Origin of the sequence: Sporosarcina sp. ACRSM (genome assembly GCF_022346545.1) — a bacterium.
In the GTDB taxonomy this organism is placed as follows: Bacteria; Bacillota; Bacilli; order Bacillales_A; family Planococcaceae; genus Sporosarcina.
The window spans coordinates 230,687-288,357 of the sequence record NZ_JAKRNU010000004.1 but is presented as its reverse complement, the minus strand read 5'-3'; the positions used below and the strand labels follow the sequence as shown (position 1 = coordinate 288,357).

Here is a 57,671-nt window from a genome sequence, read left to right as displayed (position 1 = left end):
GAACAACGTTTGGAGCAGCTTCAATCACAGTTACCGGGATGAGATCGCCGTTTTCAGCAAAGATTTGCGTCATGCCGACTTTTCTCCCTAAGATTCCTTTGGTCATTTGTCACACCTCCTGAATTGGTTTGTTTTTTTATTTTTGTATCGATTAGAGTTTGATTTCGATGTCTACGCCAGATGGTAGATCGAGTTTCATCAACGCATCGACAGTTTGTGGTGTCGGGTTAACGATGTCGATCAGACGTTTGTGCGTACGCATTTCGAACTGCTCGCGCGAATCTTTGTACTTATGTACCGCACGAAGAATCGTGTATACAGATCTTTCAGTTGGAAGAGGTATCGGACCCGATACACTTGCACCCGAACGTTTTGCTGTTTCTACGATTTTTTCAGCCGACTGATCCAAAATTCTGTGATCATATGCTTTCAAACGAATACGAATCTTTTGTTTTGCCATTATTTTCCCTCCTTTTCGCCTATTTTGTGATAGACATTCTCCACGAAAATTTCCCACACACATGCCATGGCAAAGCGGCCGGGTGTGTCGGCAACCTCTCGCTTCATCGCAGTCAAAAAACCAACATTCCATATTATACACAAAGAAAAAGAATCCCGCAAGTGTTATGGCGAAATTCTTTTCTCGGTTTTTTTATTATAGATTGATTTGACTCGTAATGCAACACCTAGGCTAATAGTCCGAACTCTTTTTTAATTAAAGAACATGACAGCCAGCCAGCCGAAAACAAGTAGCGGAATGTTAAAGTGAAGAAATGTCGGAACGCAACTATCCCATATATGATTATGCTGTCCATCCGCATTCAGCCCAGCTGTTGGGCCGAGTGTCGAATCCGACGCCGGAGATCCCGCATCGCCTAATGCAGCGGCTGTTCCCATAAGCGCGATGGTCGCCATTGCGCTAAATCCAAAAGCCATGCTAAGCGGCACGAAGATGGACGCGATGATTGGTATCGTTGCAAATGATGATCCGATGCCCATGGTGACGATCAGCCCTATAAATAACATTGCAAAGGCCGCCATCCCTTTGTGGTCGCCTAACGCGGTGCTTGCAGCCTCTACAAGCGATAGGATGTGTCCTGTATCCTGCAGTACCGCTGCGAAGCCGTTCGCTGCGATCATGACGAAGCCGACAAAGGCCATCATGCGCATACCTTCGTTAATAAGGCCATCCGCTTCTTTCCACTTTAAGGCACCCGTAATATAGAGGATGAAAATGCCCGTTACAGCTCCCGCAATCATTGATTGGGTCGGAATTTGCACTGCGAGCGTCCCGATGAGCGCGGCAACGGTAAAGAAAATCGTCCGTTTGTGGACCACGATCACTTCCTCTGTGACACCGATCGACTTATCTGCATACTCTCGCGGCTTACGATAGCTGAAGAAAATGGCAACCAAAAGACCAACCAGCATGCCAAAGACAGGGAAGGCCATCGCTTTTGGAATGTCTGCCATATCGATCGCTAGACCCGCTAACTTCATTTGCTTCGCCAATATTTCATGAAAGATGAATCCATAACCGAAAGGGAGCAAAATATAGGGTGCTGTCAAGCCGAATGTCAATACCGATGCGATTAAGCGCCGATCTACTTTCAATAAGTTTAAAATATGTAAAATAGGCGGGACAAGCAACGGGATGAATGCAATATGGATCGGAATGAGGTTTTGGGAAAAGACGGCCATCAATAACAGGATGAAAACGAGCAATACTTTCCCAAGTGCAGCGCGGTCACTGCCTCCCTCTTTCTGTACAAATCGCAACATGGCCGAAACAAGCAACTGCGGGATACCTGTTTTGGAGATCGCCACAGCAAAGCCAGCTAGCAGCGCATAACTGATCGCAATCGTAGCACCCTCCCCGAGCCCTCCCGTGAACGACACAATGGTCTCGTTCAACGACAAGCCTCCTGTCAGCCCCCCTACAATTGCTCCTGCTACAAGCGCTAGGACAACATTGACGCGCATTAAACTTAAAATCAACATTACTACTACCGCAATTACAACTGCATTCAATTCGTAGTCCTCCTAAAAACATTCACTTCAATACACTAAACAAAGAAAGTGCAATTGCTAACTTAACAGAGGCAGTTTTTCCTGTCAACTATAGATTACCCTTTTCCTGAAAGACTACACACTCGATCCAGTGTTTATACCCTTCTATCTAAAGCAAGAGGATGTCTGTTGATGCTTTGTTCAATACGATGGAGCCGCTCAGCGAACTTCAATATTTTCCTTTGAACGCAAAAAATCCCGTCGCTAAGGACGGGATTTTAAAAGTTAAAATTAAGCTTGGATTGTAGCTACAACGCCAGCGCCTACAGTACGTCCACCCTCACGGATAGAGAATTTCGTACCTTCTTCAAGAGCGATTGGAGCGATCAATTCTACTGTCATTTCGATGTTATCTCCAGGCATAACCATTTCTACGCCTTCTGGAAGTTCGATAACGCCAGTTACGTCCGTTGTACGGAAGTAGAACTGTGGACGGTAGTTAGAGAAGAATGGAGTGTGACGTCCACCCTCTTCTTTTGAAAGAACATAAACTTCAGATGTAAATTTAGTGTGTGGAACGATTGTACCTGGTTTAGCAAGAACTTGTCCACGTTGGATGTCTTCACGAGCTACACCACGAAGAAGTGCACCGATGTTGTCACCAGCTTCTGCATAGTCAAGAAGTTTACGGAACATTTCTACACCTGTAACAGTTGTAGATTTCGCTTCTTCAACGATACCAACGATGTCAACAACGTCGCCGACTTTAACTTGTCCACGCTCAACACGGCCTGTTGCAACTGTACCACGACCAGTGATTGAGAATACGTCCTCAACTGGCATCATGAATGGTTTTTCAGTGTCACGTGGTGGTGTTGGGATGTACTCGTCAACTGCAGCCATAAGCTCAACGACTTTCTCTTCCCACTCTGGCTCACCTTCAAGTGCTTTAAGAGCAGAACCTTTGATAACAGGAATGTCATCGCCAGGGAAATCGTACTCAGAAAGAAGGTCACGGATTTCCATTTCTACTAGTTCAAGAAGTTCTTCGTCGTCAACCATGTCACATTTGTTCATGAAGACTACTAGGTAAGGAACACCAACTTGACGTGAAAGAAGGATGTGCTCACGAGTTTGTGGCATTGGGCCGTCAGCAGCAGATACAACTAGGATACCGCCGTCCATTTGAGCAGCACCAGTGATCATGTTTTTAACGTAGTCAGCGTGACCTGGGCAGTCAACGTGTGCATAGTGACGAGTTTCAGTTTCGTACTCGATGTGAGACGTGTTGATTGTGATTCCACGCTCTTTTTCTTCAGGTGCGTTATCAACGTCAGCGTAAGAACGTGCTTCTCCGCCTAGTTTTTTCGCTAGAACTGTTGCGATTGCAGCAGTAAGTGTTGTTTTACCATGGTCAACGTGACCGATTGTCCCGATATTAGCATGCGTTTTGGAGCGGTCGAATTTTTCTTTTGCCATTTTTGAGATCCTCCTCGGAATATGAAAGTTTTTTAGTTTTTATAGCTACAGGTGTTGGGAGTGTGCCCCCCAACTACCCATATCTTACAAGTAATTTAAACTGGAAACAAGGTCGAAGTCAATTATTCGCCTTTATTTTTCTTGATGATGTCTTCAGAGATTGACTTCGGCACTTCTTCATAGTGATCGAACACCATTGAGAAGACACCGCGTCCTTGTGTACTTGAACGTAGGGACGTTGCATAACCGAACATCTCTGCTAAAGGAACCATTGCACGAACAACTTGTGCGTTACCACGAGCATCCATTCCCTCCACGCGTCCGCGGCGAGAAGTGACGTCACCCATAACATCACCTAAGTATTCTTCTGGAATGATAACTTCGACTTTCATTATTGGTTCAAGAATAACTGGGTTAACTTTTGATACTGCGTTTTTCAGCGCCATAGAAGCAGCGATTTTGAACGCCATCTCATTGGAGTCAACATCGTGATATGAACCATCGAATAGACGGGCCTTGATGTCGATCAATGGATAGCCGGCAAGTACCCCGTTGTCAAGTGAATCACGGATACCCGCTTCAACAGCTGGTACGTATTCACGTGGAACAACACCACCGACGATCGCGTTTTCAAATTCGAATCCTTTTCCTTCTTCGTTCGGAGAGAATTCGATCCAAACGTGACCAAACTGACCGCGACCACCGGATTGACGGACAAATTTCCCTTCAACTTCGGCAGCTTGACGGAATGTTTCACGGTAAGATACTTGTGGAGCACCAACGTTTGCTTCAACTTTGAATTCACGTCTCATACGGTCTACAAGGACATCAAGGTGAAGCTCACCCATACCAGCGATGATAACTTCGCCTGTCTCTTGGTCCGTATGTGCACGGAATGTCGGATCCTCTTCTTGGAGCTTCGCAAGAGCCATACCCATTTTATCTTGGTCGGCTTTTGTTTTCGGCTCAACAGATAGAGAAATAACCGGCTCAGGGAATTCCATGGACTCTAGGATAACAAGTGCTTTATCGTCACAAAGTGTGTCGCCCGTACCTGTATCTTTAAGACCTACTGCCGCAGCAATGTCTCCTGAGTGTACTTCACTGATCTCTTCACGGGAATCCGCGTGCATTTGTAGAATACGTCCTACACGCTCACGCTTACCTTTCGAAGAGTTTTGAACGTATGATCCGGATTGAAGTGTACCAGAGTACACACGGAAGAACGTCAATTTACCTACATAAGGGTCTGTCATGACTTTGAACGCAAGTGCCGAGAATGGCGCGTTGTCGTCTGCGTGACGTTCAACTTCTTCGTCCGTATCAGGATTCGTCCCTTTCATAGGAGGAATGTCGATTGGTGATGGAAGATAGTCAACAACTGCATCTAGTACAAGTTGGACACCTTTGTTCTTGAACGCCGTACCACAAACGACCGGGTAGAATTCAACAGCAAGCGTAGCTTTACGGATTGCCGTTTTGATTTCTTGGATCGTTAGTTCTTCGCCGCCAAGATATTTTTCCATAAGATCTTCGTCAAAGTCAACAATCGCTTCGATCAATTTCTCACGGTATTCTTCAGCTCTCGCAACGTGCTCTTCAGGGATATCACGTACTTCTACGTTCATACCTGTGTCGTCACCGTAGAATGTCGCTTTCATCTCAACTAAGTCGATGATTGCTTCAAACTCATCCTCGGCACCAATTGGTAATTGGATCGGGTGTGCGTTCGCTTGTAGACGGTCATGAAGTGTTCCTACTGAATAGAGGAAGTCCGCTCCTGTTTTGTCCATTTTATTAATGAATACAAGACGTGGAACGCCATATGTTGTTGCTTGACGCCAAACTGTTTCTGTTTGCGGCTCAACGCCCGATTGAGCGTCAAGTACCGTTACAGCACCATCAAGTACACGCAGGGAACGTTCAACTTCAACAGTGAAGTCTACGTGTCCCGGAGTATCGATGATGTTAACACGGTGGCCTTTCCATTGAGCTGTTGTTGCAGCAGATGTGATTGTGATTCCACGTTCTTGCTCCTGCTCCATCCAGTCCATTTGCGATGCACCTTCGTGCGTTTCACCAAGTTTGTGAATTTTACCTGTGTAATAAAGGATCCGCTCGGTCGTCGTTGTCTTACCAGCGTCGATGTGAGCCATGATACCGATATTACGAGTATTCTCTAAGGAGAACTCTCTAGCCATTTTGTATATCTCCTTCCGATTCGGATTAGAGTTGTAACGAGCTGTCCAATCTTACCAACGATAGTGAGCGAATGCTTTGTTCGCTTCTGCCATCTTGTGCATTTCTTCGCGTTTCTTAACAGAAGCACCTGTGTTGTTGGAAGCGTCTAGGATTTCATTCGCAAGACGTTCTTCCATTGTTTTCTCACCGCGTGAGCGAGAGTAGTTCACAAGGTAACGAAGACCGAGCGTCGTACGACGTTCAGGGCGGACTTCAACCGGTACTTGGTAGTTCGCTCCACCAACACGGCGAGCACGTACTTCAAGTACAGGCATTACATTGTTAAGTGCAGCTTCGAATACTTCAATTGGATCCTTTCCAGAACGTTCTTTAACAAGTTCGAACGCACCATAGAGGATTTTTTGGGATGTACCTTTTTTGCCATCAACCATCATTTTGTTGATGAGACGTGAAACGAGCTTCGAATTGTAAATCGGATCCGGAAGTACGTCACGTTTTGCAACAGGACCTTTACGAGGCATGTTGTTTTCCTCCTTTCAAGGTTATCAAGCGGTATACACTTGCATAACCTTTATCATAATCTCTTTGATTTTTAAAACGTTGAGCACTCAGATGAGTGTCCTTCTTATTTCTTTTCTTTCGGTCTTTTTGCACCGTATTGTGAACGGCTTTGCATACGACCTTGAACGCCAGCTGTGTCAAGCGCTCCACGTACGATATGGTAACGAACACCCGGTAAGTCTTTTACACGGCCGCCGCGGATTAGAACAACGCTGTGCTCTTGAAGGTTGTGGCCTTCACCAGGGATATACGCGTTTACTTCCATAGAGTTCGTCAAACGAACACGTGCATATTTACGAAGTGCCGAGTTCGGCTTCTTCGGTGTCATTGTACCAACACGTGTACAAACACCCCGTTTTTGTGGTGAATTCACGTTTGTCATTGACTTTTTGAAGCTGTTATAGCTTTTCCCGAGCGCTGGAGATTTTGATCCTGTCACGTTTGGTTTACGTGGTTTACGGACCAATTGGTTAATTGTAGGCATCGGTTTTCCTCCTCTCACATATCTTTTTTGTAAGACCACACATCCAGGTGGTTCATTTTTGGGTAAAAACAAAGTCTTTGTGCTTTCTACACAAAAACTGTTATCCAGTAATCGCAACCACAGCTGCACCGACTTGAATGCCGCATGCATGCCCAAGCTTTTCTCTTGAATCGACATGCGTCACTTGGATGCCATGAAGTGCGGCTTCCTCCAAAGCTGGAGCGACAACCCTTTCTTCAGCATCCTGTGCGATGATGACTTCCGTCACTATCCCTGCACGGATCGCTTTCACTGTCTGCTTTGTACCGATGATTGTCTTTTTTGCCTGCTCGACTTTATCATAAGACATATGGGCATATCCTCCAAAGTACAGACATTCAACTATCAACCTTTTGTATATTATCACTTATTAAAAAAGCTGTCAACAGATATTAGATAGACAGGGGAACTTTTTTGTTCCCCTGAATTGAAATTTACTCTGCTGCTACTTTTTTCAATGCCTCTTCTTCGTCGATTTGATCCATCTGGATATGACGGTATCGTTGCATACCTGTTCCAGCTGGTACAAGTTTTCCGATGATGACATTTTCTTTCAAGCCGAGAAGCTCGTCGGTTTTCCCTTTGATAGCTGCATCCGTCAAGACGCGAGTCGTCTCTTGGAATGACGCTGCCGATAGGAAGGATTCCGTTTCGAGTGATGCTTTTGTAATACCGAGAATGACAGGGCGGCAAGTTGCCGGAAGTTTTCCGACTTTCAACACTTCTGCGTTAGCATCCGCGAATTGGTGGATGTCAAGCAGTGAGCCCGGTAAGAGATCCGTGTCTCCTGCCTCGATGATACGCACTTTGCGAAGCATTTGGCGAACCATTACTTCAACGTGCTTATCGCCGATTTCAACCCCTTGCATACGATATACTTTTTGAACTTCTTTCAAGAGATACTCTTGAACCGTCGCCACGTCTTTGACGATGATCAATTCTTTCGGGTCGATGGAACCTTCTGTAATGACATCGCCTCGGTCGATTTCGTCTCCAACTCCGACTTTCAAACGGGCATTGTATGGCGCCAAGTATTTGCGTGTTTCCACTTTACCTTGGATTGTGATTTCTTTCTGACCTTCACGGATTTCATCGATTTCAATGATTTCACCTTTGATTTCCGAAATGACGGCTTGCCCTTTCGGATTCCGCGCCTCGAAAATCTCCTGGATACGTGGAAGACCTTGTGTAATATCGTCTCCGGCAACTCCACCTGTATGGAATGTACGCATCGTAAGCTGTGTTCCAGGCTCACCGATCGACTGTGCAGCGATAATACCGACCGCTTCGCCGACTTCGACTTTTTCACCTGTCGCCAAGTTAATGCCGTAACATTTTTTACATACACCGTGTTTAGTGTTACATGTGAACGCTGAACGGATAGTGACTTTTTCGATGCCTGCGTCTAGGATCGTACGAGCGACGTCCGCAGTAATGAGCGCATCTTTTTCAAGGATTTTCTCACCTGTTTCAGGGTGGTAGATCGTTTTCTTCGTGTGGCGTCCTTCGATACGCTCATCCAAGCCTTCGATGATTTCCGTACCTTCTGTCAATGCGCCCACTTCCAAGCCACGATCAGTTCCACAATCATCTTCACGGACGATGACATCTTGCGCCACATCGACAAGTCGACGTGTCAAGTAACCGGAGTCAGCTGTTTTCAGAGCCGTATCCGCAAGTCCTTTACGCGCACCGTGTGTCGAGATGAAGTACTCGAGAACAGTCAGCCCTTCACGGAATGATGATTTGATCGGAAGTTCGATGATTCGACCAGCCGGGTTGGCCATCAGACCACGCATACCCGCAAGCTGCGTGAAGTTCGAGGCGTTACCCCGGGCACCGGAGTCACTCATCATGTAGATCGGGTTCGAGTTATCGAGGGAGTCCATCAGTTTATCCTGAATGACATCCTTCGCATGGCTCCAATAAGAGATGACGCGGTCGTAGCGCTCTTCCTCCGTAATAAGACCACGGCGGAATTGCTGCATAACTTTATCCACTTTACCTTGCGCTTCTTGCAAGATTTCATCTTTGTTCGGAAGGACGACGATATCGGAAATACCGATCGTAATCCCTGCACGTGTAGAGTATTTGAATCCAAGGTCTTTCATGCGGTCAAGCATTTTGGACGTTTCGGTAATGTGGAAACGTTTAAAGATTTCCGCGATGATGTTCCCAAGGATTTTCTTTTTGAACGGTTGAACAAGTTCCATACTCTCCAAATGCTCTTTCACATTTGCAGTCCCTGGAACGAAATACTTATCAGGCGTTTCAATTTCCAAGTTGGAATTGGTCGGTTCGTTAATGTACGGGAACGACTCAGGCAGAATTTCGTTGAAGATGATTTTCCCGACGGTCGTTAATAGCAATTGGCTATTTTGTTCTTCCGTGAATGTCGGATTGTTTAAAGATGATGCCCGGATAGCAATCCGTGAATGAAGATGGACATGTCCGTTTTGGTAAGCGATGATCGCCTCATTCGCATTACTGAAAACAGCCCCTTCTCCAGTCGCCCCTTTCCGTTCCAATGTCAGGTAATAGTTTCCTAATACCATGTCTTGAGACGGTGTAACAACAGGTTTTCCATCTTTCGGGTTCAAGATGTTTTGTGCTGCCAACATGAGTAGTCGTGCTTCCGCTTGCGCTTCCGCCGACAATGGAACGTGAACAGCCATTTGGTCACCGTCAAAGTCGGCGTTATATGCTGTACACACAAGTGGGTGAAGCGTGATCGCGCGACCTTCTACCAGAATCGGTTCGAACGCTTGGATACCAAGACGGTGAAGCGTTGGTGCCCGGTTCAATAAGACCGGATGCTCCTTGATCACTTCTTCGAGCACATCCCACACTTCTGAATGGAGACGCTCGATCTTACGCTTCGCACTCTTAATATTGTGAGCGAGTCCACGTTCAACCAGTTCCTTCATAACAAAAGGTTTAAATAGCTCGATCGCCATCTCTTTCGGCAATCCGCATTGGTACATTTTCAAGTTCGGACCAACGACGATAACAGAACGACCTGAATAGTCAACCCGTTTCCCGAGTAAGTTCTGACGGAAACGCCCTTGCTTTCCTTTCAGCATGTGGGAAAGTGATTTCAATGGACGGTTACCTGGTCCTGTTACCGGACGACCGCGACGGCCGTTATCGACAAGCGCGTCAACCGCTTCTTGCAACATCCGCTTCTCGTTCTGAACGATGATCCCAGGTGCTCCAAGATCAAGTAAGCGTTTCAGCCTGTTGTTCCGGTTGATGACACGACGATATAAGTCATTCAAGTCGGAAGTGGCGAAGCGTCCACCGTCAAGCTGGACCATCGGACGGAGTTCTGGTGGGATGACCGGTAATACTTCCAATACCATCCATTCCGGTTTGTTACCGGAGTTACGGAATGACTCAACAACTTCCAGACGTCTGATCGCACGTGTACGGCGTTGTCCTTGGACAGTCTTCAATTCTTCTTTCAAAAATTCCATTTCCTTGTCGAGATCGATTCCCATGAGCAGGCGTTCGATTGCCTCGGCACCCATCAACGCTTGGAACTTATTGCCGTATTTCTCTCGGTAAATGCGGTACTCCCTTTCAGAAAGCAATTGTTTTCTTTCAAGTGGTGTATCCGCCGGATCAACGACAACATAGGATGCGAAATAGATGATTTCTTCCAAAGCACGTGGCGTCATATCCAAGATAAGACCCATCCGGCTCGGGATTCCTTTAAAATACCAAATATGTGTAACCGGAGCCGCAAGTTCAATATGCCCCATGCGTTCGCGGCGTACTTTTTGACGCGTCACTTCTACGCCACAGCGGTCACAGACGACACCTTTGTAACGTACGCGTTTATATTTTCCACAATGACATTCCCAATCTTTCGTAGGCCCGAAAATACGTTCACAGAACAGGCCATCTTTCTCAGGCTTCAATGTACGATAGTTGATCGTTTCAGGCTTTTTCACTTCACCATAGGACCAAGAACGGATCTTATCCGGTGAAGCAAGGCCGATTTTCATATACTCAAAGTTGTTTACATCTATCAAGGAGCCTACCTCCCTTTAGTCTTATCGCTGCAGTTGGCTTTTCCGAGCAAACGCACATTAAGGGCATAAAGAGGGGGAACGTGCGACTTCCCCCTCACCCGATGATTACTTTATCAATATCAAACAGGTTGATCTTCTTTAATCAAGTTCAACGCATCCGTTGGTTGCATATCTTCATCTTCATCAAGATCGCGAAGTTCGATTTCTTCTAGATCTTGCGATAGCATCTTCACATCCAGACCCAGACTCTGAAGCTCTTTAATCAGAACTTTGAACGATTCTGGTACACCTGGTTGTGGTACGCTATCTCCTTTGACGATCGCTTCATAAGTCTTCACGCGTCCGACAACGTCATCCGACTTCACAGTCAAGATTTCCTGTAGTGTATAAGCGGCACCATATGCCTCGAGCGCCCACACTTCCATCTCCCCGAAACGCTGTCCACCGAACTGGGCTTTACCGCCGAGTGGCTGTTGCGTGACGAGTGAGTATGGTCCTGTCGAACGTGCATGGAGTTTGTCATCGACCATATGCGCGAGCTTGATCAAATACATGACACCGACAGATACCCGGTTGTCAAATGCTTCACCGGAACGGCCATCGTATAGGACTGTTTTCCCGTCCCGATCCATGCCGGCTTCTTCCATCGTCTCCCAGACATCCTCTTCGTTCGCTCCGTCAAATACAGGAGACGCCATATGGACGCCAAGGCTGCGCGCTGCCATACCGAGGTGCATTTCAAGAACCTGTCCGATGTTCATACGAGATGGTACACCGAGCGGGTTAAGCATCAAGTCAATTGGTGTGCCGTCCGGAAGATATGGCATATCCGCCTCAGGTAAGATACGGGAGATAACCCCTTTGTTACCGTGACGTCCGGCCATTTTATCCCCGACGGAGATTTTACGTTTTTGAACGATATAAGCACGCACCAATTGGTTTACGCCTGGTGGCAATTCATCGCCGTCTTCACGATTGAATACTTTCACATCCAGAACGATACCGCCTGCGCCATGTGGCACACGAAGTGATGTATCGCGGACTTCCCGTGCTTTTTCACCGAAGATTGCGTGTAGTAATCTTTCTTCGGCCGTCAGTTCCGTTACACCTTTTGGCGTTACTTTCCCGACAAGGATATCGCCATCGCGCACCTCTGCCCCGACCCGGATGATTCCTCGGTCATCAAGGTTACGAAGCGCATCCTCACCAACGTTTGGAATATCACGTGTAATCTCTTCAGGCCCAAGTTTCGTATCCCGCGCTTCAGACTCGTATTCCTCGATATGAACCGAAGTGAATACATCATCTTTCACGAGACGTTCACTCATGATGATGGCATCTTCATAGTTGTAACCATCCCATGTCATGAATGCCATCAAGACGTTACGGCCAAGTGCAAGTTCTCCCTGCTCCATGGAAGGACCATCCGCCAGGATATCAAGCGGCTTCACACGATCTCCAACACGGACGATCGGACGCTGGTTATAACATGTCCCTTGGTTCGAACGGATGAAGTTTTCAAGGCGGTAAATCGTAAGATCGCCTTTCACTTCTTTACCGTCAATCGTTTCAATACGGCGAACGCGGATCTCTTTCGCTTCGACGTGTTCGACGATTCCGTCAAACTTCGCAAGCACAGCAGCTCCCGAGTCACGAGCAGAGACGTGTTCCATTCCTGTTCCGACAAACGGCGCCTCCGGATTAAGAAGAGGTACAGCTTGCCGTTGCATGTTCGCCCCCATGAGCGCACGGTTCGAGTCATCGTTCTCAAGGAACGGGATACAAGCCGTCGCGGCAGAAACAACTTGCTTAGGTGAAACGTCCATATAGTCAATCTGTTCACGTTTAAATACTGTGTTATCCCCTTGGAAACGACCGACAACTTCTTCGTTGACGAAAGAACCGTCTTCCGCAAGGATTGCATTTGCTTGTGCAACGACATAGTTATCTTCAATATCTGCAGTCAAGTAATCGATTTGAGCAGTAACCCGTCCTGTTTCAGGATCCACTTTCCGATACGGCGTTTCAATGAACCCGAACTTGTTCACTTTCGCAAATGTAGATAATGAGTTAATCAACCCGATATTCGGTCCCTCAGGCGTTTCAATCGGACACATACGACCATAGTGAGAGTAGTGAACGTCACGTACTTCCATCCCTGCACGCTCACGCGTCAAACCACCAGGCCCGAGGGCAGATAGTCGGCGCTTATGCGTCAATTCAGCCAACGGGTTCGTCTGATCCATGAACTGGGAAAGCTGAGAACTTCCGAAGAACTCTTTAATCGATGCAATGACCGGGCGAATGTTGATGAGCTGTTGCGGCACGATCGATTGCGTATCATTGATAGACATACGCTCTTTGACAACACGTTCCATACGGGAAAGCCCGATGCGGAACTGATTTTGAAGAAGCTCGCCTACAGAGCGGAGACGACGATTCCCGAGATGGTCGATATCATCTGTATTCCCTACTCCGTGAAGGAGGTTGAAGAAATAGCTGATGGATGCAACGATATCTGCAGGCGTGACGTGTTTGATCGACTCGTCTACATATGCATTTGAAATGACGTTGATCACTTGTTTGTCTTCACTTTTCGGAGAGTAGATTTTAATTGTTTGAATCTTAATGTCCTCGTCTAGAACGCCGCTCGCATGGGAAATCTCCTCGAAGCCGATTCCATTTTCCAAATGCGGAAGCAAGCGATCCAATGTCCGACGATCAATGAGCTGTTCCTTCTCCAGTAGAATTTCACCTGTTTCAGGATCCACTAACGTTTCGGCAGCAATTTGGTTGAACAATCTGTTTTGCACATGAAGCTTCTTGTTCATCTTGTAGCGTCCAACATTCGCTAAATCATATCTTTTCGCGTCAAAGAATCGAGAGAACAAAAGGTTCTTCGCGCTATCCAACGTCGGTGGCTCACCCGGACGTAAACGTTCGTAAATTTCAAGCAGGGCTTTTTCAGAGCTTTCCGTATTATCCTTTTCAAGCGTATTGCGTAAATACTCATTATCACCGATTAAATCGATGATTTCCTGATCGGATGAAAAGCCGAGTGCACGAAGAAGTACTGTAACCGGCAACTTCCGCGTCCGGTCGATTCGAACGTGGACAACGTCTTTCGCGTCTGTTTCATACTCCAACCAAGCTCCGCGGTTCGGAATAACAGTTGCAGCAAAGCCGCGTTTCCCGTTTTTGTCCACCTTATCATTGAAGTAGACGCTCGGGGAACGCACAAGTTGGGAAACGATTACCCGCTCCGCGCCATTTATGACAAACGTACCGTTTTCAGTCATAAGTGGGAAATCTCCCATAAAGACATCTTGTTCTTTCACTTCTTCAGTTTCTTTGTTGTGCAAGCGTACCTTAACACGTAACGGTGCTGCATACGTGACGTCACGCTCTTTCGATTCATCAACAGGATACTTAGGTTCTGCTAACTGATAATCGACGAAATCCAACGAAAGATTTCCCGTGAAGTCCTGAATCGGAGAAATATCACGGAACATTTCACGCAATCCTTCTTCCAAGAACCATTCATAAGATGCCGTCTGGATTTCAATCAGATTCGGCAAATCGAGCACTTCGCTGATCCGTGCGAAACTTCTACGCTGACGGTGTTGACCATACTGAACTAAATGACCTGTCAACTCTTTCACCCCTCAAAAACAATATTAGTCCTTTGCGAAATCATAAAAATGGTGTATGATATCGAAAAAACAAAAAGAAAACGAGTTCCGGCAAGAGCTCATTTTCGGTTTAACAATCCTTTATACATCGCCAGTATACCTAACATTTCCAATTCTTATGCAAAAGGGCATACGACCGCATTATAATAATTTATGCATTTTCTAACATTACCATAGTTGCATTTCTAAGTCAATACTTTTCTGCCTTTATAATATAATACCCTTTCTTCTTCACAACCGCCTCCACCCGGCCAAACAGCTCTTGTAAATGGTTGATCGTCGAAGGTGCCCCTTGCTTCTTCTGAATGACAACCCATAACTCGCCACCCGCCGCAAGCTTCGTATGAGCTTCTTCATAAATTTTGAATACCGTCTCTTTTCCTGCACGGATCGGCGGATTCGTCAAGATCGCAGCAAACGCTGTTTCTTTAACAGCTGATAATGCATCACTCGGATAAATTTCCACATTCTCAATGCCATTTTGCCCTGCGTTATGTGCAGCTAAAGCTAACGCCCGTTCGTTCACATCGACCATGTGAATATTCCGTTCCGGAAAAGATCCGGCAATCGACAAACCGATCGGACCGTAGCCGCAACCGACATCTAAAATCGCACCCGCCAACTCTGGTAAAACGAATGCTTCTGCAAGGAGTCTTGAACCAAAATCCACTTCCCCTTTGCTAAATACTCCTGCATCCGTCTTGAATCGCAGTTTCACTCCGCGCAATTCGTCATTCCATTCTTTCGGATCACTTTTCACTTTCGGATCCTTAGCGTAATAATGTTCGGACACACGAAGTCCTCCCCTCGGCTCGCAATTTCTTTCTTATTCCATAACTGATTGAAGATAAAGGTAAAAAAACGAAGAAAAGCCCGTCGTTTTTTGACGAGCTTCCCTTCACTATTCGAAATTACTTAAGTTCGATTGAAGCGCCAACCTCTTCAAGTTTCGCTTTCATTTCTTCTGCTTCTTCTTTAGATACGCCTTCTTTAAGTGCTTTTGGAGCGTTATCTACTACTTCTTTCGCTTCTTTCAAGCCTAGGCCAGTGATTTCACGAACAGCTTTGATAACTTTGATTTTTTGATCGCCAGCAGATGCAAGAACTACGTCGAATTCAGTTTGCTCAGCAGCAGCGTCTCCGCCAGCAGCTCCACCAACAACTGCAACAGGTGCAGCAGCAGTTACGCCGAATTCTTCTTCGATTGCTTTTACTAGGTCGTTCAATTCAAGAACTGTCATTTCTTTGATTGCTTCAAGGATTTGTGCATTAGTCATTATAGTTTCCTCCTAATAGTTGTTTTTTGTCGGGCTTACCCCGCAAGTTGTATGTCAGGCAGCTCGATTAAGCGCCTTGCTCTTCTTTTTGCTCTGCAACAGCTTTTGTTGCAAGTGCGAAGTTGCGCATTGGTGCTTGAAGTACGCTGAGTAGCATAGAAAGTAGACCTTCGCGTGATGGAAGTTCCGCCAACGCTTTAACGTCCGCTTCTGTTGCGATCGCGCCTTCGATAACGCCTGCTTTGATTTCAAGCTTGTCGTTTTGTTTTGCGAAATCATTCAAGATTTTCGCAGGTGCAACTACATCTTCGTTAGAAAACGCAATTGCGTTCGGTCCTGTAAGGTATTCATTCAACCCTTCAAGTCCTGCAGCTTCAGCAGCACGACGTGTCATGGAGTTTTTGTAAACTTTGAAGTCGATACCTGCTTCACGAAGCTGTTTACGTAGTTCCGTAACTTGGCTGACGTTCAGACCACGGTAGTCAACAACAACAACAGATGATGATGCTTTTAGCTTGTCTGTAATTTCGCCAACTACTGCTTGTTTAGCTTCTAATACTTTGCTCATTTGGACACCTCCTAAAAAATTCGGGTCACTTATACCGATATGAAAAGCCCTCATATCTACACAAAGCAGACACGAGGGCAGAAAAGTCGTCATCTTTTAAGTCAAAAGAGCGTCTTGTCCTCGGCAGGAAACATTAAGCGGCATGCCGCTCCTGCTGTCTACGGTACAAATGGTTATATTCTAACAAACGAAATCTTATCAGAAAGTCTATCGTTTGTCAATATTAATTTTTAACTGTTACGCTAGAAGGATCTACTTTTACAGCAGGACCCATTGTAGTCGTGATATTCACAGACTTCATGTATGTTCCTTTAGCTGCAGCAGGCTTAGCTTTTTGAATTGTTTCAAAAACAGTCGCGAAGTTTTCTTCAAGCTTCGCATCGTCGAATGAAACTTTTCCGATTGGCGCGTGGATGATACCCGCTTTGTCCGCACGGTATTCAACTTTACCAGCTTTGATCTCTTCAACAGCTTTCGCTACGTCAAATGTAACTGTTCCTGTTTTCGGGTTCGGCATAAGGCCTTTCGGTCCTAGGACACGACCAATTTTACCGACTTCTCCCATCATATCAGGAGTCGCAACGATTACATCAAACTCAAACCAACCTTGTTGGATTTTGTTGATATATTCTGCATCGCCTGCGTAGTCAGCACCAGCTGCTTCCGCTTCTTTCAATTTTTCACCTTTAGCAAAAACGAGAACGCGTTGCGTTTTACCAGTACCGTTCGGAAGCACAACTGCTCCACGGATTTGCTGGTCGTTTTTACGAGTGTCGATTCCAAGGCGGAATGCAACTTCGACTGTAGCGTCAAAATTGACTGTGCTTGTTTGTTTTGCAAGCGCAATCGCTTCTTTTACGTCGTATGATTTCATACGTTCCACAAGCTTCGCAGCTTCTGTGAACTTTTTACCTCTTTTAGCCATCTATTATTTCCTCCTCGATTGTGGTTTTAACGGATTATACCTCCCACGAATAAGGGTTGCGTGTTCTTAAAGAACGAGCGCAACCCCCACTACAAAGAAACACGCTTTATCGGATCATGATCAGTCTTCGATCGTGATTCCCATGCTGCGAGCAGTACCTTCAACCATTGCCATCGCTGCTTCAACTGATGCCGCGTTCAAGTCCTGCATTTTTGACTCTGCAATTTCGCGAACTTTATCGCGTTTTACAGTAGCAACCTTCTTTTTATTCGGCTCACCTGAACCTTTTTGAAGATTAGCTGCAACCTTCAGCAATACTGCTGCCGGTGGAGTTTTTGTAATGAATGTGAATGAACGGTCTTCGAATACGGAAATCTCAACAGGAATGATTAGACCTGCTTGATCTGCTGTACGCGCATTGAATTCTTTACAGAATCCCATGATGTTCACACCCGCTTGACCTAGCGCCGGTCCAACTGGTGGAGCCGGGTTCGCTTTTCCAGCAGGAATTTGTAACTTAACAACTTTGATGATTTTTTTAGCCACGAGACACACCTCCTTAAGTCCGTGATGTGGTAATTGGGTTGCCCCTCCCACTCAATATGTGCCTGCCGGCTTACGCCGGTAGAATTGGTTAATCCGCCCAAACTACTTTATTTATAGTCTGACCTTTGAAATGATACCACTATTATGCACTGTATGCAAGTGGAAATCATTTATAATTTTTCGACCTGATTGAAGTCGAGCTCCATATTCGTTTCCCGACCGAACATATCGACCGATACTTTCACTTTGCCTTTATCTTGATCAATCTCTTCCACTTTCCCTTGGAAGTGTGCAAACGGTCCTTCAAGCACTTGGACCATTTCACCAATTTCATAGTCCACTTCCGCTTTTCCTTCTTTGACGCCCATCTGTTTCAGGATGAACTCTACTTCTTCCGGAAGTAACGGCGTCGGCTTCGCTCCCCCGCCTGAAGAACCAATGAAACCTGTTACGCCAGGCGTATTTCTGACGACATACCAAGAATCATCTGTCATGATGATTTCTACAAGAACATATCCAGGAAACGTTTTTTTCATCACTGTACGTTTTTTACCGTCTTTGAAATCCGTCTCCTCTTCTTCCGGAATGACGACGCGGAAAATTTTATCCTGCATTCCCATCGTTTCTACACGTTTTTCCAGATTGGCCTTCACCTTATTTTCATAACCGGAGTACGTATGAACGACATACCAATTTTTTTCCATTTCCATATGCACAAGGACTGTACGTCCGTCCCTCCTTCTTTTCGCACACCTTAAATAGCGGTGATTCACCAAAACTTCTCCGCTCTATATTGTACGAGATTGTATCATTTCTTAGCTATCCAGAAAAGCTGGACAATTGAAAAAACCCGTTCTTGCTGTCAGACGGGATATTTTTCAAAGGGTTATTCACAAACCGCTTTGTAGCGGCCTGCTGAGTAACCTATATCGTTTACAGATTCGTTTTATAATGCAAGATACCATTCCATCAAACGTGAAATGCCAAGATCGACAATCCCGAAGTAGATCGCCATGAAGACGACTGTAGAAAGAACAACAATCGTGTAGCGCGTCAATTCTTTCCGTTTCGGCCAGCTGACTTTCCGCATTTCCGAGACAACATTTTTAAAAAAAGCGCTTAACTTGCCCATTATACCGTAACCCTCCGACTGTAAATATGATGCTGCTTTCAGACAGTTCGTTGTATCTCAAGCTGTCTGTTTGTGTATCGTATGTGCATTGCACCGGCTACAAAACTTTTTGAGCGACAACCGTTCCGTCGAATGATTGCTACGAGCCGGCACGGAATAATTTCGCGTCCCGCAACTATCACAACTTAAAATTATTTTCTTAGACATTTTCTCACCCTAAACGACTGCATACTTTTCGTTTCCGAACTCTGATGTAGTCTTACTTCTAGAATCCAAGTCGTACGGATTCAGTCACTGTCCACAGACTTTTCGACATCTTCTCATAGTCTTGCTAAAGAGTAACACCTAACCTGCATGCTGTCAATACAATGGAAATGGTCGGTCAACGAACGGAGCCGACTTCCATATAGCGTTCCAATTTCCGCTTAATCCTTTGCAATGCATTATCCACCGATTTCACCTGTCTGTTCAACTCATCCGAAATCTCCTGATAAGATTGACCGTCCAAGTAAAGCGCAAGCACTTGTTTCTCTAAACCGCTTAATACTTTGTTGATCTCTTCTTCCATCTGACCGAAATTTTCCTTATGGATAATGAAATCTTCCGGATCATCCAGCAGGGGTCCCGCTATGACATCAAGCAATGTCCGATCGGAGTCTTCGTCGAAAACAGGCTTGTCCAAAGATACCGATGTGTTGAGCGGAATATGTTTTTGTCTTGTTGCAGTTTTGATAGCCGTAATAATTTGACGCGTGATACACAGTTCGGCGAATGCTTTAAATGAGCTTAAACGATCTTCTTTGAAGTCCCGGATCGCCTTGTACAATCCGATCATTCCCTCTTGGACAATATCTTCCCGATCGCCTCCGATCAGAAAGTATGAGCGCGCTTTCACTCTCACAAAAGATTGATATTTTGTAATCAAAAAATCGAGCGCATCTGCGTTCCCCTCTTGTATGATGGTGATGATTTCCGCATCGGATAATCCAGTGAAATCCGATATTCCGCCTTCAACGTATGTCTTTTCCACCAAATGGATCACCCCGGTTCTTCAAACGATGATAGTCTAAGTATACTGTATGGAAAAATTTTGCGTCAACCGTTCACTTCATTCCCCGTCGCCACTTTTCGAATTTTTCCGCAACTTCATCACTTAAAGGTATCTTTGAAAATGGCCGTTGCTCTTGAATCTCCTTGACCTTTATGGAGATAAGTTTATCAATCTCATTCATTTCAATTTCAAGTTCCCGAGCAGACTTCCGGAGGGCTCCTTGGGCAAAAATAACCCATTGCTCTGTCAAATCCGATGTCGCCACATGGAGTTGCACCCGTCGCCCTCCTAGCTCTGCGACAAGTTTTTCAATCCGTTCATCCGCTGTTTCGTTTTCCCTTGTAAATACGACCTCGACGTTATGACGCTGCTTCTTTTTTTCGATGCCAGGTACGAGATGCGCGTCAAACACAATGATGACGCGCCATCCTGTATGTGCCTTGTACTCTGCCATCCGTTCGATGAGCCGATCGCGCGCGTCTGCAAGTCGCTCCGTTTTCATCCGGCGCAATTCCTCCCATGCCCCGATCACGTTATAGCCGTCTACAAGGAGTACATCCGCTTTCACCTTTCAGACGCATGCGGTTGACGCTTGCGCAGTACTTCGTACATCAGAAGGGAGGCTGCGACAGAGGCATTCAACGATGTCACATGTCCGACCATCGGCAAGTGGTACAAGAAGTCGCATCTCTCCTTCAGGATCCGTGACATTCCTCTCCCTTCACTTCCGATGATGATCGCAAGCGGAAGTGTCGCATCCATCAAGCGATAATCCACCGATTTCGCCGCATCCGTTCCTGCAACCCAGACACCCCGCTTTTTCAATTCATCCACCGTCTGTGAAAGATTATTGACCCGAACGACCGGAATATGTTCAATGGCTCCTGTCGATGCTTTCGCCACGATTCCCGTCAAGCCGACAGACCTGCGCTTCGGAATGATGATGCCATGCACCCCTGACGCATCTGCCGTCCGTAAAATGGAGCCTAAATTATGAGGATCCTCCAACTCATCGAGGATGATAAAAAACGGATCTTCCCCACGCGCCTTTGCCACGCTGAACAAATCTTCCAGTTCTGCATACGAATAGGCAGCAACCGATGCGACGATCCCTTGATGATTGATCGCCAACATCCCATCCAGTTTTTGTTTCGGAACCGCTTGAACGACAATTCCACCTTCTTTTGCGAGCGATAGGATTTCCCCGATGCTTTTTTTATTCAACCCTTCGGCGATCCAAATCTTATTCAACTCTCTGCCGGAGCGCAACGCTTCAACGACAGGATTTTTCCCGCCGATCAATTCCGCTTCATGTTCTGTCATTTCGTTTCCTCCTCTCCTGGCCTCTCAATCCATGCCAATGATTCTGCAATAAATTGCCCCAAGCGTTCCGTCTTCCCCAACAAGTATAAATAACCGACGACCGCTTCAAACCCTGAACTGTAGTTATAGGTAACAACATCTGTATTTTTAGGAACCGAACCGGATTTGGCATTGCGACCCCGTCTTAAGACTGCCTCTTCCTCTTCTGTCAAAAAGCCTATTTGTTGCATATGTTTCACAATGGCTGCCTGCGATTTCGCCGACACATAGTTTGTCGCCTGTTTGTGCAAGACATTCGGCTTCACGCGTCCCGAACGAAGGAGATGCTCGCGTACCGCTTGCTCGTATACAGCATCCCCCATATAAGCCAACGCCAATGCATTTAATTGTTTCACATCTATATCGCGCAAGTTATAAATGCCCATCATCCTCTTTTCCAGCGTGTTCCTTGCGCCGTATCTTCCAGCAGGATTCCCTGTTCTTTCAATTCGTCACGAATTTCATCCGCACGTTTGAAATCACGGTTACGTCGGGCTTCAAGGCGCTCTTCGATTAAAGCTTCGATCGTTTCGTCCAATAACTCGGTTTCTTCGGCAAGCGACAAGCCTAACACCGCCATCAACTCATCGAATGTTTGCGTGAAATGCGAAAGCACTTCCGGCTGTGTGTTCTTCTCCAATAGATAGACGTTTGCCAGTTTGGCAAGTTCGAAAATCGCAGCAATCGCATTGGCCGTATTGAAATCGTCGTCCATCGCCTCTTCAAAGGACTGTCTCAACTCATCCACTTTATGGATCCAGACATCTTTTTGGTCACCGAGGTCGGCCGTGATGCCGAGACGATGCTTTAAGTTGTTGTAAGCCGTACGAATCCGCTCCAGCCCGTTCGCGGCACTTTCGACAAGGTCTTGCGAGAAATTGACCGGATGTCTATAATGCACGGATAACATGAAGAAACGTAGAACTTTCGGATCGATCTGTTTTCTGATTTCGTTGACCAGAACAAAATTCCCGAGCGATTTCGACATTTTTTCGTTGTCGATATTGATGTAGCCATTATGCATCCAATAGTTCGCAAATGGCTTGCCGGTCATTGCTTCAGATTGCGCAATTTCGTTTTCATGGTGCGGGAACGTCAGATCTTGACCGCCTGCGTGAATATCGATCGTATCCCCGAGATGCTCCCTTGCCATGACCGAACATTCGATATGCCAGCCCGGACGACCTGCTCCCCATGGACTATCCCATGCAATCTCGCCTTCTTTCGCCGCTTTCCACAACACAAAGTCGAGTGCATTTTCCTTCTTATCTCCCGGCTCGATACGGGCACCGACTTTCAGTTCGTCAATCGACTGGTGGGACAATTTCCCGTATCCATCGAAATTCCGTGTCCGGTAGTAGACATCGCCTTGCGATTCGTACGCAAAGCCTTTATCGACCAGCACTTGGACAAACTCCACAATATCTTTAATATGATCAGTCACACGCGGATGGACATCCGCCTTCCCGCAGCCAAGTGCGCCGACGTCTTCGAAATAGGCGTTGATGAACCGGTCCGTCAGCTCACCGACTTCTTCTCCAAGCTCATTGGCCGCTTTGATAATTTTATCGTCTACGTCCGTAAAATTAGATACGTAGGTGACGTCATATCCACGATACTCCAAATAGCGCCGTACCGTGTCAAAGGCAATAACAGGCCGAGCATTTCCAATATGGATGTAATTGTATACGGTTGGACCGCAAACATACATCTTCACTTTTCCTTCCTCTATCGGAATAAACGGTTCTTTCTTTCGCGTCAGTGTATTATAAATTTGAATCGTCATACTCTGTTCCCTTCCTTTACCTCGGATTTCTCCATTTCAGTAACCTGTTCTTTCAGCCTATCCAATTCATTTTCAAGCCATTTGCATTTATCAGCGATCGGATCCGGAAGGTCTTGGTGATCAAGTTTATCTTTCACACGTACTCCATTCGAAATAACGACCGTTCCAGGAATCCCGACAACCGTCGAATCGTTCGGTACATCTTTTAGGACGACCGATCCCGCTCCGACTTTACTGTTTTCACCAATTGTAATGGAGCCAAGCACCTTCGCTCCCGAGGCAATGAGCACATTATTTCCGAGCGTCGGATGCCGCTTCCCTTTTTCTTTACCCGTTCCACCCAGTGTCACGCCTTGGTAAATCGTCACATCATCACCAATTTCACATGTTTCGCCGATGACGACCCCCATCCCATGGTCAATGAAAAAACGTCTTCCTATTTTCGCTCCGGGATGAATTTCAATACCGGTAAAAAAGCGGCTGACCTGCGAAACGGACCGCGCCAAAAATCGGAGATTCTTCTTATAGAGCGCGTGTGCGATACGGTGAGACCATAACGCGTGTAATCCGGAATACGTCAAAACCACTTCAAATACGCTGCGCGCTGCCGGGTCCTGTTCAAATATACATTGAATATCCTCTTTCATCCTGCGAAACAACATGTTCTCCTCCTTTTCTCCAATAAAAAATGCGCCCCTGCCAAAAATGACAGAGACGCATTGAATACGTGGTTCCACTCCGCTTGGAAGGCACTAAGTTCCCCTTCCCGCTTGACGCCCATAACGCTGGCGATGCGTCCGGCCTACTAACTGTTCGGCACGGCACTCAAAGGTGCATTTCTACATGGCAGTGGCTCGGATCACTTGCAGCCGGTGATGATCCTCTCTGAAGAGCGTACAATGTATACTTCTCCTTCTCAACGCTTTTATGATTTTGGAAATCCATTCCAATTATTAATCATGTGATCATTATTAATCATATATTTTACATGCTACTGCAGGAAAGTCAATGATCTTAATCAATCACGCCTCGGCGTGATTGCGTCCAGATTTTGAATTGAGCAAAGCTCAATTCAAAATCTGTGACATCCGCGGGCCTACAGGATGTAGGTCATGCAACCGTTGCCGCAGGACGCGGCGAGCTTAGGTTGCCTTCCATTCTTCATTCAGCGTCTGCTGAATAAAGATGATCTTATTGAGCGTATTTTGCAACACGGGCAATTGCTTTCTCTTTACCGATCAAAGCAATCGCATCCGGTAGTTCAGGTCCATGCATCTGGCCCGTTGTTACGACCCGGATCGGCATGAATAAGTTTTTCCCTTTATGGCCCGTTTCTTTTTGAACAGCCTTGATCGCGGCTTTGATTGATGCGGCATCGAATGTTTCGAGCGCTTCCAATTGTCCTTTGAAGGAAGCCATCACTTCCGGCACTTGCTCTCCGCCTAATACTGCTTGGGATGCTTCATCATATTCAATTTCCTCTTTGAAGAACTGGGCGGATAATTCAACAATTTCCGCACCGAAGCTTAACTGTTCATGATAAAGAGCGACCAGATCACGCACCCACGCAGCTTCAGTTTCTGTCATCTCTTTGTTGACGAGACCAGCGTCTTGCAGATGCGGCAACGCAAGGGCAACCACTTCATCCAAGCTTAGCTTTTTCACATATTGGTTATTCATCCATGTCAGTTTTTGTTTGTCGAACATGGAAGGTGATTTCGACAGACGGCTTTCGTCAAACAGTCGAATCAGTTCTTCATGCGTGAAGATTTCCTCTTCCCCGCCTGGAGACCAACCAAGAAGTGCAAAGAAATTGAACATCGCTTCCGGCAAATACCCCAAATTTTTGTATTGGGAGATGAACTGGATGATGGACTCATCCCGTTTGGATAGCTTTTTCCGCTCTTCGTTGACGATCAATGTCATATGCCCATATCTCGGATATTCCCATCCGAAAGCATCAAAAATCATCAATTGTTTCGGCGTATTTGTAATATGTTCCTCCCCACGGAAAACATGGGAGATTTTCATATAGTGATCATCGAAAACAACCGCAAAGTTGTACGTCGGAACGCCGTTCGCTTTCACAAGCACCCAATCGCCGATATCCTTCGATTCGAATGTGACCGTGCCACGTACGAGGTCTTCGATTTTGTAAGTGACGTTTTCAGGGACGCGAATGCGGATTGTATAAGAAAGGCCTGCCGCTTCCTTCTCCGCCACTTCTTCCGCGCTCAGATGACGGCAAGTGCCATTGTACATCGGTGCAGCGATTCCCGACGCTTTCTGTTTTTCACGCTCCGCTTCCAACTCTTCCGTCGTACAGAAACATTTGTATGCACGGCCGTTCTCCAGCATTTCTTGTGCGTGTTTCGTATATAGATCCAGCCGTTCCATTTGGCGATAAGGACCGTATGGACCACCGATATCGACCGACTCGTCATACTCGATACCGAGCCATTTCAAATTTTCAAGTTGAGAAAGTTCCCCTCCCTCAATATTCCGTTCTGTATCGGTATCCTCGATTCGCACGATAAATTTCCCGCCATGATGGCGTGCGAACAAGTAATTGAAGAGAGCTGTTCTCGCCCCGCCGATATGTAAATGGCCCGTCGGACTTGGAGCATAGCGTACGCGTACTTCTGTTGTCATTGTCATACATCTCCGTTCTATCAAGTTATTCAAGGCTACAGGAAGAATCCGGCTACTGCTCCATTCTATCTTGAAATCGATATGGTTCAATAATTGCCAGCTAACCCGATTGCCGAATGAAATTCATAATGGAGTCATTTTACCACTGACCTTGCTTGATTGAAAGACCTCATGCTTTTACGAGCAAAATCGTCGCCAATGCCGCGATGCCTTCCTCACGGCCGGTGAAGCCCAGTTTTTCAGTCGTTGTCGCCTTGACATTCACTTGTGTGACATCAGCTTTCAGCAATTCTGCAATGCGTTGACGAATCGTCTCGATATACGGTGCCATTTTCGGTCTTTGCGCAATGATCGTACAATCGATATTACCCAGCTTGTATCCTCTCTCTTCCACAAGTGCCCAAATCTTTTCCAATAGCACTGCCGAATCGGCGTCTTTGAACGCCGCATCCGTATCCGGGAAATGCCGACCGATATCCCCTTCTCCAATGGCGCCCAGCGCCGCATCTGTCACTGTATGCAACAGCACATCCGCATCGGAATGGCCCGTCAGCCCTCTATCATGCGGTATCGTAATGCCCCCGATGATCAGCGGACGCCCTTCCTCGAACTTATGTACATCATAGCCTTGTCCTACCCGAATCATAAACGTATCCTCCTACCGTTTCCTTGTCAGTAAAATCTCTCCGAAAACGAGATCTTCTTGCGTTGTCATCTTGACATTATCATACGTGCTTTGCACCATCCGTACGGGATGGCCGAGCCGTTCAACAAGCATCGACTCATCCGTACCGAGAAAACCATCCGCAACCGCCTTGTCAGAAGCCTCTCGCAACAATTCGTAGCGGAACGCTTGCGGTGTTTGGACAATCCACAACTTCTCCCGATCCACCGTTTCCTCAACGATACCGCCAGGCGCATACTTCATCGTATCTTTCGCTTGCACACCTGCAATCGCCGCCCCGTAAGTATCCGCTGTGCCGACCAATTCAGCGATGACATTGCGGCGGATGAACGGCCGGGCCGCATCATGGACGAGGACGATGCCTTCACCCTCGTATGCCCGAATACATGCGGCAACGCTATTTTGTCGCTCGCCACCGCCCTCTACCATCGCTGTCACTTTCGTAATCGAAAACTCGGAAAGCATCTCCTGGATCGATGGCCGCTCTTCCGCCTTTACCGCCAGGATGATGCCTTCACATGCCGGATCATCTTCAAATACTTGCAATGTATGGATCAGTATCGGTCGATCAACCAACTTCAAAAAAAGTTTATTATAACCCGCACCCATCCGCTGTCCGCTTCCGGCTGCCGGTATCATGACTGTGTACTTCATGATGGTTTTTCCTCTTCTTTCTATACTGATGAGCTTAATTTGCTCGTGCAGTTTTTCCGTTTTTCGGCTTCGCAAAAATCATTCGCCCTGCGGATGTTTGTAACACACTTGTCACCACAACGTCAATCGCATTTCCAATATGGAACTTCCCATCTTCCACGACAATCATCGTTCCATCATCCAAATAAGCGATCCCCTGATTATGCTCTTTTCCGTCCTTAATAACAACGACATGCATTTCTTCTCCTGGAATGACAACCGGTTTCACCGCATTCGCGAGGTCATTAATATTCAAAACGGAGACGCCATGCAAATCTGCGACTTTGTTCAAATTAAAATCATTAGTGACGACGAGACCGCCCATGCTTTTCGCGAGCCGGACCAATTTCAAATCGACTTCCGCCACATCATTGAAATCTTCGTCCGTAATCATAACATTGGGGCCATCATCATTTTGCATACGCTTCAGTACATCCAATCCACGTCTCCCTTTCGTCCGTTTGAGCGTATCCGAAGAATCGGCAATATGCTGCAATTCCGTCAAAACGAACTGCGGTACGACCAGTACCCCTTCCAGAAAACCGGTTGCCGTAATATCTGCAATCCGGCCATCAATAATGACACTCGTATCCAGTATTTTATACAGTTTACCACTCGCCGGAGAAGCCAGCTCTTCTACTTCTTTCTTTTTTTGTCCCGTATTTCTCATCGTCAATAGCGCATTGATAAACTCTTCCCGCTTTTTAAATCCGACTTGAAAACCAAGGTAGCCGAGAAGGATAGAGAGGAGAATCGGAAGCACAGAAAGCACGGAAGTAATAATCGGTATCTGAATACCACTCAATCCATAGTTGACAAGAAAGGCAACAAGCAAGCCGACAATCAGACCTATCGTCCCGAATAACAAGTCAAATATGGGGGCTTTCAGCAAACGTTCTTCTATCCATTTAATAAAATTCACAATCGGTTCAGTGAGGAAAAGGCTGAGTAGAAAAAAGATTAGCGCTCCAAGTACAGCGGACACATATGGGTTATCGATCAACGGGGTTGAAGTAAAAGTAAATAATGCGAATAAATACGGTAAAAATAAGACCCCCAGTGTCCCGCCGATAAGCAGAAATGAAGCTTGCACCACCCTTTTCAACATAAGAACCACCTCCTTTTCAATAATTATACATGTATCTTCTTCAAATCGCTTTGATCAGCGTTTGGATAAGCGTTGGAATGAAGAAAAATCATGAATACCTTAATTAAGACTCCATAAAATCATCAAAAGTTCCTGATCCAATCGCGATTCCATTTGAACCATAGCAACAGGATCGCAAGGATAGCAAGCCTGTTGCTATGGTTCTGTTTAATTTTTGAAAGCAATTTTCAAGGCGTCTCCGATTGTCTCCACACCAATCACTTGAATGCCCGCTGGATAATCCCAACCTCCCAGATTGGAAGCCGGAATGATCGCTCGCTCGAAACCTAACTTCGCCGCTTCCGTCACCCGCTGCTCGATCCGGGAAACACGGCGCACCTCTCCCGTCAATCCCACCTCACCGATAAAACAATCGACGATTCCCGCCGCTGCGTCCTTGTAGCTGGACACAATGCTCATCAAGACAGCGAGATCGATTGCAGGTTCGTCTAATTTCACACCACCCGCCACTTTGATATACGCATCTTGCGCTTGCAATAGCATACCCATCCTTTTTTCCAAAACAGCCATCAATAACGACACTCTGTTTTGGTCAAGGCCCGTTGCCATCCGTTTCGGATAGTTGAAGCTCGATGGAGTGACAAGCGCTTGAATTTCCACGAGGATGGGCCGCGTCCCTTCCATTGAGGCGACAACGGTGGAACCTGCCCCTCCTTGGGAACGTTCCCGTAAAAATAATTCGGAAGGATTTAGCACTTCTTTCAATCCGGATTGCAGCATTTCAAAAATAGCGATTTCATTCGTCGAGCCGAATCGGTTTTTCACACTCCGTAAAATCCGGTATGTATGATGCCGTTCCCCTTCAAAATATAGCACTGTATCCACCATATGCTCCAGTAAGCGCGGTCCTGCAATTTGTCCGTCTTTCGTCACGTGACCGACTAGGAAAATCGCGATGCTCTGCGTCTTGGCGATGCGCATCAGTTCAGCTGTACACTCCCGTACTTGCGACACGCTCCCCGGCGCCGAAGTCACTTCCGGGTGATGAACCGTTTGGATGGAGTCAACGATGACAAACTGCGGTTTGACTTCAGTGATGGTGTCATGGATTTGCCCCAAATCCGTTTCCGCATAAATATAAAGTTCGTTCGATGCAACGCCAAGTCGTTCCGCACGTAGTTTCGTCTGTCGGATCGATTCTTCCCCTGAAATGTAGAGCACCCGCTGCCCTTTGTTCGCCAGGAGGGAAGAGACTTGCAGGAGAAGGGTCGACTTCCCGATTCCAGGATCGCCTCCTATGAGCACGAGCGATCCGGGCACAATGCCACCCCCGAGCACCCTGTTCAGTTCAGCCAAGTCCGTGCCGATCCGGGGCTCTTCCACCGTTTCAATCGAACTGATCGGCATCGCCTTCTGCCGGATATTTTCCGAGTGTTGGAATGCGCCACGAGGGCCTTTTTGGACGATTTCCACTTCTTCTTCCATCGTGTTCCATTCTCCACACCCTGGACATCTTCCCATCCATTTCGGCGATTCATAACCGCATGATTTACACATGAATTTCGTCTTTTTCTTTGCCATAAAAGCCTCCATAGAAGAAAAGGACAGCCCTTCGCCCCGAATGACTGATGGCGGAAGGACTATCCTGTTTACCTTTTATTTTTCAGCCGCGACTTCTTCTCTTTTTTCTTGGCTGCTTGTTTTAACGACGAACTCCCCGTTTTCCACATCGACAATGACGCTGCCGCCTGTCAGGACTGTGCCTTTCAATAACTCTTCGGACAGTCTGTCTTCGACGTGTTTTTGGAGCGCGCGGCGCAATGGTCTTGCCCCGTATTCCGGATCGTATCCTTCGTCCGCAATTTTCAATTTCGCTTCGTCGGTTAACGTAAGCTCGATGTCTTGTTCACGCAGACGTTTCGTCAACTCATTGGACATGAGTGAGACGATTTCACGTAAATGATCTTTCTCGAGTGAATGGAAGACGATCATTTCGTCGACGCGGTTCAAGAACTCCGGTCGGAATGCTTTCTTCAATTCTTCCAGCATCGTCGATTTCATGCCTTCGTAGTCCCGATCCGTATCTTGCAAGTTGAAACCGACATAACGGTTTTTCTTCAATGCCGACGCCCCGACGTTTGATGTCATAATGACGACCGTATTGCGGAAATCGACGGTACGTCCTTTGGAATCCGTCAAGCGTCCATCTTCCAATACTTGCAGGAGGATATTGAAAACATCTGGATGTGCTTTTTCAATTTCATCGAGCAGGACAACGGAATAAGGTTTCCGGCGTACTTTTTCCGTCAATTGTCCACCTTCGTCATACCCGACGTAACCTGGAGGGGATCCAACCAGTCTCGAAGTCGAGTGCTTCTCCATATACTCGGACATGTCAACGCGAATCATCGCATCTTCGTCCCCGAACATGACTTCCGCAAGCGCCCGCGCAAGCTCCGTTTTCCCCACTCCTGTAGGCCCTAAGAAAATGAAGGAACCAATCGGGCGTTTCGGGTCTTTCAAGCCGGCACGTGCTCGGCGTATTGCCCGGGAAATAGCCATGACCGCTTCGCCTTGGCCAATGACGCGTTCATGCAACATTTCTTCCATATTGAGCAATTTTGCCGTTTCCGTTTCCGCTATTTTGGCAACCGGTATTCCCGTCCACATCGCGACGACTTCCGCGATATCATTGACGGTCACTTCAGACTCCGTTTGCCCTTGTTTTTCTTTCCAAGCCGTTTTAGTCGTTTCAAGCTCTTCTTTCATCTTCTGTTCCTTGTCTCGGAAAGAAGCCGCTTTTTCGAATTCCTGACTTTGGACAGCAGCATTTTTCTCCGAACGGATCGCTTCCAACTTCTGCTCCAGCTCTTTCAGATTCGGCGGTGTCGTGTAAGAGCGAAGACGGACTTTTGATCCAGCTTCGTCAATCAAGTCGATCGCCTTATCCGGAAGGAAGCGGTCCGAAATATAACGATCGGACATTTTCGCTGCCGCTTCGATCGCTTCATCTGTGATTTTCACACGGTGATGGGCTTCATAGCGATCGCGAAGGCCGTGGATGATCTGCACGGTTTCTTCAACAGTTGGTTCATCGACTTGAATCGGTTGGAAACGGCGTTCAAGTGCCGCGTCTTTTTCAATATATTTACGATATTCATCAAGCGTTGTGGCACCGATACATTGCAGCTCGCCACGCGCGAGTGATGGCTTGAGGATATTCGAAGCATCGATTGCCCCTTCAGCACCTCCCGCACCGATGAGCGTATGCAACTCATCAATGAACAGAATGATATTGCCCGCTTGGCGAATTTCTTCCATCACTTTTTTCATACGGTCTTCAAACTCACCGCGGTATTTCGTACCCGCGACAACCGTTCCCATATCGAGTGTCATGACCCGCTTATCACGAAGGATTTCCGGCACTTCGTTATTGACGACTTGCTGGGCAAGCCCTTCAGCGATAGCTGTTTTCCCAACGCCAGGCTCCCCGATAAGAACCGGATTGTTTTTCGTCCGACGCGCCAATACCTCGATTACGCGGGTGATTTCCTTGCTTCGTCCGATCACCGGATCCAGTGAACCTTCACGGGCCACTTCCGTCAAATCCCGGGCCAGACTATCCAATGTCGGTGTAGCCGCCGAATTGGCAGCGCCTTGACTGCCCCCCGAGCTATCATTGCTTCCAAGCAATTGCAGCACTTGTTGACGCGCTTTGTTGAGGCTGACGCCTGCGTTATTCAGGACGCGGGCCGCGACCCCTTCGCCTTCACGAATGAGTGCAAGTAAAATATGTTCTGTTCCAATATAGGAGTGACCTAGCTTTCTCGATTCATCCACCGATAATTCAATGACCTTTTTAGCCCGTGGTGTGTAGTGTACAATGGGACCGACATCTTTTGTTCCAGAACCGACTAGTTTTTCTACACCTTGCTCGATTGTTTCGAAGCTGACGTCTATTGCTTCAAGCGCTTTTGCTGCAATGCCGCCCCCTTCGCGTATAAGGCCCAGTAGAATATGTTCAGTGCCGATGGATTCGTGTTTCATCCGGATTGCTTCTTCCTGAGCGAGTTGCAACACTTTTTGTGCACGTTGTGTAAATCGATTGAACATCATATATCAGTCCTCTCCTTCTGTCTATATATATAAAAACCATTCCCCTAAAAGACTTCTATTACACCAATAAAGAAAAAATCTATCTTTCTTCTTAGCGTATTCGACTGAACAGACAAGAAATCCTTTATTCTACAAAATGACTTTAACTTTATTTGTAGGGGAATGAAGTGCAAACGTAAAAAATGGGATCACTCTTCCGTTTCTTGCTCTTGTGATGCGGGTGTTTTTTCGATGGCAAGCCTTTCGCGGAATAGTTTTGCTCTGAAGACGTCCCGTTCCTCCTGCCCAAGCTCCGTTCCTGCGTACTGTTGTAAAAAGCCGGGCTGCATAAAAATCATCAGCTCATTCAAAATGGACATATCGACATTTTGAATGATGCCTAAGTCGATGCCGAGCCGGACATCCGATAAGCATCTTGCGGCTTCTCCCGATGGCAGCAGACGGGCAAAGCTGATCGTACCGAGCGATCGGAATAACCTATTTTCAAGCGATAGGCGCGACTTGGCAAGTAGCAGCTCCCTCGATTTCCTTTCATGGGCGATCAGGCGGGAAGTGATATTCCCCAAGTCCTCTAAAATTTCTTGCTCCGTTTTACCGAGCGTCATTTGATTGGAGATTTGATAGACATTGCCAGGTGCCTCGCTTCCTTCTCCATAACTTCCACGGACAATCATCCCAAGTCTTGAAATGGCCGGAATGATGCGGTCAATTTGCTTCGTGATGGTCAACGCCGGCAAATGCATCATGACGGATGCCCGCATTCCTGTCCCTGTATTCGATGGACAACTTGTCAAGTACCCGAAGTCCTCATCAAATGCATAGGGAAGTTCCTTTTCTAAATAATCGTCTACGGAATCTGCCTGTCGATAGGCGGCCTCCAACTGAAGCCCCGGACGAATGCATTGTATCCGAATATGATCCTCCTCATTCACCATGACACTGATTGTCTCATCTTCCGACAAAATAACAGCTCCATGCCGGTCGGGATCCGCAAGTTGCGGGCTTATCAGATGCTTTTCGACAAGGATTTGGCGTTCCAGTAAAGGCAGATCGGCCATCTTTGTATAGGCATATTTGCTTTCATCAGCGTCGAGCAATACAGCTGCAACTTGGCGGTCAACTTCCATCGCTTGCTCTTCAGTGAACGCGATCGGGAAGCGGTACCCCGTCAAGTTGCGGGCGAGCCGAATGCGGGTCGACATGACGATGTCCGAATGCTCGCCATAAGCTTCCATCCAACCGGTCACTGCACCTTGCATGAATTTTTCAATCGACATCGCCCACTTCTCCTCCTTGCTCAAGCTGCAGCTTCAATGAATTCGCTTCATCGCGCAATGCCGCCGCCTCTTCAAATCGTTCGGCTTCTACAGCCTCTTTCATCTTGGAACGAATTTCCTCGATTCTCTTTTTCACTGCATATATTTCGTTGAACGACACGGGAATTTTCCCTCTATGCTTCGAATGGCCATTATGTAGTTTGCCAAAGACATACGGCAATCTTCCCCGAAATGTGTCATAACACTTGGCGCAACCAAACTTCCCGATGTCGAGAAATTTCGGGAATGTCAATCCGCATGAAGGGCATTCGGGCCCGGCGGACTGTTCTTCTCGCGTTTGTTGCTGCGCTTGGAAAGGATCGGCACCGCCGAACCAATGAGCTAGAAACTGTTGGATGGACAAAGGCTCCTGATTCGGGTTGAATTGGAACGTTTGGGTTTGAAAAGCACATTTCTCGCAAAATTGGCGTTCCACCGAACCGGCTACACTTTCCTGCGTAATAATCACGGAAGCTGGACGTTCTTTACAATTTTCACATAACATCGGACGGCACCTCATATCGTTTAGATTGGCAATCAGTCCAGTTGCTCATAGATTAGCGTTAGGAGCATCGCCTGTAAAATGCGTGCACGGATTAAATCGCGTTCCGGAAGCGGCTGATGGATTGTCGTTCGATCGACGGCAGCGAGAATGAGTTTGGACTCTCGCTCAGATATGACTTCCTCTTCCAATAACCGATAGACGATATCTTCAGCCATCGTATAAGAAGCTCCATTTTGGAGTCCTTTCAAGATATGCTCGATCAATTCCTTCTTTGAATTGGCTTGGACACGGAAAATCCGGATATAACCACCCCCGCCGCGTTTCGATTCGACGGCATAGCCACGCTCTTCCGTGAATCTTGTTTTAATGACGTAATTGATCTGAGAGGGAACACATTGGAACTTCTCTGCAACTTCACTTCGTTTGATCTCAATTATCCCGTTCTGTTCCTCTTCGATGATTGCCTTTAAATACCCTTCAATAATGTCAGAAATGTTTCGCATTTTTTCACCTCTTTCATCTCGGGTGATCCTCCGTTGACTTTGACTAACTTTGACTTAATTGTACAGGACAATCGCTTCTTTTCGCAATTGATATGCACGAAGTCCCAACAGTATCGACAAGATAAGATCGCCTTTAGACATGAAGATGAAGAATACCAGTTACTGTCACAATTTCAAACAGACAAATTGTGACAGTAACTGGCAAAAAACACGAACATTATTCTACGGTGCTATTTTTCATTTCTTTTACCGGCAAGAACAATTCTCCCGTTTCCAAATAAGTGATGGACAGCTTATCGCCTTCCTGAATATAGATGGCGAGCGGCGCAACTTCGGTTGACACAATGTAGTTCCGCCCATCCTCTGCCAAGAACGAAACGAGTGTAAAATCACCAACTCGTTCTTTAAATACACGGACGACTGTCACAGCGGCTTTCGCCTCTTCCGCATCTGATCGACCGTCTACCGTACTCCCACCACGCTGCAGTGCTGTCTTATACAGTTTCAACGCTTCGTTAGGCGTGTTTGCATATACGGAAATCTCCGGATTGGCTGCGGAAACAATGAAATAGTTTTGCAGGAAACCGTTCGAATCGAGCACCGGTGTCAACCAGCTCGCTTCTCCATAGAAATTGTACAGGACTGGCATTTCACCAAACCATTTCTTTTCGATGAATTTCTTTTCAATGATTTGCAAGGTCCCTTGCGAATCCATATACGATTCTTCCAAATTCCCCGTATAATAGGTCGCTTCACCCGTTCGGCCATCCGTCAACGCATAGCCGAGCATCGAATCGACACCTTCTTTCGGGCTAGTAAAATCAGTGAAATAGTACATATGCCCGTTCTCGTCAAATACAGGACTGACATTCGCTTCCGTTCCTTCATCCGATGGAAGCTTCACATCTTTTTTCCCGAAGAGGGAATTCCAGAAACCATGGACATACTTTCCAAAATAGCTATTTTGGAGACTGACCGCCTCCGGTGCGACCGCTCCATCAATAAATGCGGGTACCTCCGACAACGGATATCGTTCCAAATCACCGGTTGCCGGGTCGACAACGACAATCCCTTTGACATCGAAACCGTTACGCGCGGAGATGAATTCCCCGTAGGAGCGGATATAATAAGGCTTCCCTTCGTCATCGATTTCCAGCTGGGTATCCCCATAAAAGATCAAGTTCGGCATCGCCATCCGCAAATGCCGCTCCACTTTTTTCTGGAAGTACGAAGAAGGCGTGTACGCCATTTCCGCTTTGATGAATTTCGGATTATCCGCCGAGTCGGTCGCACTCATTGTGAAGTAACCTGGCGTCGTCTTGCCGTTCCACCATTTGAACAGACCGGAAAACTCGACAGGTGCAATATAGACGAATTCATCGTTCACTTTCTGGATCTGCAAATTCCCGAGTTCATAATAACTTGTATTCGGCACTTGCCCGAACGCTTTCTTCATCTTATTGCGCGCAAATTGCGGCGGAACACTTGCAGGCGTCTTCGTTTCATCGAATGCTTGGATTTCCACTTGCTGATCCATTTCCACCGCTTTATATTTTTTATCCGCATTGAAGAATGGCGCACTTAACAGATAAGCTCCAAAACCGAGCGCAACCAGAAAGAGGACGACCTTCCATTTGCGATCTTTGCTTCCCGCCAAAATGGCCCCTAACAAAGTTACGACGAGCAGTATGAACCATAAGGACGTCCAATTCCGGTCCAAATTGGTCACATAATACAAACCGAACACGATAATTGCAAACAGGATAGCCGTTCCTGCCAGCGCGGTCCATCGATTCGAACGGACCGGCACTTTCTCCCCCTGATGGCGTGTTGAATATGGGACAATTATCAGGCTGGAAATGATGCCTGTTATGATTGAAAAAAGAAGTAGTTGAATCATTTGAAACACCCTTTTCTGTGAAGAAGATTTTTTTCACACTTTTTTATACGTATGAAAAACGGTATCGTTTCATTCTTCACGAAAAAAAGGTCAAAAAGACAGGACTTTCACAGAACAAAAGCGCAGGGCGTCTGGCGCCCGGAGTCTAGACGGGAACTAACCCCATTCCTATTTATCCACAGTGCGAGATTTTATAATTTCCTAGACAACCAAAAAGGACAGCCCTGGTATGAGCTGTCCTTCAAATCAAACTGTAACAGGTTCTCTGGTCAACGGTTCTAGATCCACTTCAAATCCTAGGTCTTCCAGCATCTGTCGGTCGCGGTCGCTTTCTTGACCGGCAGTCGTCAAGTAATCTCCGATGAAAATGGAGTTTGCCGGATAGAGGCCAAACGGTTGGAGACTGCGCAAATTCACTTCACGTCCACCCGAAATCCGAATCTCTTTCGTCGGATTGATGAATCTGAACAAACTGAGTACTTTCAAGCAATAACGCGGTGTCAATTCGTCCGTCCCCTCAAGCGGTGTCCCATCCACCGCATGTAAAAAGTTTACCGGAATCGAATCTGCATCCATCGCATGCAAACTTCTCGCCATCGATACAACGTCCGCTTTCGTTTCACGCATCCCGACAATGACGCCCGAGCATGGCGAGATGCCCGATTGCTTCACTAGATCGACGGTATTCACACGATCGTCGTACGTATGCGATGTCGTAATGCTTTCATGATGTGCGGCTGATGTATTGATATTATGATTATAACGATCGACGCCAGCTTCTTTCAGTCGTTTGGCTTGTTCAGGTTTCAATAAGCCGAGACATGCACAAACCGTCATATGCTCATGCTTTGCTTTAATTTCTTTCACAGAATCGATGACGATGTCAAGCTCCCGATTCACCGGCCCGCGTCCGCTCGCGACGATGCAGTAAGTTCCTGCATTCAATTCCGCTGCTCTTGCGGCGCCCGCAACGATTTCTTCTTGTTTCATCATGGAGTATTTTTCAATAGGTGCCTTTGATATGATCGATTGCGCACAATAGCCGCAGTTTTCAGGACATAAGCCCGATTTGGTATTCATGATCATATTCAGTTTTACTTTATTTCCATAATAATGTTTCCGGACTGTATACGCCGCGTGAAGAAGCGGCAGTAAATCTTCATCAGGGCTGTCCAAAATCGCGAATGCCTCATCGTCTGTCAAAGAATGTCCTTCAAGTACACGTTCTGCTAAAATCGCATAGTTCGTCATGTCAACCTCTCCTCACTTTCAATACTTTGTACATGCGATGACCGAACATCCCGGCCAATATGGAAAGAAGAATATCTTTCGGCAATGGCGGAATCATCCACAGCCATGCCACTTTGTACGTAAAAGCGTCAGGAGCGGCTGCCCAAAACTTGTAAGCGAAATACATCCAGTTTGTCCCTAAGATATAATTCACGATCATTCCAACGAGCGCAGCAATGATATAACCATTTAAACTGCCATATTTCTCAACCATTTTCCCTACCAAATAAGCTACCAAAATGTACGAAACAAGAAATCCAAATGTCGGATACAGTATATAACCGATACCTCCGCCAAACTTAGAGAATACAGGCGCCCCCACAAGCCCGATGAATAAATAGACCGTCATGGCCATCGCACCTAACCGGCTCCCAAGGAGAAGCCCCGCGAGAATCGCAAAAAATGTCTGCAAGGTGATCGGCACTCCACCGACGACCAAAAACGGCACGAATGCGGTAATATTGGCACCGATCATCATCAGAGCCGCAAACATTCCGCTATAGACGATGGTTAATGGACTGATTCTCCCCTTTTCTTTCACTGTAACTGTTGTCATCATACACCCCACCCAATATGTGTTATCTCTAATAGAATAAAAGATAACCTATATTGTGTCAACATTATATTTTTAATCGTTAACATATTCTTTATGAAAGTGATTTGGATCGGAATAGGATTGTACAAAAAAAAGACCGATAACACACATGGTTACCGATCTCTTCTCACTATTGCTTGTCCTCGTCTTTCGGAAATAGAAAATAGGCGATGACGCCACTGACTACCATCGCGCCAAGCGTAATCCAAATACGTGACATAGGTGGGACGTCTTGGTGATTCTTGTTCAACATCATAATACTAGCCGTTCCGACGATCAAAATGATGGGAATGATATATTTAAATGCTCTCAACCGATTCACCTACTATTTATTGTTCGTTTACTGCTATCTTAGCATATCTCCCATCATTGTTGAACATTCGGCAAATAGAGACCTTTTTCGCGCTTTCTCCATCAAAAAGGTGACTGTCAAGTTGCTGACAGCCACCCTTCACTGTTGGTTATTCATTTTGTTCTAAGGCTTATCTCCAACGGCGACGGCCGAAGCCTGGACCGAAGCCCGGTCCGAAGCCTGGACCTCCAAATCCTGGACCAAAGCCTGGGCCGCCAAATCCCGGACCACCCATACCTGGACCGCCCATACCCGGGCCAAATCCTGGACGCGCCTGAAGGGTTTCTCCCGGTACGTTCTGAGTCGTTTCGGTGTAAAAATGACGTGGAAATTGGACTGTGTTGATCCGATTCACGTTGACAATCGGGTGGATAAAAGGAACTTCCTGTGGCACAAACTCGTTATGGAAACGATATTGTGTCGGACACACGACCGGTTGCACTTGATTTCTGTGACAACCTCCCTGATGCCAGTTACCATGTTGCATCATAATTCTCACCTCCCTTCTACTATTACATGTTAGAAGTCGAGGGACAAACGGGCGAGCGACTATATTGGATGAAATGGTTTTGGCAAAGGGCACTGCTTCCTAGCGCAGGATTCAGTTTGCCGACAAATCCTCTGACAAGATTATGAAAAGAACAAAAGCGCAGGGCGCCTGCTTAGACGCGACAGGCATAAGACGAGCCTGCGAAGCGGTGCTCTTTACCGCACAGCAGGATTGGCTTATGACCCGAGCGGCTGGCGCCCGGAGCCTAGACGTGAACTCACTAGGTTATCACTTATCCACAGTAGGAGATTTTATAATTTCCTAATCAATGAAAAAAGGGCCCCTTATTAGGAGACCCTTACTTCAAATCTGCAGTACCTTGAGATTTCACTATTGATAATACTTTGGTAGTTGACTTTCGTCATAGCCTTCAAATTCTTTACGCACAGGTTTGGCCTCGACTTCATCAAGATCCTCGTAAACCGGGCTACCTTCTCCGATCATTTTCAAGATTGCCATGAAATCTTTGTTCTGTCTTAGCTCCATCTCAGCAGGATCAATCGGTAAATATTCCATTTACATCATCTCTCCTTTACCTAATCAATTTCGCACCGGCAAACAAATCATACATGTTACAATCTAGCTTACTTCCATTATACCAAATATTCTGTCATAAGTAAAGTTCCGTGTTATAATGAGCTTCCAAAGGTTATACTCATGAGTAAAGATGTCAGGAGGTTATCACTTGAAACGGATTGTCCTATTCGACGGTGACTGTAATTTTTGTGATTCCAGTGTGCAATTTATTATTAAACGTGATCCCGTTGCTCATTTCCTTTTCACTTCTTTACAAAGCGAAAAAGGAAGGGAACTCTCTAAACAATATGCCATTCCCGATGATGTTGACAGCCTTGTCCTGATCGAAAACGGCAAAGCTTATACAAAATCCTCTGCTGCCCTCCGCATCGCCAAAAAATTGGATGGCATGTGGCATCTGTTATTCTTATTAATACTCGTCCCGCGTTCAATACGTGACGGCGTTTATGACTATGTTGCCAAAAATCGTTATCGCTGGTTCGGCAAAAAGGAAGAGGCTTGCATGTTGCCGCCTCCCGATATCCGAAAAAGGTTCATCTAAAAAGGGACGTGCTCATCTCTGACAATGAGCGCGCCCCTTTTTGAAATTTAGATTTGTAGTTCCCGATTTTCCTCCGCGGTAAATGCGCGTGATCTGGTCAAAAAGCGTTTACCTTCGACACCTTCCAATGAAAACATACCGCCCCGCCCTTCCACGACATCGATGATCAACTGTGTATGCTTCCAGTACTCGAACTGGTTCTGATGCATATAGAACGGCGTCTCTCCGATATATCCTAGCAGGACATCCTGATCCCCGATGATCAGTTCTCCGTCCGGGTAGCACATCGGTGACGAGCCGTCACAGCAGCCGCCCGATTGGTGGAACATGAGCGGACCGTGCTTCTTTTGCAAAAGGGCAATGAGTTCAAGTGCAGCATCGGTTGCGATAACGCGTTCAATCATCCACACTCTCTCCCTTCTATTCGATCAAAAGAAGCCTTGTTTGTTTTCGTTGTAGCTGACGAGCATGTTTTTCGTCTGCTGATAATGGCTGAGCATCATCAAGTGATTTTCACGGCCGACACCGGACGCTTTGTAACCACCGAATGCAGCGTGCGCCGGATAGACGTGGTAGCAATTTGTCCAAACGCGCCCCGCCTTGATTTCACGGCCGAAGCGATAAGCTGTATTGATATCGCGCGTCCAAACGGCAGAACCGAGACCGTATAATGTATCATTCGCGATTTCAAGTGCTTCCTCTTTCGTTTTAAACGTTGTTACGGAAACAACCGGACCGAAAATCTCTTCTTGGAAAATACGCATTTTGTTATCGCCTTTGAAAACGGTCGGTTTCACATAGTAACCGTCTGCCAACTCGCCGTCCAGTTTATTCTGCTCGCCGCCAATCAGGCATTCCGCACCTTCCTGTTTCCCGATATCCAAATAAGAAAGGATCTTCTCCAATTGCTCTGTAGAAGCCTGTGCCCCCATCATCACTGTCGGATCGAGCGGATTACCGGTTTTAATCGCTTTGACGCGCTCCAGCGCACGCTCCATGAATTTATCGTAAATCGATTCTTGGATCAGTGCACGGGATGGGCATGTACAGACTTCCCCTTGGTTCAAGGCGAACATGACAAAGCCTTCGACCGCCTTATCCAAAAATGCGTCGTCTGCTTCCATAACATCTTCAAAGAAGATATTCGGTGATTTACCGCCCAGCTCAAGCGTGACCGGAATGGCCGTTTGTGATGCGTATTGCATGATAAGACGACCTGTTGTCGTTTCACCTGTAAAGGCGATTTTCCCGATACGCGGACTCGATGCAAGCGGCTTCCCGGCTTCCAGACCAAAACCGTTAACGACATTGACAACGCCTGCCGGCAGCAAGTCCTCAATTAACTCGATCAGCACCATAATGGATGCCGGTGTCTGTTCAGCCGGTTTCAATACGACACAGTTTCCAGCAGCAAGTGCCGGTGCCAATTTCCACACAGCCATTAAGATCGGGAAGTTCCAAGGGATAATCTGCCCGACAACCCCGATCGGCTCATGGAAATGATACGCAACCGTATCATTATCGATTTGGCTGACGCCGCCTTCCTGTGCACGGATAGCACTTGCAAAATAACGGAAATGATCAATTGCAAGCGGTAAATCCGCGTTCAACGTTTCACGGACCGGTTTCCCGTTCTCCCACGTTTCCGCAACTGCCAGCATTTCAAGATTCTGCTCAATGCGATCTGCAATTTTCAATAAAATATTTGAACGTTCCGTAACAGACGTCTTCCCCCAAGCATCCTTTGCAGCATGTGCCGCATCTAGCGCAAGTTCGATATCTTCTGCTGTCGAACGTGCCACTTTCGTGAAGACCTTTCCTGTTACTGGAGTCGGATTATCAAAGTATTGACCTTTAACCGGCGCTGTCCATTTCCCGCCGATGTAATTGTCGTAGCGTTCCTTAAAATTCACTTTTGCCCCTTTTGTGTTTGGAAATGCATAAACCTGATTCTCTACTGCTTGAACCATCTTTCATTCCTCCCTGTTTGTGAATAAGTTTTTTGCAAACACCGCTACTATACGTCGCAAACTTCCGCTGTATGCGCAACAATCAACAAAAAGATAAGTGATGACGCTTACATCCCTACTAAGAAGCTTGTCCCCTCATTCTGTCAGACTAGAATTAATAATTCAACTATTAACCACTGAGAATCTTTCGACAGCGATTCGACATTAATAGAATGATAGACCATTAACCAATTGTTCATGTCCCCGTAATAATTTGTTCATATTTTTCCATTAGGATAAAGGTACAGAAATCGAACGGGAGGAATGAATGATGGAAAAAGAAAAAGATGTAGAAATAGTTCAAGAGACCACAGTGGAAGTTGTAAAACCTCGCAAGAACAAAAGTCATGCTGGCAAACGGTTTTTATCAACAATCGGAGCAGGTGTCATCGGTTCGATGCTCACATTGGGGGTGGTGGCCAACACCGATCTATTACAAGCAAACTCTGAAGGAACGGCACCTGTCACTTCGAATGCCACGCCTTATAATGTCCAGCAAACAACGGTGAAAAATCCAACATCACTGGCGGACATGGTCGAGCAAGCATCCAGCGCGATTGTCGGCATTGTCAATTACCAAACGCCGGGCAACCGTTTCGCCCAAAATGCGGAAGCGATCCAAAGAGGATCCGGTTCGGGTGTCATCTATAAGATTGATGGCGACAAAGCATATATCGTGACAAACAATCACGTCATCGAGGGCGCGGAAAAGCTTGAGATTTCACTGGAAAGCGGTGAGAAAACGACCGCGGACCTTGTTGGCAAGGACGCATTGAGTGATTTGGCGGTCTTGACCATCGATGCGAAATACGCTGAAACCGTGCTTGAATTCGGCGACTCCGATACACTTCGTGCCGGGGATGAAGTGGTGGCAATCGGCAATCCGCTCGGCCTCGACTTTTCCGGTACGGTTACGCAAGGAATCGTCAGTGCCGTCAATCGTTCCATTAACGTCAATACGTCCGCTGGCGAATGGGAGATGAACGTCATCCAAACCGATGCCGCCATCAACCCCGGAAACAGCGGCGGTGCCTTGTTGAATGCGGCTGGACAAGTTATCGGCATCAACAGCTTAAAAATTTCCGAGAGCGGTGTGGAAGGACTCGGCTTCGCCATTCCGAGCAATGAAGTAATGCCGCTCATCAAAGAAATGGAAACGCACGGAAAAATTGATCGTCCATACATCGGCATCGGCCTGATGGATCTGGAGCAAGTGCCGAATATGCACTTGCAAAACCTTCCTTTAGAAGTGAAAGGCGGCGTGATGGTTGCCAATGTCGATCCACAATCCGCTGCAGCTAAAGCAGGACTGCAATCGGAAGATGTCATCACAGGCATCAATGGAACAGCTATTAATAACTCTGCAGAACTACGTAAATTCTTGTACACCGAACTGAAAATCGGCGATACAGCCACCTTCGACATTTATCGCGGCGCAGACAAGAAAACCATTGACGTCAAATTGACAAACAACGCCTCTGTTACGGAATAATTCCTCAGCCTGATTGAAAACGCTTGTCAGCCTAGGCGCGAAGACGAGTGAAGACGCGAATCGAACTAAAGTTCATGAGCGGACGAGCGAGACGAGCAACAACGGATGCGAGCGTTTGTCAACAGGCTGAAGGCCTCTTCTTACTCCAAGGAGAGGCCTTTCACATTCCTCCATCTCCAATGATATAATGGAAAGATCAATACCCAGAAAATTCAAGCGACTGGAAAGGGGTTTATGACAGATGAAAATCATTGATTTACACTGTGATGTCTTGATGAAATTAGCCGCAGCGCAAGGCGGTATGGCATTCCAGAATGAGCCGGAATTGGACGCCAACTATGAAAAATTGAAAGCGGGAGGCGTCAAAGTCCAAGCATTCGCGATTTTCATCCCCCCTTCGATCAAATCCGATCAGAAATTCCAAGCGGCCTTAGACCAAGTCCATTATTTCTACACAGATGTGCTTGGGAAAAACCCACAGATGAAACTGATAAAACAATGGGTGGATCTCGACCAGTTGCAAGACGATGAAATCGGTGCTCTATTGACACTGGAAGGAGTCGACGCCATCGGGAATGACTTGCAAAAACTGTCGATTTTATACGAATTGGGCGTCCGTTCCATCGGGCTCACTTGGAACAATGCCAATCTCGCCGCAGACGGCGCTGGCGAAAAACGCGGTGCAGGCATTACGTCATTCGGCAGTGAAATCATTGCCTTCAACAATGAGCGTCAAATTTTGACTGATGTTTCCCATTTAAGTGAGAAAGCATTTTGGGATGTCATCCAGAAAGCCGACTATCCGATTGCCAGCCATTCCAACTCCAAAACGCTCCGCAACCATGTCCGGAATTTGACAGACGAACAAGCGAAAGCATTGTTTGCCAAAAATGGCATGATCCATGTTGTGTACCACCCGCCATTTGTGAAAGAAAACGGACCGGCGACCATTGCAGATTTGATTGCCCATATCGATCATTTCTGTTCATTGGGCGGCGTCAAACAAATCGGCTTCGGCTCCGATTTCGATGGCATTTCAGAGAAAATTGTCGATTTGGAAGATGCATCCATGCACCCTCATTTGGTGAACGAGTTATTGAAGACATATAGCGAGGATGAAGTGAAAGGTTTTGCCTATCAAAACTTCATGGATCATCGTCCGGGAATGTAAGGACAATTAATTTACATTATAATGAAAGAAACTTGTGGCTCGTGAGGAGGCGATTTTTTGAAAATTTTAGTGATCGAAGACAATGAAAGCGTCTCGTCGATGATTGAACTCTTTTTCTCGAAGGAAGGCATCAAAGGGGAATTTGTGAAAGACGGTCTTGCAGGCTTCAACCGAGCACGTGAAGCGGAGTGGGACTGCTTGATTGTCGACTGGATGCTTCCCGGCATGGATGGGGTGACAATTTGCCGCACTTTACGACAGCAAGGTTTCCCGACGCCGATCATTATGCTTACAGCGAAGGATAGTGAATCGGATCAAGTGCTCGGCCTTGAAATGGGGGCGGATGATTACGTCACCAAACCATTCAGCCCTCTTGCCTTGATGGCCCGTATCAAAGCCGTAACACGCAGATATGCTTCCCCCAAAAAACCTCCATTGGAAGAAGGTGTGTTGGAAACAACCCATTTTAAAATCAATCAGAACACACGCGAAGTATTGCTCGACGGTAAGCCGATCCACAATTTGACACCGAAAGAATTCGATCTGCTCACCCATTTTGTGCAACACCCGAAACAAGTATTTTCACGTGAACAACTGCTCGATCGCGTTTGGGGCTATGATTTTTACGGAGACGATCGAACGGTCGACGTTCACATTAAACGTCTTCGGACAAAAATTGCTACAGACGAACAACCTTTCTTCCATACGGTTTGGGGCGTCGGCTATCGATTCGATGAGACGAGTGGTGCCGATACATGAAAATCAAATATTTGTATCAGCAGCTCGCCAGCCACGTCAGCGTTATTGTCATCGCCTTTCTTATCTTGAGTCTGCTGTTTTCCCATTACGTCGAACAATTTGTCTATACCAATAAAACCGATGAGCTCGCCGCGTATGGACAAACTATTTTACGCGATATTGAACGGAATCCGCGCAATTCGTCAAGCATTTTGCAATCGTATGGGCTTGTACTGGACGGACGCGATATCCAATATAGTCTTTTCGATGAAAGATCAGCCATCATTTATTCGACTGGGCTAAAAACCCCGCTCATTGAGCTGAATGAAGACGAATGGCATGATATTAAAAGCGGCCATACGGTCATTGTTAAACAGGATTTCAAACGATTCGACGAAGCCGTCACCTTCGTCCTCCTTCCCTATATCCAAAACCATCGATTTGTCGGCGGCATTCTGTTAACGTCACCGATTAAAGGGTCACGCGAAGTCATTTCACAGGTCAATAACTTTTTGCTTGTCACAACATTTATCGCATTAGCGATCGCCCTCTTGCTCAGCTGGATCTTATCGACTTTCCATGTAAAGCGCATTAAACGACTTCAACTTGCGACTTCCGCCATTGCGCAAGGTGATTATTCCGTCCGGATCCCCTCCTCACATTTTGACGAAATCGGTGAGCTTGCCGGAGACTTCAATGAGATGGTGGAAAAACTCGATGCTTCAATGGAGGAAATCGAAAATCTGGAAAACAGGCGCCGCCAGTTCATGGCCGATGTGTCCCATGAGTTGCGCACGCCACTGACGACGATCCGAGGCATCATCGAAGGCTTGAAAAACGATATGATCTCCGAATCTGAAAAAGAAAAAGGGCTCCAGTTAGCCAGCAATGAAACGATGCGACTGATCCGGCTCGTCAACGAAAACTTGGATTACGAAAAAATCCGTTCCAACCAAGTGACATTGCTCAAACAAGACATCCAACTGATCGAACTGCTGGAAGTCATCCAAGACCAACTGGAAGGCATGGCGGACGAACGGAACGACACCATCATCGTCACAGCCGATCCAACGGTACGGGTCGTTGCCGACTATGATCGGCTGACACAGATATTGATCAACATTACGAAAAACAGCATTCAATTTACGGATAATGGGACCATCCATTTACGTGGATTCGAAAAAGAAAATTCAACAATCATTGAAATCGAAGACACGGGCATCGGCATCGATCCTGATGATGTTGAGAAAATTTGGGGCCGTTTTTACAAAGCGATCGTCTCCCGGACCACCAATCCTTACGGCGAATTCGGTCTCGGGCTGTCCATCGTCAAACAGCTCGTCATGATGCACGATGGTACAATTGACGTCACAAGCGAAAAAGGGAACGGAACAAAATTCACCATTTCCCTTCCGAAATAATAAAAGCGCAAAAAGGAAGAGGCTTTCTTTCAAGTCATTACATACTGACTGCAAGGATAACCTCTTCCTTTTTATTATCCGACAAAAGTGAGTAAAACAAACAAAATAATAATCATCTCCTTCCAACCTTTTATAGCAGTGTTTCCCAATTAAACATTTCCACTACCAATTATTTAAAAATATTATTGTAAATATACAAAATACGCTTTTATTTCACAAACTTTCATGTTATTCTATTTAAAATTCTTTTAAATCTGAAAGGGGAAATTCTAATGGCACAGATGCTTGCATTAGTCATTGTCGTTGCTGTTTTATTTATTGGAGATTTGGTATCTGTGCGAACTAAAGCATGGATCCCTTCTGTTTTCGTTTGTGCAGTCCTGTTCTTGCTTGGTTATTGGACATTCTTTCCAACCGATATCGTTGCAACTGCCGGTATACCACCCGTTGTCGCTTCGATGATGATTTATCTACTGATTACAAATATGGGTACCCTATTGTCTCTTCAACAACTGAAAGAGCAATGGAAAACCATTTTAATATCACTTGCGGGAATTTTAGGAATTGTCGTCGTCCTCTTTACAATCGGCGCACTTATTTTCGATTTTAAAACAGTCTTGGTTGCCATTCCGCCTCTTGTTGGGGGTATTGTGTCTGCTTTGATCATGTCAGAGGGTGCTGCGGATGCCGGGCTTGCCACATTGTCCGTATTTGCCATCGTCATTTATGCGATGCAAGGGTTTGCTGGCTACCCATTAACGTCAATTGTACTGAACAAAGAAGGGAAAAGACTTCTTGCGAAATACCGTAAAGGCGAATTAGCGGTTGAAAACTCAAGTACTTTATCTGATACAGAACCGAAACAAGAACTAAAGTTGTTCCGTAAATTGCCTGAAAAATACAACACCGATTACTTTAAGTTTTTCCGTCTCGCCATCGTCGGGTATCTTGCTTACCTGACTTCAACATGGCTTGAACCGATTGTTTCGGTCAGCCCTTACGTTCTCTGTCTTCTATTTGGTATTATCGGGGCAAGCGTCGGCTTTCTAGAGCGCCAAGTGTTGCAAAAAGCGAACGGGTTCGGGATAGCGATCCTTGTCTTGATGCTCTTCGTATTTGACGGTTTGAAAGTGGCGACGCCTTCTATGATGATGGAAATTCTTTATCCGCTAATCGTATGTATCGTTTTGGGCGTCATCGGTATGTACATCTTCTCGTTCATCATCGGAAAAGTATTAGGGGTCAGTAAAGAATTGGCGTTTGCTGTATCGTTAACTGCATTGTATGGCTTCCCTGCGGACTACATCATTACCAACGAAGTCATTAATTCATTGACGGAAGATGAAAAAGAGCGAGAAGCGTTGACCAGTCATATGCTGCCACCGATGCTTGTCGGCGGGTTTATAAGCGTAACGATTGTATCGGTCATCCTTGCAGGCTTCTTCGTCGGATTCTTGTAATAATGGTACAGGAGGACAACACTATGATTAATCAGAAAATTAAAAGTGCGATCGAGGCATACAGCGATGAACTGACTGCACTGCGACGCCAGTTTCATAGCGAACCAGAGTTATCTTTTGAAGAAGTAAAAACAACTGCCTTTGTCTGTGACTATTTGGACAAGCTCGGCATTTCCTATCGGAAGACGGAACCGACTGGCGTCATCGCAGAAATCCAAGGGGCTTCCGGCGGCAAAACAGTGGTCCTACGCGGCGACATGGATGCCCTTTCGGTAGAACAATTAAACAAACATGTCCCTTACGCTTCCAAAATTGCCGGGAAAATGCATGCATGTGGGCATGACGCACATACTTCCATGCTCCTCATTGCCGCTAAAGCATTAGCGGATGTGAGAGACGAACTACCTGGCAATGTTCGTCTGCTGTTTCAACCTGCCGAGGAAATTGCACAAGGGGCAAAGGCGATGGTCGAACAAGGCGCCATGGAAGGTGTCGATAATGTTTTCGGCATCCACATCTGGTCCCAAATGCCGACCCATAAAGTTTCTTGCACGCCGGGACCGTCCTTTGCCGCTGCGGATATTTTCAAAGTGCATTTCAAAGGAAAAGGCGGACATGGAGCCATGCCAGAAGACTGCATCGACGCGGCAATCGTTGCATCTTCATTCGTCATGAATGTGCAAACGATCATTTCCCGGGCAATAGACCCGCAAAGCCCGGCTGTCTTAACAGTCGGGAAGATGGAAGTCGGTACCCGTTTCAACGTCATCGCTGAAAACGCGCTGATCGAAGGAACTGTTCGTACATTCCATCAAGACACACGTGATGAAATTGAAAAAGGCATCTCCCAATATGCCGAACAAGTCGCAGCGATTTACGGTGCAACAGCAGAAGTCGAATACATCCGTGGTACACAACCTGTCATCAATGATGAAGCAAGTGCAAAACTTGTCCAACATGTCGCAGCGGAAGCATTTGGTGCGGGTGTACTGTACGATGAAAAACCCACAATGGGCGCTGAAGATTTCTCCTTCTTCCTTGATGAAGCACCGGGCAGCTTCGCACTTGTCGGCAGCGGAAATCCGGAAAAGGATACAGAATGGTCCCATCACCACGGCAACTTTGACATCGACGAAGATGCGCTTGCTACTGGCGCGGAACTTTATGCGCAATATGCTTGGGCTTATTTGAGTAAGTGATGAAAAAACGGAAAAGCTAAATGGCTTTTCCGTTTTTTTGTGCGTGGCGGTGATATTTCGTAACTACTCACTTATTTAAAAACCATCGCCGCTTGTACGGCTTTTTGCCAACCCCCGTACAGGTCTTCCCGCTGCGCTTGGTCCATAACAGGTTCAAATGGGCGATCGAGCTGCCAATGAGCGGAAATTTCGGAGCAATCCTTCCAAAAGCCGACAGCCAAACCAGCTAAATAGGCAGCTCCTAAAGCGGTTGTTTCATTGATCAGAGGCCGTTCGACCGGCACATTCAACAGATCACTTTGGAACTGCATTAGAAAATCATTTCTTACCGCCCCACCGTCAACACGTAATGTTTTCAAGGTGATTCCTGAGTCGGCTTCCATTGCATCAAGCACATCTTTCGTCTGATAGGCAAGCGCCTCCAATGTTGCACGGACAAAATGCTCTTTCGACGTGCCCCGCGTCAATCCAAAGACTGCCCCCCGCACATCGCTGTCCCAGTACGGTGCACCTAGTCCAACGAATGCCGGTACGACGTAAACACCCTCCGTTGATGTAACCCGTTCAGCATATCGCTCGCTTTCAGCCGAACTCCTGAACATTCGAAGCCCATCACGCAACCACTGAATCGCAGAACCTGCGACAAAGATGCTTCCTTCGAGTGCATATTCCACTTTACCGTCAATGCCCCAAGCGAGCGTCGTCAATAGGCCATGTTCGGACTTAACCGCCTTTTCCCCCGTATTCATGAGCATAAAGCAGCCCGTACCATAAGTATTTTTAACCATACCGCTTTCAAAACATGCCTGCCCGAACAATGCCGCCTGCTGATCTCCTGCTACGCCAGCAATTGGAGCCGCATGCCCAAAGAAAAGATCCTCATCCGTATGTGCGTAGATTTCCGAGGAAGGTCGGACTTCGGGAAGCATCGATGCCGGTATATCCAAGATATCTAGCAACTCTTGGTCCCACTTTAAATCATAAATATTGTACATGAGCGTTCTCGAAGCATTTGAATAATCGGTGACATGGGCTTTGCCGCCTGACAGCTTCCAGACAAGCCAAGTATCGATTGTTCCGAATAACAGGTCGCCCCGCTCCGCTTTCTCCCTCGCTCCTTCCACATTGTCCAAAATCCATTTCACTTTCGTCCCGGAGAAATAAGCATCGACGAGCAAACCGGTTTTCTCACGGAAGGTATCACCATGACCTGCAGCTTTCAAGTCTTCACAAATACCCGCGGTTTGACGCGATTGCCAAACAATCGCATTGTAAATCGGATCGCCCGTCCGTTTATCCCATACGACAGTCGTCTCCCGTTGGTTCGTAATGCCGATGCCTTTTATTTGATCGGCATGGATGTTTTTCTCTGACAATACACCCGCGATGACAGCTAGAATCGAACTCCATATTTCATCCGCGTTATGCTCCACCCAGCCCGATTTCGGGAAGTATTGGGTGAATTCCTGTTGAGATGTGTGGAAGATCTCCCCTTTCCCATCAAATAGAATTGCCCGTGAACTCGTCGTCCCTTGATCAAGTGCCAAAATGTAGCTGTTCGTCATGCTCATTCCTCCTATGGGTTTTTAGACCAATTATACTCTTTCTGCAACTTCTGTCTTCAAAACAGCTTCCTTCTCTTTTCTAATTGTAAATTGTGCACCTAAAAGAATTGCAATCGTAATCGCTCCGACTACCCAAAATGCCAGACTGTTCACACCTTCAAATACTTGTTGATAAAAAAGGGCGCCGAATGAGCCGCCAAGAATCGGTCCGACAACCGGTACCCATGCATACCCCCAGTCAGATGATCCCTTGCCGGAGATCGGCAGGAAAAAGTGGGCAATCCTCGGACCTAAATCGCGTGCAGGATTAATCGCGTAACCTGTTGTCCCCCCAAGCGACATGCCAATTGCAACAATCAATGCGCCGACAATCAAAGGATTCAAACCTTCCGTGAACTCATTCGCACCAATCGTTAGCAATCCGAGCAGTAAAATAAATGTACCGATGATTTCGCTCGTCAAATTCGATAACGGATGGCGGATTGCAGGTATTGTAGCAAAAACGGCCAATTTCGCTTCTGGATCCGCCGTTTCCTGCCAATGCGGTAAGTAGTGGAAATAGACAATGACAGCACCGATTATCCCACCTATCATTTGCGCAGCAATATAACTTGGCACATCCGCCCACGGAAATTCACCGATGGATGCCATCCCGATTGTCACTGCAGGATTTAAATGGGCACCACTGAAATTCCCGACTGCATAAACACCCATCGCAACTGCAAGACCCCATCCGATTGTAATGACAATCCAACCGGAACCCTCCGCCTTCGAATTTTTCATCAGAACCCCACCGACAACCCCAGCTCCAAAAATGATTAAAATCATTGTACCAACCAATTCCCCTAAAAACGGTGTCATCTCCACTTCCTCCTTTGTTTTGTAAGCGATTACGAATACAATATCAATTACGCCTCGGCGTAATTGCGTCCAGATTTTGAATTGCGCTTGCGCAATTGACTCCTTTCAAAATCTGTGACATCCGCCGGAGGCTTTATCTTCGTTCAGCAGGCGTTTGAACACCCGCTGAACAGTAAATCAAAACGCATTCATCTCACCACCTATGGAGATGGGAGTCTTCTGCTGAATGAAGATAAAAAAAGTCCACATTTAATCATCCGCCTGTGCGGAATGAATAAATGTGGACCTCAACACTCAACCACTTTATATGAACTTATCCATATTATATAAATAATTCAAACTACTGTCAATGCGTTTTAGATTTCACACGCACAAGGTACTTGCCAAGATGCGCTAAAAAAACGGATGGCATTCAATACGTTTCCTTGAAATTACGAAGGGGAATCATTCTTAAAAGCCGCCCAAAGTTGCTTGTTTGACGTAGTGACTGCTTTTGCTCCGGCGTCGAGCGCTGCTTGGACATGAGCCTCCGAACGGATCAGCCCGCCACTGATTATCGGAATGCCGGTCCGCTCATGCACTTCGCTGATGATCTCCGGGATAACCCCCGGCAAAATTTCAATATAATCGGGCTTCGCCCGCTCAATTAGCGAGTAGCTTTTTTCCAATGCAATCGTATCTAATAGAAACATCCGTTGGATTGCAATGATGCCCTTTGCCTTCGCTTTTAGAATCATATTCGAACGAGTGGAAATGATACCCGCCGGACGGATATCATTGCATAGAAACTCTGCAGCATAGTCATCCGTTTTCAATCCTTGGATAAGGTCTGCATGGATAATCAGTTTTTTTCGATGACGATCTGCTTCGTTTTTAATCGTTTTTAAATTGCTGATGTGGACTTCCAGTAAGACGATATATTCGTAAGGACTGTTCAACAAGGACTCCAACTGCTTCAAATGCCGTAACGCCGGCAAAATTCTTTGCTTATGAAAAGGCATGTTGTCACTCCTCTCTTCCCATTAATTCATTCCAATCAATTAATTGTACCGAACTTACAACTCCACCGCCGTCGTAGCAACCGCAATTTCCTGCTCTAGTTCCTTTGTATAGTGCGCCTGTTCGGTTTCCGTCCAGCCGAACAAGTTTGCCATTTCAGCAATGACCGACTCCTTCCATGCAGTGACCGTTGCGATGTCGAATAATAACGCACCCGTCCTTCTACTGAAGAAATCAACAGGTTTTACGGCCATTTCATGATGAATAGCGTACATCAGTTGAGCAGCTAACACCCGCGGAATCGATGTTTTCCCATCTTGCAAATAGTTAAAAACGGTATTGACATTGGAGCCATACATTTTCGCCAGCTTGCGGCCCTGTTCTTCATCAAGCCCCAAACGCACTGCTTCTTTGCCTATTACCTCTAAGAATTGCTCCAACCTTGAGGAACCTCCGATGTCGCCTCCGGAAATTGGAAAATGCTTTGTCACAGAAGAACCGAACTTCCCGTCCCCTTTATTATTCAAATCATTCACGACCTTATCGACAACCATTTCTGCCATTTTCCGATAGCCCGTCAATTTCCCCCCCGCAATTGTGAGAAGGCCATTTTCAGATTCCCAAATCTCATCTTTCCGCGAGATTTCCGAAGGATTTTTCCCCTCTTCATGAATGAGCGGACGAATTCCTGCCCAACTTGACTCGATGTCCGCCTCCACAATCCGTAAATCGGGGAACATATATCGGATTGCATCCAGTATATATGCACGGTCCTCTGTCGTAATGTCAATTGTTATACGATTCCCATCATAAAAAGTATCGGTCGTTCCCACATAGGTTTTCCCATCCCTTGGTATCGCGAATACCATGCGTTTATCGGGTGTATCGAAATAAACCGCCTGCTGTAATGGAAATACAGACTGATCGAATACAAGATGGACCCCTTTGGATAAAATCAGATGCTTCCCTTTTTTCGACCCATCGATTTCCCTTACATCATCCACCCATGGCCCGGTTGCATTGACGATCTTTTTCGCACGGATTGAAATCTTCTTTCCCGTCAGCACATCCGTAATTTCCGCACCTATCATTTGCTTTTCCTCGTTATAAAGAAACTGCTCCGCTTTTGCATAATTGGTGATTATTGCTCCACTTTCGGCCGCTGCTTTGATCACTTCAATCGTCAGGCGGGCATCATCTGTACGATATTCAACATACAGCCCACCGCCCTGCAAGCCATCTTTTTTGACGATCGGCACTTTGCGGATTGTTTCTTCGACGGAAAGCATTGTTCGTCGTTCACCCTTTTTGACCCCTGCCAAAAAGTCATAGACGCGTAAGCCTAGGGAGGTCGACAACTTGCCGAACGTCCCGCCTTTATGAAACGGCAACAACATCCATTCCGGTGTCGTCACATGTGGACCATTTTCATAGACGATCGCCCGTTCTTTACCAAGCTCCGCCACTTCTTTAATTTCAAACTGCTTCAAATAACGCAAGCCGCCGTGGACAAGTTTCGTCGAACGGCTCGATGTACCCGACGCAAAATCCTGCATCTCCACAAGCGCGACCTTCATGCCCCGTGTCACTGCATCCAAAGCGATTCCCGCGCCCGTAATGCCCCCTCCAATGATCAATAAATCAAAACTCTCCGTTCCCATTTTCTCAAACATCTCATTCCTATCCAATGCTGATAATCCGGCCATTTAAATCTTCTCCTTTGAATCTATATTTTGGAATCCGGCTGTTTTTTTCAACAAAAAAGAGACCACAACGCACACGACTGCAAAATGCAGTCATGTCGTCAGGTCTCTCATCAACTCAAACCGTAATTATTAACTTAAAATTAGTGTACCATATGGAGGCGTTATTGGAAACAAAGACGCTCCAAATGCTTTAGCAGAAACTTTGCTTCGTTTTCCGTACAAAACATTTGCCGAATAAAGATAAGCCACTGGTTCACTACGGTGCATTTTGTTTATTCATTTATCCCATAGTAACTGCACACAACTTCAGCAACCGATTTCGCGGAAATGAGAAGCGCATCTTCATCAATATCAAATTTCGGGTGATGGTTCATGTAGGCTTTCTCCACCCCTTTTGGTTTACAACCGATATTGAAAAACGTACCCGGAACTTTTTCCAAATAATACGAGAAGTCTTCCGACGCCGGATTCATAGGAATCTCTACCACTGATAGAATATCCTTCTCCTCTGAATTTCTCAGGATGGATACCACTTTCTCTGTCGTTTCCGGATCATTATAAAGTGGCGGATAATCGGCTGTGTACGTCAGCTCACATTGGACATTGAATTCCAATTCGATCCCGCTTGTTATGCGGCGAATCTCCTGTTCGATCAATTGCTGCGTTTCCGTGTTCATGTAACGGACATCGCCCTCAATCTCGATGCTATCTTTGATGACATTAAACGAACCTTTCCCGTCAAATGAACCAATCGTGACGACGCCCATTTCAAACGGATTCAAGCGGCGGCTGACGATGGTTTGGATAGCTGTAACAAAATGAGCACCTGCAACGATCGGATCATTAGACTGATGCGGAGACGATCCGTGACCGCCCTTCCCTTGGATCACCAGCTTGAAATACGTTCTTCCTGCCATCGCATAACCGCTGCGATATCCGATTGTGCCCGTCGGTAGTGCCGGAATCAAATGCGTCCCAAAAACTTGATCCAAATCATCCAGCACGCCTGATTCAACGATACTTTTCGCCCCGCCCGGCGGTGTTTCCTCTGCATGCTGATGAATAATTTTAATCGTCCCTGCAATGGAGGACTTCAGTTGAATCAAACAATCCGCCAAAACCATCATGTAAGCGGTATGCCCATCATGCCCACAAGCATGCATGACACCGTCGTTTTTCGATTTGAACGGCACATCCGTTTCCTCGCGGATCGGCAATGCATCGAAATCAGCACGAAGACCGATTGTTTTTCCTGGTCGATCGCCTTTAATCGTCACAACGATACCATAGCCATTGCCGACATTCGTTTGCACATCCACGTCTTTACCTTGATAAAAATCCGCAATATATTGTGCCGTCTTCTCTTCTTTAAATGACAGTTCGGGATTCTCATGTAAATGACGCCGAATCGCGATCATCTCATCTTCGCGACTTGCTAGCAGTTCCATCAATTGCTTTTTCGTTTCGATTGCTTCTTTCACTTGTTGACTCATCCATCTCGCCTCCATTTAAGCCTATTTCATTATAATTATGCCGTCTTTTTATTTTTCATCTTCTCAAGTAGCATACAAACGACAACCGTTCCGAGTATGCACAGAAATGTCTGTAAGGGACGTGGAACCGGACCTAGATTGACAAACAAACCAAAGGCAATTCCGATCACTCCCCATAACGGTTTTTGCAATGCAAATTGGGCAATGACCCCGCCAAAAATTGCCGGTAATACAAACTTAAATGCAGCGGTTAACGAGTCGGGCATCATCGTAATGAGGTACGAACCGCCAAGTATGACAAACAAGAGGAAAACCGTATTGACAATGGATGCGGCCGAAATGGCAAGCGTTGCCGTAATTTCCCCTTTTCTTGTCCCAGGTTCCGCACCGACGACACTTTGGGCGATGGAAGCACTTGGCAGACACATATTCCCGATGTTTCCCGTTAAAAACGCCAAGTAGGTGCCCGAAACGCCTAAAGTCGGATAGTAACTAATTGGCTCGATTACCCAAACAAACGCAACAATTGCTGCGTAAGCCATGAACCCTGCAAGAATCGAAGACCAGCCCGGATGAAAACCAAGACCGAAGGATAAATAGAGGGGTAAAGACATTGTAAATATAATAACGCTCCAAATCGTTAAGCGACCCCAAAAATGTGATTTTTCATGAAACGTTTCAAAATCAATAGCATTGTCTGCCGCTTTTCCTTGTACTTGTTCCACAACTTCACTTTCCACTTCATTGCTAATCGTCATCGTTTTTCTCCCGCCTTTCCTTTAAAGTAATAGATAGCCTACCGATATCCCAACGACAATTATTAATCCAAGCGACCATTCTTTTAACCAGCTTGCTTTAAACCGATTGGAAGCCCACAGAATGACCGGCATTACGAGAAAGGCAACGACGAATACGATCGACTCATTGACCCCTTTCACCATCTCGCTTCCTCCAAGATAGCTGAAAGCACCGATCATCGCTGCTGTGGAAACAGCTTTCATCAACGTCACATTGCTCTTTTTCTTCGCAACTTTAGCTTCCATTTTCCCCAATGATTTCGTAA

At 46.4% G+C, this 57,671-nt stretch carries 55 protein-coding genes and 2 other annotated features (2 of these 57 running past the window's edge); of the genes, 7 read left to right on the top strand and 48 right to left on the bottom strand.

The window, feature by feature from the left end; translation table 11 throughout:
- The 39 genes from rplC to MHZ95_RS08515 form a co-directional block, all read right to left on the bottom strand.
- Positions 1–106: the 5' end (the start) of a 50S ribosomal protein L3 gene (rplC, locus tag MHZ95_RS08705; protein WP_239390225.1), read on the bottom strand. 524 nt of this gene lie to the left of the window's left edge; the window shows 106 of its 630 coding nt (coding positions 1–106); it begins with the start codon at positions 104–106; its stop codon lies beyond the left edge, outside the window.
- Positions 107–151: 45 nt separating this feature from the next.
- Positions 152–460: a 30S ribosomal protein S10 gene (gene rpsJ, locus MHZ95_RS08700; RefSeq protein WP_042478628.1), complete on the bottom strand. Its 309-nt coding sequence runs from the start codon at positions 458–460 to the stop codon at positions 152–154.
- 251 nt (positions 461–711) lie between these two features.
- Positions 712–2,031, bottom strand: a complete 1,320-nt coding sequence (locus MHZ95_RS08695) for a Na+/H+ antiporter family protein (RefSeq protein ID WP_239390224.1) — start codon at positions 2,029–2,031, stop codon at positions 712–714.
- 270 nt (positions 2,032–2,301) lie between these two features.
- On the bottom strand, positions 2,302–3,489 hold the full coding sequence (gene tuf, locus MHZ95_RS08690) for an elongation factor Tu (protein ID WP_239390223.1): 1,188 nt from the start codon (positions 3,487–3,489) through the stop codon (positions 2,302–2,304).
- A gap of 122 nt (positions 3,490–3,611) precedes the next feature.
- Positions 3,612–5,690 (bottom strand): elongation factor G, encoded by a 2,079-nt coding sequence (gene fusA / locus MHZ95_RS08685; protein ID WP_239390222.1) that lies wholly within the window; start codon positions 5,688–5,690, stop codon positions 3,612–3,614.
- A gap of 51 nt (positions 5,691–5,741) precedes the next feature.
- The gene (gene rpsG / locus MHZ95_RS08680) at positions 5,742–6,212 is read right to left on the bottom strand and encodes a 30S ribosomal protein S7 (protein WP_239390221.1); all 471 of its coding nucleotides are present in this window, start codon (positions 6,210–6,212) and stop codon (positions 5,742–5,744) included.
- 104 nt (positions 6,213–6,316) lie between these two features.
- Positions 6,317–6,736 carry a 30S ribosomal protein S12 gene (gene rpsL, locus MHZ95_RS08675; protein WP_239390220.1) on the bottom strand — a complete coding sequence of 140 codons (420 nt, stop codon included), beginning with the start codon at positions 6,734–6,736 and terminating at the stop codon, positions 6,317–6,319.
- A 100-nt stretch (positions 6,737–6,836) separates the two neighbouring features.
- Positions 6,837–7,085, bottom strand: coding sequence for a ribosomal L7Ae/L30e/S12e/Gadd45 family protein (locus tag MHZ95_RS08670; protein ID WP_239390219.1), 249 nt, complete (start codon positions 7,083–7,085; stop codon positions 6,837–6,839).
- A 124-nt stretch (positions 7,086–7,209) separates the two neighbouring features.
- A complete protein-coding gene (rpoC, locus tag MHZ95_RS08665) occupies positions 7,210–10,812 on the bottom strand; it encodes a DNA-directed RNA polymerase subunit beta' (RefSeq protein WP_304649049.1) in 3,603 nt (1,200 codons plus the stop codon).
- 119 nt (positions 10,813–10,931) lie between these two features.
- Positions 10,932–14,474 carry a DNA-directed RNA polymerase subunit beta gene (gene rpoB, locus MHZ95_RS08660; protein ID WP_239390218.1) on the bottom strand — a complete coding sequence of 1,181 codons (3,543 nt, stop codon included), beginning with the start codon at positions 14,472–14,474 and terminating at the stop codon, positions 10,932–10,934.
- A gap of 220 nt (positions 14,475–14,694) precedes the next feature.
- Entirely contained in the window at positions 14,695–15,297 is a 603-nt protein-coding gene (locus tag MHZ95_RS08655) for a class I SAM-dependent methyltransferase (protein ID WP_239390217.1), read from the bottom strand.
- A gap of 118 nt (positions 15,298–15,415) precedes the next feature.
- A complete protein-coding gene (rplL, locus tag MHZ95_RS08650) occupies positions 15,416–15,781 on the bottom strand; it encodes a 50S ribosomal protein L7/L12 (RefSeq protein ID WP_239390216.1) in 366 nt (121 codons plus the stop codon).
- A 67-nt stretch (positions 15,782–15,848) separates the two neighbouring features.
- A complete protein-coding gene (rplJ, locus tag MHZ95_RS08645) occupies positions 15,849–16,349 on the bottom strand; it encodes a 50S ribosomal protein L10 (RefSeq protein WP_239390215.1) in 501 nt (166 codons plus the stop codon).
- 31 nt (positions 16,350–16,380) lie between these two features.
- Positions 16,381–16,531, bottom strand: a sequence feature (ribosomal protein L10 leader region).
- 41 nt (positions 16,532–16,572) lie between these two features.
- Positions 16,573–17,274 (bottom strand): 50S ribosomal protein L1, encoded by a 702-nt coding sequence (gene rplA, locus MHZ95_RS08640; RefSeq protein ID WP_239390214.1) that lies wholly within the window; start codon positions 17,272–17,274, stop codon positions 16,573–16,575.
- A gap of 120 nt (positions 17,275–17,394) precedes the next feature.
- Positions 17,395–17,820: a 50S ribosomal protein L11 gene (gene rplK, locus MHZ95_RS08635; RefSeq protein ID WP_239390213.1), complete on the bottom strand. Its 426-nt coding sequence runs from the start codon at positions 17,818–17,820 to the stop codon at positions 17,395–17,397.
- A gap of 170 nt (positions 17,821–17,990) precedes the next feature.
- Positions 17,991–18,524 carry a transcription termination/antitermination protein NusG gene (nusG, locus tag MHZ95_RS08630; protein WP_239390289.1) on the bottom strand — a complete coding sequence of 178 codons (534 nt, stop codon included), beginning with the start codon at positions 18,522–18,524 and terminating at the stop codon, positions 17,991–17,993.
- Between the two features lie 242 nt (positions 18,525–18,766).
- Complete coding sequence (secE, locus tag MHZ95_RS08625) at positions 18,767–18,952, bottom strand: preprotein translocase subunit SecE (RefSeq protein ID WP_239390212.1); 186 nt, start codon at positions 18,950–18,952, stop codon at positions 18,767–18,769.
- Positions 18,953–19,009: 57 nt separating this feature from the next.
- Positions 19,010–19,159 (bottom strand): 50S ribosomal protein L33, encoded by a 150-nt coding sequence (gene rpmG / locus MHZ95_RS08620; RefSeq protein ID WP_239390211.1) that lies wholly within the window; start codon positions 19,157–19,159, stop codon positions 19,010–19,012.
- Between the two features lie 175 nt (positions 19,160–19,334).
- A complete protein-coding gene (sigH, locus tag MHZ95_RS08615; RefSeq protein WP_239390210.1) occupies positions 19,335–19,982 on the bottom strand; it encodes an RNA polymerase sporulation sigma factor SigH in 648 nt (215 codons plus the stop codon).
- 73 nt (positions 19,983–20,055) lie between these two features.
- Positions 20,056–20,571, bottom strand: a complete 516-nt coding sequence (locus tag MHZ95_RS08610; RefSeq protein ID WP_370642961.1) for an NYN domain-containing protein — start codon at positions 20,569–20,571, stop codon at positions 20,056–20,058.
- Entirely contained in the window at positions 20,568–21,326 is a 759-nt protein-coding gene (rlmB, locus tag MHZ95_RS08605) for a 23S rRNA (guanosine(2251)-2'-O)-methyltransferase RlmB (RefSeq protein WP_239390209.1), read from the bottom strand. Before rlmB ends, MHZ95_RS08610 begins: the two co-directional genes overlap by 4 nt.
- Positions 21,323–21,751, bottom strand: coding sequence for a Mini-ribonuclease 3 (locus MHZ95_RS08600; protein WP_370642959.1), 429 nt, complete (start codon positions 21,749–21,751; stop codon positions 21,323–21,325). The genes rlmB and MHZ95_RS08600 overlap by 4 nt, the downstream gene beginning before the upstream one ends.
- Entirely contained in the window at positions 21,751–23,151 is a 1,401-nt protein-coding gene (gene cysS, locus MHZ95_RS08595) for a cysteine--tRNA ligase (RefSeq protein ID WP_239390207.1), read from the bottom strand. Before cysS ends, MHZ95_RS08600 begins: the two co-directional genes overlap by 1 nt.
- The gene (gene cysE / locus MHZ95_RS08590) at positions 23,148–23,810 is read right to left on the bottom strand and encodes a serine O-acetyltransferase (RefSeq protein WP_239390206.1); all 663 of its coding nucleotides are present in this window, start codon (positions 23,808–23,810) and stop codon (positions 23,148–23,150) included. The genes cysS and cysE overlap by 4 nt, the downstream gene beginning before the upstream one ends.
- Before the next feature lie 48 nt (positions 23,811–23,858).
- Positions 23,859–24,080 (bottom strand) — a binding site (T-box leader).
- Between the two features lie 262 nt (positions 24,081–24,342).
- The gene (gene gltX, locus MHZ95_RS08585; RefSeq protein ID WP_239390205.1) at positions 24,343–25,803 is read right to left on the bottom strand and encodes a glutamate--tRNA ligase; all 1,461 of its coding nucleotides are present in this window, start codon (positions 25,801–25,803) and stop codon (positions 24,343–24,345) included.
- A 169-nt stretch (positions 25,804–25,972) separates the two neighbouring features.
- The gene (ispF, locus tag MHZ95_RS08580; protein ID WP_239390204.1) at positions 25,973–26,449 is read right to left on the bottom strand and encodes a 2-C-methyl-D-erythritol 2,4-cyclodiphosphate synthase; all 477 of its coding nucleotides are present in this window, start codon (positions 26,447–26,449) and stop codon (positions 25,973–25,975) included.
- Positions 26,450–26,461: 12 nt separating this feature from the next.
- Positions 26,462–27,142: a 2-C-methyl-D-erythritol 4-phosphate cytidylyltransferase gene (gene ispD / locus MHZ95_RS08575; RefSeq protein WP_239390203.1), complete on the bottom strand. Its 681-nt coding sequence runs from the start codon at positions 27,140–27,142 to the stop codon at positions 26,462–26,464.
- 34 nt (positions 27,143–27,176) lie between these two features.
- Positions 27,177–28,289 carry a PIN/TRAM domain-containing protein gene (locus MHZ95_RS08570; protein WP_239390202.1) on the bottom strand — a complete coding sequence of 371 codons (1,113 nt, stop codon included), beginning with the start codon at positions 28,287–28,289 and terminating at the stop codon, positions 27,177–27,179.
- Between the two features lie 207 nt (positions 28,290–28,496).
- A complete protein-coding gene (gene radA / locus MHZ95_RS08565; protein ID WP_239390201.1) occupies positions 28,497–29,870 on the bottom strand; it encodes a DNA repair protein RadA in 1,374 nt (457 codons plus the stop codon).
- Between the two features lie 75 nt (positions 29,871–29,945).
- Entirely contained in the window at positions 29,946–32,405 is a 2,460-nt protein-coding gene (gene clpC, locus MHZ95_RS08560; RefSeq protein WP_239390200.1) for an ATP-dependent protease ATP-binding subunit ClpC, read from the bottom strand.
- A gap of 188 nt (positions 32,406–32,593) precedes the next feature.
- The gene (gene mcsB, locus MHZ95_RS08555; RefSeq protein WP_239390199.1) at positions 32,594–33,682 is read right to left on the bottom strand and encodes a protein-arginine kinase McsB; all 1,089 of its coding nucleotides are present in this window, start codon (positions 33,680–33,682) and stop codon (positions 32,594–32,596) included.
- Complete coding sequence (locus tag MHZ95_RS08550; RefSeq protein WP_239390198.1) at positions 33,672–34,226, bottom strand: UvrB/UvrC motif-containing protein; 555 nt, start codon at positions 34,224–34,226, stop codon at positions 33,672–33,674. The genes mcsB and MHZ95_RS08550 overlap by 11 nt, the downstream gene beginning before the upstream one ends.
- Before the next feature lie 32 nt (positions 34,227–34,258).
- Positions 34,259–34,729 (bottom strand): CtsR family transcriptional regulator, encoded by a 471-nt coding sequence (locus MHZ95_RS08545; RefSeq protein WP_239390197.1) that lies wholly within the window; start codon positions 34,727–34,729, stop codon positions 34,259–34,261.
- Between the two features lie 217 nt (positions 34,730–34,946).
- Positions 34,947–36,629 carry a hypothetical protein gene (locus MHZ95_RS08540; protein ID WP_239390196.1) on the bottom strand — a complete coding sequence of 561 codons (1,683 nt, stop codon included), beginning with the start codon at positions 36,627–36,629 and terminating at the stop codon, positions 34,947–34,949.
- A gap of 246 nt (positions 36,630–36,875) precedes the next feature.
- The gene (gene bioB / locus MHZ95_RS08535) at positions 36,876–37,880 is read right to left on the bottom strand and encodes a biotin synthase BioB (RefSeq protein WP_239390195.1); all 1,005 of its coding nucleotides are present in this window, start codon (positions 37,878–37,880) and stop codon (positions 36,876–36,878) included.
- A gap of 1 nt (position 37,881) precedes the next feature.
- Positions 37,882–38,475 (bottom strand): biotin transporter BioY, encoded by a 594-nt coding sequence (locus tag MHZ95_RS08530; RefSeq protein ID WP_239390194.1) that lies wholly within the window; start codon positions 38,473–38,475, stop codon positions 37,882–37,884.
- A 169-nt stretch (positions 38,476–38,644) separates the two neighbouring features.
- On the bottom strand, positions 38,645–38,827 hold the full coding sequence (locus MHZ95_RS08525; protein WP_239390193.1) for a histidine kinase: 183 nt from the start codon (positions 38,825–38,827) through the stop codon (positions 38,645–38,647).
- A 169-nt stretch (positions 38,828–38,996) separates the two neighbouring features.
- Positions 38,997–39,356 carry a hypothetical protein gene (locus MHZ95_RS08520; RefSeq protein WP_239390192.1) on the bottom strand — a complete coding sequence of 120 codons (360 nt, stop codon included), beginning with the start codon at positions 39,354–39,356 and terminating at the stop codon, positions 38,997–38,999.
- A 390-nt stretch (positions 39,357–39,746) separates the two neighbouring features.
- A complete protein-coding gene (locus MHZ95_RS08515; RefSeq protein ID WP_239390191.1) occupies positions 39,747–39,932 on the bottom strand; it encodes a hypothetical protein in 186 nt (61 codons plus the stop codon).
- A 169-nt stretch (positions 39,933–40,101) separates the two neighbouring features.
- Here MHZ95_RS08515 and MHZ95_RS08510 point away from each other — a divergent pair, with 169 nt between their 5' ends.
- Positions 40,102–40,494 (top strand): thiol-disulfide oxidoreductase DCC family protein, encoded by a 393-nt coding sequence (locus MHZ95_RS08510; RefSeq protein ID WP_239390190.1) that lies wholly within the window; start codon positions 40,102–40,104, stop codon positions 40,492–40,494.
- A 47-nt stretch (positions 40,495–40,541) separates the two neighbouring features.
- Here MHZ95_RS08510 and MHZ95_RS08505 read toward each other — a convergent pair whose 3' ends face one another.
- Together MHZ95_RS08505 and adh are read right to left on the bottom strand one after the other, a co-directional pair.
- The gene (locus MHZ95_RS08505) at positions 40,542–40,898 is read right to left on the bottom strand and encodes a DUF779 domain-containing protein (RefSeq protein ID WP_239390189.1); all 357 of its coding nucleotides are present in this window, start codon (positions 40,896–40,898) and stop codon (positions 40,542–40,544) included.
- Positions 40,899–40,922: 24 nt separating this feature from the next.
- Positions 40,923–42,464 carry an aldehyde dehydrogenase gene (gene adh / locus MHZ95_RS08500; protein WP_239390188.1) on the bottom strand — a complete coding sequence of 514 codons (1,542 nt, stop codon included), beginning with the start codon at positions 42,462–42,464 and terminating at the stop codon, positions 40,923–40,925.
- Positions 42,465–42,774: 310 nt separating this feature from the next.
- On the opposite strand from adh, the gene MHZ95_RS08495 reads away from it, so the two are divergent.
- The 6 genes from MHZ95_RS08495 (at position 42,775) to MHZ95_RS08470 (ending at position 49,984) form a co-directional block, all read left to right on the top strand.
- On the top strand, positions 42,775–43,995 hold the full coding sequence (locus MHZ95_RS08495; protein ID WP_239390187.1) for a S1C family serine protease: 1,221 nt from the start codon (positions 42,775–42,777) through the stop codon (positions 43,993–43,995).
- A gap of 241 nt (positions 43,996–44,236) precedes the next feature.
- Positions 44,237–45,166 (top strand): dipeptidase, encoded by a 930-nt coding sequence (locus MHZ95_RS08490; RefSeq protein WP_239390186.1) that lies wholly within the window; start codon positions 44,237–44,239, stop codon positions 45,164–45,166.
- A gap of 57 nt (positions 45,167–45,223) precedes the next feature.
- Positions 45,224–45,925 carry a response regulator transcription factor gene (locus MHZ95_RS08485; protein WP_239390185.1) on the top strand — a complete coding sequence of 234 codons (702 nt, stop codon included), beginning with the start codon at positions 45,224–45,226 and terminating at the stop codon, positions 45,923–45,925.
- The gene (locus tag MHZ95_RS08480; RefSeq protein WP_239390184.1) at positions 45,922–47,325 is read left to right on the top strand and encodes a sensor histidine kinase; all 1,404 of its coding nucleotides are present in this window, start codon (positions 45,922–45,924) and stop codon (positions 47,323–47,325) included. The genes MHZ95_RS08485 and MHZ95_RS08480 overlap by 4 nt, the downstream gene beginning before the upstream one ends.
- A gap of 272 nt (positions 47,326–47,597) precedes the next feature.
- Positions 47,598–48,785: a hypothetical protein gene (locus MHZ95_RS08475; RefSeq protein WP_239390183.1), complete on the top strand. Its 1,188-nt coding sequence runs from the start codon at positions 47,598–47,600 to the stop codon at positions 48,783–48,785.
- A gap of 23 nt (positions 48,786–48,808) precedes the next feature.
- Entirely contained in the window at positions 48,809–49,984 is a 1,176-nt protein-coding gene (locus MHZ95_RS08470) for a M20 metallopeptidase family protein (protein ID WP_239390182.1), read from the top strand.
- A 71-nt stretch (positions 49,985–50,055) separates the two neighbouring features.
- On the opposite strand, the gene glpK is transcribed toward MHZ95_RS08470, so the two are convergent.
- The 7 genes from glpK to MHZ95_RS08435 all read right to left on the bottom strand — a co-directional run.
- A complete protein-coding gene (glpK, locus tag MHZ95_RS08465; RefSeq protein ID WP_239390181.1) occupies positions 50,056–51,549 on the bottom strand; it encodes a glycerol kinase GlpK in 1,494 nt (497 codons plus the stop codon).
- A 30-nt stretch (positions 51,550–51,579) separates the two neighbouring features.
- Positions 51,580–52,410 carry an MIP/aquaporin family protein gene (locus tag MHZ95_RS08460; protein WP_239390180.1) on the bottom strand — a complete coding sequence of 277 codons (831 nt, stop codon included), beginning with the start codon at positions 52,408–52,410 and terminating at the stop codon, positions 51,580–51,582.
- Positions 52,411–52,841: 431 nt separating this feature from the next.
- On the bottom strand, positions 52,842–53,411 hold the full coding sequence (locus MHZ95_RS08455; protein ID WP_239390179.1) for a glycerol-3-phosphate responsive antiterminator: 570 nt from the start codon (positions 53,409–53,411) through the stop codon (positions 52,842–52,844).
- 54 nt (positions 53,412–53,465) lie between these two features.
- The gene (locus tag MHZ95_RS08450; protein WP_304649032.1) at positions 53,466–55,115 is read right to left on the bottom strand and encodes a glycerol-3-phosphate dehydrogenase/oxidase; all 1,650 of its coding nucleotides are present in this window, start codon (positions 55,113–55,115) and stop codon (positions 53,466–53,468) included.
- Positions 55,116–55,387: 272 nt separating this feature from the next.
- Positions 55,388–56,608, bottom strand: a complete 1,221-nt coding sequence (locus tag MHZ95_RS08445) for a M20 family metallopeptidase (protein WP_239390178.1) — start codon at positions 56,606–56,608, stop codon at positions 55,388–55,390.
- A gap of 35 nt (positions 56,609–56,643) precedes the next feature.
- Positions 56,644–57,366, bottom strand: coding sequence for a small-conductance mechanosensitive channel (locus MHZ95_RS08440; protein ID WP_239390177.1), 723 nt, complete (start codon positions 57,364–57,366; stop codon positions 56,644–56,646).
- A gap of 21 nt (positions 57,367–57,387) precedes the next feature.
- A protein-coding gene (locus tag MHZ95_RS08435; protein ID WP_239390176.1) for a DUF5058 family protein crosses the window boundary here: on the bottom strand, positions 57,388–57,671 show its end. It continues 424 nt past the right edge of the window; only the last 284 of its 708 coding nucleotides appear in the window; the start codon falls outside the window, past its right edge; it ends in the stop codon at positions 57,388–57,390.

Excerpts from the sequence above, each read along its gene's own strand:
- adh (WP_239390188.1), bottom strand. The coding sequence starts at position 42,464 with ATGGTTCAAGCAGTAGAGAATCAGGTTTATGCATTTCCAAACACAAAA.
- MHZ95_RS08550 (WP_239390198.1), bottom strand. The coding sequence starts at position 34,226 with ATGTTATGTGAAAATTGTAAAGAACGTCCAGCTTCCGTGATTATTACG.
- radA (WP_239390201.1), bottom strand. The coding sequence starts at position 29,870 with ATGGCAAAGAAAAAGACGAAATTCATGTGTAAATCATGCGGTTATGAA.
- MHZ95_RS08450 (WP_304649032.1), bottom strand. The coding sequence starts at position 55,115 with ATGGCCGGATTATCAGCATTGGATAGGAATGAGATGTTTGAGAAAATG.
- mcsB (WP_239390199.1), bottom strand. The coding sequence starts at position 33,682 with ATGTCGATTGAAAAATTCATGCAAGGTGCAGTGACCGGTTGGATGGAA.
- MHZ95_RS08445 (WP_239390178.1), bottom strand. The coding sequence starts at position 56,608 with ATGAGTCAACAAGTGAAAGAAGCAATCGAAACGAAAAAGCAATTGATG.
- clpC (WP_239390200.1), bottom strand. The coding sequence starts at position 32,405 with ATGATGTTCAATCGATTTACACAACGTGCACAAAAAGTGTTGCAACTC.
- gltX (WP_239390205.1), bottom strand. The coding sequence starts at position 25,803 with ATGACAACAGAAGTACGCGTACGCTATGCTCCAAGTCCGACGGGCCAT.
- rpmG (WP_239390211.1), bottom strand. The coding sequence starts at position 19,159 with ATGTCTAAGAAAATAATTTTAAGTTGTGATAGTTGCGGGACGCGAAAT.
- rplL (WP_239390216.1), bottom strand. The coding sequence starts at position 15,781 with ATGACTAATGCACAAATCCTTGAAGCAATCAAAGAAATGACAGTTCTT.
- MHZ95_RS08475 (WP_239390183.1), top strand. The coding sequence starts at position 47,598 with ATGGCACAGATGCTTGCATTAGTCATTGTCGTTGCTGTTTTATTTATT.
- MHZ95_RS08545 (WP_239390197.1), bottom strand. The coding sequence starts at position 34,729 with ATGCGAAACATTTCTGACATTATTGAAGGGTATTTAAAGGCAATCATC.
- rplA (WP_239390214.1), bottom strand. The coding sequence starts at position 17,274 with ATGGCTAAAAGAGGTAAAAAGTTCACAGAAGCTGCGAAGCTTGTGGAA.
- ispD (WP_239390203.1), bottom strand. The coding sequence starts at position 27,142 with ATGAAGTACACAGTCATGATACCGGCAGCCGGAAGCGGACAGCGGATG.
- rpsG (WP_239390221.1), bottom strand. The coding sequence starts at position 6,212 with ATGCCTCGTAAAGGTCCTGTTGCAAAACGTGACGTACTTCCGGATCCG.
- rlmB (WP_239390209.1), bottom strand. The coding sequence starts at position 21,326 with ATGACAGAACATGAAGCGGAATTGATCGGCGGGAAAAATCCTGTCGTT.
- MHZ95_RS08530 (WP_239390194.1), bottom strand. The coding sequence starts at position 38,475 with ATGACAACAGTTACAGTGAAAGAAAAGGGGAGAATCAGTCCATTAACC.
- MHZ95_RS08570 (WP_239390202.1), bottom strand. The coding sequence starts at position 28,289 with ATGTTGAAAAGGGTGGTGCAAGCTTCATTTCTGCTTATCGGCGGGACA.
- secE (WP_239390212.1), bottom strand. The coding sequence starts at position 18,952 with ATGGGCAAGTTAAGCGCTTTTTTTAAAAATGTTGTCTCGGAAATGCGG.
- MHZ95_RS08515 (WP_239390191.1), bottom strand. The coding sequence starts at position 39,932 with ATGGAATATTTACCGATTGATCCTGCTGAGATGGAGCTAAGACAGAAC.
- cysS (WP_239390207.1), bottom strand. The coding sequence starts at position 23,151 with ATGACGATTCAAATTTATAATACACTGACGCGAAAGAAAGAACCGTTT.
- MHZ95_RS08495 (WP_239390187.1), top strand. The coding sequence starts at position 42,775 with ATGGAAAAAGAAAAAGATGTAGAAATAGTTCAAGAGACCACAGTGGAA.
- MHZ95_RS08460 (WP_239390180.1), bottom strand. The coding sequence starts at position 52,410 with ATGACACCGTTTTTAGGGGAATTGGTTGGTACAATGATTTTAATCATT.
- tuf (WP_239390223.1), bottom strand. The coding sequence starts at position 3,489 with ATGGCAAAAGAAAAATTCGACCGCTCCAAAACGCATGCTAATATCGGG.
- MHZ95_RS08455 (WP_239390179.1), bottom strand. The coding sequence starts at position 53,411 with ATGCCTTTTCATAAGCAAAGAATTTTGCCGGCGTTACGGCATTTGAAG.
- MHZ95_RS08490 (WP_239390186.1), top strand. The coding sequence starts at position 44,237 with ATGAAAATCATTGATTTACACTGTGATGTCTTGATGAAATTAGCCGCA.
- MHZ95_RS08480 (WP_239390184.1), top strand. The coding sequence starts at position 45,922 with ATGAAAATCAAATATTTGTATCAGCAGCTCGCCAGCCACGTCAGCGTT.
- rplJ (WP_239390215.1), bottom strand. The coding sequence starts at position 16,349 with ATGAGCAAAGTATTAGAAGCTAAACAAGCAGTAGTTGGCGAAATTACA.
- glpK (WP_239390181.1), bottom strand. The coding sequence starts at position 51,549 with ATGACGAACAGCTACATTTTGGCACTTGATCAAGGGACGACGAGTTCA.
- ispF (WP_239390204.1), bottom strand. The coding sequence starts at position 26,449 with ATGATTCGGGTAGGACAAGGCTATGATGTACATAAGTTCGAGGAAGGG.
- MHZ95_RS08520 (WP_239390192.1), bottom strand. The coding sequence starts at position 39,356 with ATGATGCAACATGGTAACTGGCATCAGGGAGGTTGTCACAGAAATCAA.
- MHZ95_RS08600 (WP_370642959.1), bottom strand. The coding sequence starts at position 21,751 with ATGGGCATTTATAACTTGCGCGATATAGATGTGAAACAATTAAATGCA.
- fusA (WP_239390222.1), bottom strand. The coding sequence starts at position 5,690 with ATGGCTAGAGAGTTCTCCTTAGAGAATACTCGTAATATCGGTATCATG.
- rpsJ (WP_042478628.1), bottom strand. The coding sequence starts at position 460 with ATGGCAAAACAAAAGATTCGTATTCGTTTGAAAGCATATGATCACAGA.
- MHZ95_RS08540 (WP_239390196.1), bottom strand. The coding sequence starts at position 36,629 with ATGATTCAACTACTTCTTTTTTCAATCATAACAGGCATCATTTCCAGC.
- MHZ95_RS08470 (WP_239390182.1), top strand. The coding sequence starts at position 48,809 with ATGATTAATCAGAAAATTAAAAGTGCGATCGAGGCATACAGCGATGAA.
- rpsL (WP_239390220.1), bottom strand. The coding sequence starts at position 6,736 with ATGCCTACAATTAACCAATTGGTCCGTAAACCACGTAAACCAAACGTG.
- MHZ95_RS08440 (WP_239390177.1), bottom strand. The coding sequence starts at position 57,366 with ATGACGATTAGCAATGAAGTGGAAAGTGAAGTTGTGGAACAAGTACAA.
- MHZ95_RS08505 (WP_239390189.1), bottom strand. The coding sequence starts at position 40,898 with ATGATTGAACGCGTTATCGCAACCGATGCTGCACTTGAACTCATTGCC.
- MHZ95_RS08670 (WP_239390219.1), bottom strand. The coding sequence starts at position 7,085 with ATGTCTTATGATAAAGTCGAGCAGGCAAAAAAGACAATCATCGGTACA.
- bioB (WP_239390195.1), bottom strand. The coding sequence starts at position 37,880 with ATGACGAACTATGCGATTTTAGCAGAACGTGTACTTGAAGGACATTCT.
- nusG (WP_239390289.1), bottom strand. The coding sequence starts at position 18,524 with ATGGAAAAAAATTGGTATGTCGTTCATACGTACTCCGGTTATGAAAAT.